Source organism: Humitalea rosea (genome assembly GCF_003253705.1).
GTDB lineage: Bacteria > Pseudomonadota > Alphaproteobacteria > Acetobacterales > Acetobacteraceae > Humitalea > Humitalea rosea.
The window spans coordinates 1-57,671 of sequence record NZ_QKYU01000006.1 but is presented as its reverse complement, the minus strand read 5'-3'; the positions used below and the strand labels follow the sequence as shown (position 1 = coordinate 57,671).

Below are 57,671 nucleotides of genomic sequence, written 5' to 3'. Positions count from 1 at the left end.
CCCCCCCAGCGCCGAGAATCCGAGCGAGGCGCCGGAGGAGACCAGCCCGGCGCCGGTGCCGGACAAGGGCCCGCGCGGCAAGAAGCGCCGCCTCGGCGCGCTGGAAATCGCGGCCGACGAAGCCCCCGTCCCTCGCCCGACCCGGCGCGCCCGGCCGGCCACCGGCGAGGCGCCACTGCCGACCCGCGCCGAATTGCGCGCCTATCTCGCGAGCCGCACCGGCCGCGTGGACAAGAGCACCATTGCCCGCCATTTCGGCCTGAACGCCGACCAGCGCGGTGCGCTGCGCGACCTGATGGTGGGGCTGAAGGCCGAAGGCTCGGCCGTCCCCGCCGGCCGCCGCGGCATCGCCGCCCCGCCGCCGCCGCCCGCGCCGGTCCGCGCCAAGCCCCGCCGCGAGCCGGAGTCCGACGCGCCCCCGCACAAGCCCCGCACCGATGGCCGCCTGCCGGAAATGACCGTGGTCGAGGTCACCGGCAGCGATGCCGATGGCGAGACCATCGCCAAGCCGGTCGGCCATCCGCCCGGAACCCGCCCGCCGATCATCTTCATGAAACCCGAAGCCGCCGGGCAGCCGGCGCTTGGCCCGGGCGAGAAGGTGCTGGCGCGGCTGCGCTGGATCGGCGGCGACAAGTATGAAGGCCGCACCTTCAAGCGCATCGCCGCCGTCTCGCCCCGCCGGGTGCTCGGCGTGTTCGACGGCAAGCGCATCCAGCCGAGCGACCGCCGCCACAAGGCCGAATGGACCGTCCCGCCCGACCAGACCATGGGCGCGCAACGGGATGAGATCGTGCTGGCCGAGCCGCTGCCCTCCGCCCATCTCGGCCCACGCGCCGCGAAAATCGTGGAGCGGCTGGGGCCATCGGGCAGCGCGGGCTCGATCAGCCTGCTCTGCGTGCATATGCATGGCATCCCCGACACCTTCCCACCCGAGGCTGTGGCCGAGGCCGAGGCCGCGACCGGCACCCCGCTCGGCACCCGCGAGGATCTGCGCAACACACCGCTGATCACCATCGACGGCGAGGACGCCCGCGATTTCGACGATGCGGTCTTCGCCGAGCCGGATGGCAATGGCTGGCTGGTGATCGTCGCCATCGCCGATGTCGCGCATTACGTCCGCCCCGGCAGCGACCTGGACCGCGAGGCCTGGACCCGCGGCAACAGCGTCTATTTCCCCGATCGCGTCATCCCCATGCTGCCGGAGGCGCTGTCCAACGGCTGGTGCAGCCTGAAGCCCGAGGAGGAACGCGGCTGCCTCTTCGTAGAAATGCGGATCGGCCCGGATGGGGTGAAGCATGCCCATCGGTTTGGCCGCGGGCTGATGCGCAGCGCCGCCCGCCTCACCTATGACCAGGTGCAGGATGCCGAGGACGCGCTGGCGGATCTGCCCGGTGGCACCCGGGCGCATCTCTACGGCGCCTTCCGCGCGCTTCTGGCCGCGCGCCAGGCCCGCGGCACGCTGGAACTGGACCTGCCGGAACGGAAGGTGATCCTGGGGGAGGACGGCACGGTCGAGGCCGTCCTCCCCCGCCCCCGCCGCGACAGCCACAAGCTGATCGAGGAATTCATGGTGCTGGCCAATGTCTGCGCCGCCGAGGAGCTGGAGCGGCTGCACCAGCCCTGCGTCTACCGAATCCACGACCGGCCCTCCGATGTGAAGCTGGAGGGGCTGCGGCTGTTCCTCGGCACGCTGGGGCTGCGGCTGCCGCCCTCGAATGTGCTGCATCCGCGCGATTTCTCCGGTGTTCTCGAAAAAGTGCGCGACACGCCGGAGGAGCGGGTGGTGAACGAGGCGGTGCTGCGCGGCCAGTCCCAGGCCGCCTATGCGCCGGAAAATATCGGGCATTTCGGCCTGGCGCTCAGCCGCTATGCGCATTTCACCAGCCCGATCCGCCGCTATGCCGATCTTTGCGTGCACCGGGCGCTGATCGCGGGTCTTGGTCTCGGAAAAGACGGGCTGCCGCCCGAGGATGCGGCCCGGCTGCCCGATACCGCCGAGCACATTACCGCCACCGAGCGCCGCGCGGCCCTGGCCGAACGCGATGCCGTGGACCGCTACCTCGCGGCCTATATGTCAGAACGCATCGGCCAGACATTTGACGTGAGAATCAGCGGGGTGACGGGCTTCGGTCTCTTCGTCACCATCCAGGAGAATGGTGCGAGCGGACTCGTGCCCCTAGCGAGCTTGCCCGACGATCGATGGCTTCACGAAGATGCGGCACACCGCCTGAGCGGCGCACGGACGCGCCTGACCTTCACCCTGGGCGATGCGGCCGAGGCGGAGTTGGTCACGGCCGACGCCCGCACCGGCAGCCTGCAATTCCGCCTGCGCCAGGGCGACCCGACCGAAGGCCAGCGGCGCGGCGCGCCCAAAGGACGGTCGCGGCGGCGCTGAGGCTCCTCGTCCTGCTGGTCGTCCTGTGCGGCCCGGCGGCCGCGCAGGAGTTCCCGCGTGGCATGGTCCGCGAGGTCTGGACCGCGGCCCTGACCGTGATCCTCGAACGCCACGTGTCGGCGGCCGCCCCGGATGATCTGGCGCTGTGGTCGCTGCGCGGCCTGTCGGTGCTGGACCCGGTGCTGACCGCCAACCGCCAAGCCTCGCGCCAGGGCGAGCGGCTGCGCCTGCTGGCCGCCGGGCAGGTGATCGCCGACCTGCCCCTGCCACCCGCCGGCGCGACCCCCGAGACCCTGGCCGAGGCGCTGACCGCGATCCAGATGGTGGCTTGGAACGCCTCCTCCCCACTGCGCCGCGCCGGCAGCGACCGGATGCTGGCCAGCAGCTTCGACGAGTTGTTCAACCACCTCGACCCCTATAGCCGCTACTGGTCGGCCGAGGACGCCCGCGCGGCGCGGACGCGACGGGTCGGGCAATCCGGGCTCGGGCTGCGGCTGGCCGCCGGCCGTGCCGACCAGGTGGTGCTGAGCGTCATCACCCCCGGTGGCCCGGCCGCCGAGGCGGGGCTGCGGGAGGGGGACCGCGTCCTCGCGGTCGATGGCGTCGGGCTTTCAGCGCGGGACCTGGGCACCGCCGCCGCCTTGCTCGAAGGTCCGCCGGGCAGCGCCACCGTGCTGCGCATGCAGCGCGACAGCCGCCGCTGGGAGGTGAGCCTGATCCGCCGCCTGGTGCCGCCGGAAACGGTGCAGGCCGAGTTGCGCGAGGGGGTGCTGTGGCTGCGGGTCGCGGCCTTCTCCTCCTTCAGCGGCGCCGATGTCGCCTATGCCTTGCTGGATGCGTTTTCCGGCGACCGGCCACCGCATGGGGTGGTGCTGGACCTGCGCGGCAATCGCGGCGGGGTGCTGACCCAGGCGCTGGCGATGGCCGATGCCTTCCTCGACAACGGGGTGATCGTCCGCACCACCGGCCGCCACCCCGACTCGATCCGCGTCTGGCGCGGGGAGAAGCTGGATCTGGCCGAGGGCCGGCCCGTGGTGGTGCTGATCGATGGCCGCAGCGCCTCGGCGGCCGAGGTGGTCGCAGCGGCCCTCGGCGATCGCGGCCGGGCGGCGCTGGTCGGCAGCACCAGCATGGGCAAGGGGCTGATCCAGTTGCTGGTGCCGCTGCCGAACGGGGCGGAGCTGTCGCTGTCCTGGTCGCGCATCCTCGCCCCCTCCGGCTGGCCGTTGCAGGGGCTGGGGGTGATTCCGGCAGTCTGCACCTCGCTCGGCGAGGAGGCCCAGGCGGAGGAGCTGGCCCGGCTCTCCCAGGGCCAGCATCCGATGGGCCCGACCCTGGCGCGGCAGCGTGAGGCCCGCGATCCGGTGCTGGGCAGCGAGATCCTGGCGCTGCGCTCGGTCTGCCCGCCGGCGGAGGGGCGGCCGTCCGATCTTGTGGCGGCGCGGGCACTGCTGGCCGATCCCACCGCCTATCGCGCGGCTGTGGCCCGGTAACACCCATGCCTACCAGCATTTTGGAGGTTGACCCTGGCGCCGGCGACGCTAGGTTGCGCGCCTGAGGACGGCCGCGACATCCGCGGCCCGATGTTATTTCTGGCGCGCTCGGCGTGCCGCGACCACGAACCGGAAGCCGAACCATGGCCAAGTCGAACACGATCCTGATCAAGCTGGTGAGCACCGCCGATACCGGCTATTTCTACACGACCAAGAAGAACACCCGGAACATGACCGGCAAGATGGCGATGCGGAAGTACGATCCCGTCGCGCGCAAGCACGTCGAGTTCAAGGAAGCCAAGATCAAGTGATCTGAGCCGCCAAGGCAGGCCCATCCGGGGCGGGGAGCGCAGGCTCCTCGCCTTTTTTATGTTTGCTGGCCGGCCTCAGGTCGCGGCGGCGGCCCAGTCCTGGGGCAACGCGGTTTCGACCCGGTTGCGGCCATTCTCCTTGGCCCGGTAGAGCGCCGCATCGGCGGCGGCGATCAAGGCATCCGGCGTCGCCCCCGGGCCGGTGATGGCCACGCCGACGCTGATGGTGATCGGCAGGCTGATGCCCCCGGCATCCATCGGCGTCTGGGCGATCGCGGCACGCAGCCTTTCGCCGACCAAGGCGGAATCCTCCTCCGGCGGGCTGGCCAGAACCACCAGGAACTCCTCCCCGCCCCAGCGCGCGACCACATCCACGGCGCGAAGCTGGGCCGCCAGACGGCGCGCCACTTCCTGCAGCACGGTATCGCCGGCCGCGTGGCCATAGCCGTCGTTGACACGCTTGAAGCGATCCACGTCCATCAGCAGCACCCCGGCACCGCCGCTCCGCAGCAGGCCCTCCAGGTGCCGCTCGACATAGCGGCGGTTCCTGAGCCCGGTCAGGCTGTCGGTGACGGCCATTTCCAGCGAGCGGTCGAGGTCGGAACGCAGCCGCTCCTGGTAGCGCCGGCGCCGGATCTGGTTGCGCGCCCGCGCCCGCAGTTCGTTCGCATCGACCGGACGCAGCACATTGTCATTGGCGCCAAGGTCGAAGCCGCGCAGCACCGCCTGCTTCTGGCTGGGATCGGCCAGCAGCACCACCGGCAGGTCGCGCGTGCTCGCCTGCGCCCGCAGGCGCGAGGCGAGGCGCAGCGCCTCCGCCTCCCCGCCCAGGGACAGCGACAGGATGGCGAGGTCGAAGGTGCCCTCATGCAGCCGCGCCATGCCATCGGCGGGGTCGGAGGTGACCAGCACGTCCAGCCCATCGGCGGTCAGCACCCGCAGCAGCGCCTCGCCCTCGTTGCGGTCCTCGGTCAGGATCAGGGCGCGGGCGCCGGCGATGGATTCATTGGGGCCTTGCGGCTCGGCGAAGCCCAGGCCCCGCGCCGTCTCGGTCCGCAGCCGCCAGGCGTCAAGCACCTGCTTCATCCGCAGCAAGGCGCGCAGCCGGGCGAAGAGCGTCGCATCATCCACAGGCTTGGACAGGAAGTCGTCCGCGCCCGCCTCCAGCCCCCGCACCCGTTCGGCGGGGTCCACCAGCGCGGTGATCATGACCACCGGAATATGCGCCGTGGCCGGATTGGCCTTGAGCCGGCGACAGACCTCATAGCCGTCCATGCCGGGCATCATCACATCGAGCAGGATGACATCCGGGGACCAGGAACTGGCCAGGGCCAAGGCCTCGCCACCGGAAGGGGCGGTCGCGACCTCGTAGTATTCGGCGTTGAGCTTGGCTTCCAGCAGACGCAGATTCGCGTTGATGTCATCGACGACCAGAACGCGAGCAGTCATGCAGCCGTCTCCCGGAAAGGGGTCCGTATATCGGAACCGGAACGGTAGCCCAAGGGGGCAGCCCTTGCGTCACGGCGCGGATGGCGTAAGGACGGTCCTGAGTTAAGTTCTTGATATGTCATCGTTCTGTCACGGAGATGCGTATGAGCGGGATCACCATGGGGCCGGCGCCTTCGGCGAGCAACGTCACCAACGCGACGTTGTTTTTCCGTCGCTGGCTGAAAAACCCGCTGCAGATGGGGTCCATCATCCCGTCCAGCCCTGCCCTCTGCCGGCGCATCGCGCGGCATACGGTGCATGGCCCTGACCAGATGGTGGTGGAACTTGGCGCCGGCACCGGCGTCGTCTCGCGCGCGCTGCTGGCGGCCGGGGTGCCGCCGGAGCGGCTGATCGTCGTCGAGATCGTCCCGGAGATGGCCGAACACCTCAGAGCGGCCCTTCCGGGCGTCACCGTGCTCTGCGGCGATGCGTTCGACCTTGAGAATGTGCTCCCGCCCGAGGTGCATGGCCGCATCGGTACCGCGATCTGCGGCATCCCGCTGGTGCTGCTGCCGCTGGAGCAGCAGCGCCGCTTCGTCCAGGCGGTCGAGTCGGTGGCCCCGGGGCGTGGCTTCCTGCTCTATTCCTACTGTGTGACGTCGCCGCTGCCCAAGGACAGCCTGTCCCTGCTCGCCAAGCGCGAGGCCTGGACGCCGCTGAACTTTCCCCCCGCGAGCGTCTGGCGGTATCGCCCCACGGGCTGAGCAGCCCCGCGGGCCTGGGACCGAGGGTCGCGACATGCGTCTCAGCGGGCCGCGAACTGGGTCTGGCCGAAGAGGTTTTCCCGTTCGGACGGGCTGATGGTGCCGCGGCGCTGGTTCGCGGCCAGCACCTCCACCCCACGCTGCACCGCGGGCCGGGCGGCGATCGTATCGTGCCAGGCCTTCACGGCCGGGAAATCGGCCAGATCGACCCCACGCCGGTCCGGGTTCCGAATCCAGGGGAAGGTCGCGATATCGGCGATGGAGTATTCCTCACCCGCCAAATAGGGAACCTCCGACAGACGCTTTTCCAACACGCGATGCAGACGCTGGACCTCGTTGCGGTAGCGCTCGATGGCGTAGGGCAGCTTCTCCGGCGCATAGGCCGCGAAGTGGTTGTACTGGCCGAACATCGGCCCCACCCCGCCCATCTGGAACATCAGCCATTGCAGGCAGACCCACCGCGCGGCGGGATCGGCGGGGATCAGCCGGCCGGCCTTCTCGGCCAGATAGATCAGGATGGCGCCGGATTCGAACAGGGCCAGCGGCTTGCCGCCCGGCCCGTCCGGATCATGGATGGCGGGAATGCGGTGGTTCGGGGTCAGCGCCAGGAAATCCGGGCGGAATTGTTCCCCCGCACCGATGTTCACCGGCACCACGGTATAGGGGAGCCCCAGCTCCTCCAGGGTGATGTGAACCTTATGTCCGTTGGGGGTCGGCCAGGTCCAGACGTCGATCGGCATGGGGCTGCTCCTGCGGCAGAATTTGGTGCAGGTGGCACCAATCGGCGGCGTCCGCAACGCAGACGGTCCCATATCCTGCGATACCATATTTACTGAAAGTGAAATAGCGATCCGTATTCATTCGGCACACGCAAGACTGGCTCTGCACCGCCGTCGCCGGGTATGATACCCAAAGATAGAGTAACCGCCCTTCCTGCGATGGATGGGGCGGCGCGCCCGGCCGGACCGGGATCGGAGAGGTGGATGCTGCCCGAATATTTGTCCGACGCAACCGGCCTGATCGACGTCAAGAAGCTGATCCGGCACTTTGACGAGGCCGAGCACGCCCGCCGCGCCGACGGGTATTTCCAGGGCCGCCCGCTCGACAGCAAGGATCTGTTCAAGCCCTTCATGGCGATCGAGCTGGCGCCTGGCTTCCTGTTCCGCCTCCATGCGGTGCTGCAACTGATGCAGCCCTTTCCCAATGCCAAGGTGCTGGATTTCGGCAGCGGCGGCGGCTGGCTGTCGCGCGTCGTCGCCCGGCTCGGGATGAACGCGGCCTCCTGCGATATCGCGCAGTCGGCGCTGGATCTCGCCGATGCCTTCACACGCGAACGTGAACCGGATCTGGTGCCGCGCATCTCCTACCATTTGATCGAGGGCGCGCGGCTGCCGCTGCCCGATGCCTCGGTCGATCGCATCCTCTGTTTCGATGCGCTGCACCACGTCCCCGCCTATCGCCCCGTGCTGGCCGAGATGGCCCGGGTGCTGCGCCCCGCCGGCATCGCCGTCTTCGTCGAGCCGGATGAGACCCATTCCCGCAGCGAGGGCTCGCAGGCCGAGATGCGGAACTTCGGCGTGATCGAGAACGACGTGGATCTCGGCGAGATCTTCACCTTGGCCAAGGAGGTCGGCTTCGTGGACGGCACCGTGGCGATGCCGAGTTCGGTCGTGCCCACCCTGCCGGTCCCGGAGTTCCTGCGTGAGGTGGACCGTGCCCGGCGCGGCGAGACCCCCGGACCCGCCATGGTTGAGACGGTGTTCCGCGCGGTCGATCCCACCATCCGCAGCCTGCGGCTGTTCTCCTTGCATCGCGGTGGCGGGGCCGAGGACAGCAGCCACATCCCCCACCCCCAGGCGCCGGAAACCGGGCCGGGGAAGCTGCGGGTGCTCAATGTGGAGAAGACCCGCGCCGGCTTCACCGTGCGGCTCCGGGTGGAGAATTCCGGCCCCTATCGCTGGCTGCCCTCGGGCGGCAAGGCGGGGTCGGTCAATGTCGGCGTGCTGCGGCGCGATCCGGATGGCAGCCTCGACCGCAACGTGCGGCGGGTGCATTTGCCACATGGGATCTGGCAGCCCGGCGGGTGGACGGAGGTCAGCGTCGTCCTGCCCAACCTGCCGCCCGGCGCCGCCTATAGCTTCGACCTGGTGTCGGAGATGGTCTGCTGGTTCCTGCTCACGCCCGAGGGCACGCCCTGGATTTCGTGACTCAGGCGTTGCCCGCCAGATAGTCCATCGCCGCGCGCACGCCCTCGTCCTTGTGCGGGACGCCGGCAGCACGCAGCCCCATCTCCACGCCCGAGAGCGTGCCCATCAGGGCGAGATCGCTGAAATCGCCGAGATGGCCGATGCGGAACACCCGGTCCTTCAACTGCCCGAGGCCATTGCCCAGGCTCATGTTGAATTTCTGGAGGATCGTGGACCGCAGCCCGTCCGCACTCGTCCCCTCCGGCACGCGCACGGCGGTCAGCGCCGAGGAATAATGCCGCGGGTCCTCGCATTGCACCTCCAGCCCCCAGGCGCGGACGGCACGACGGGTCGCCTCGGCGTGGCGGTCGTGGCGGGCGAAGACATTGTCCAGCCCTTCCTCGTTCAGCATGTCGAGCGCGGTATCCAGCGCGTAGAGCATGTTGGTCGCGGGGGTATAGGGGAAGTAGCCCGTGGCATTGGCCGCCAGCATCGGCCGCCAGTCCCAGAAGGAACGCGCGCATCCGGCCGTCTCGGCCGCCGCGAGCGCCTTCTTGCTCACCGCGTTGAAGGAGAGGCCGGGGGGCAGCATCAAGCCCTTCTGGCTACCCGAGACGGTGACATCCACGCCCCAGGCATCGTGCTGGACGGCGATGGAGCCGAGCGAGGAGATCGTGTCCACCAGCAGGAGCGCCGGGTGCCCGGCGGCGTCGATGGCGCGGCGGACCTCATCGACACGGCTGGTGGCGCCGGTGCTGGTCTCGTTGTGGACGACGCAGACGGCCTTGAGGGTATGGCCGGTGTCGGCGCGCAGCCGCGCCTCGATCGCCGCCACATCGGCACCCCGGCGCCAGTCGGTGGCGATCAGCTCGGAGAGGATGCCGAGGCGGCCGGCCATCTCCTCCCAGAGGTGGGCGAACCAGCCGGTCTCGCACATCAGCACCCGGTCGCCGGGGGAAAGGGTGTTGACCAAAGCGGCTTCCCAGGCGCCGGTGCCGCTGGCGGGGAAGATGATGACGGGCTGGGTGGTGCCGAAGACGGGCTGGAGCTTGGCCAGGATGCGCGACCCCAAGATGCCGAAATCCGGGCCGCGATGGTCCATGGTCGGGTTGTCCAGCGCGCGCAGCACGCGGTCCGGCACATTGGTCGGCCCCGGGATCTGCAGGAAATGACGGCCGGCGCGGGGCTGGGACTGGAAATAGGCCATGGGTCGTCTCCGGGGGTATCGGGGCGGTTTCTAGGGCCACCGCCGCCGTGCGGCCAATGAGTTCGCCCGCTTGAACCCATGAGCATGACTGATGCGACAGGATCGCGCGAGGCGGCTAGCCTGCCCGTCATGAATGCCATCTCCCAGTCCCGCATCGCCGCCGGCGACCCACGCCTCGCCGCCCGCCTGAAGCGGGAGACGGATGCCGAGGTGCTGTTCGGCGCCGGCGACCGCGGCCGCTACAGCACCGATGCCAGCATCTACCAGATGGCGCCGGTGGGCGTGGTGGTGCCGCGCAGCATGGCCGATGTGACCGCGGCGATGCAGATCGCACGCGAGGAAGGCGTGCCGGTACTGCCGCGCGGCGGCGGCACCAGCCAATGCGGGCAGACGGTGAATGCCGCACTGGTGCTGGATTGCACCAAATATCTGCGCAACGTCCTGGCCGTGGAGGGCCAGAGCGTCACGGTGCAGCCCGGCATCACCCTCGGCGCGCTGAACGAGGCGCTGAAGCCCACGGGGCAATTCTTCCCGGTCGATCCCTCGACCTGGCAGCGCTGCACCATCGGTGGCATGGCCGCGAACAATTCCTGCGGCAGCAAGTCCATCCGCTACGGGCTGATGGCCGACAACGTGCGCGCGATCGACGCCATCCTGGCCGATGGCAGCATGGCGCGATTTTCCGAGGCGGGGCCCAAAAATGATCTGGTCGCCCGGCTGCATGCGCTGGGCGCGGCCGAGGCGGCGGAGATCGCTGCCCGCTTCCCGGACCAGCTTCGCCGGGTGGGCGGCTACAACCTGGATGCGCTGACGCCGCAGGGGCGCGCGGCGGGGCGGGGCAACCTCGCGCGGCTGCTGGTGGGCTCAGAGGGCACGCTGGCGTTTTCGGCGGCGCTGGAGCTGAAGCTCTGGCCGATCAAGCCGCGCAAGGTCCTGGGCATCTGCCAGTTCCCCACGTTCCGGCGCGCGATGGATGCGGCGCGGCATCTGGTGACGCTGGACCCGGAAGCGGTGGAGCTGGTCGATCGGACGATGATCGACCTCGGCCGTTCCATCCCGATCTATCGCGCGACCATCGACCGCATGGTGTTGGGCGAACCGGACAGCATTTTGATCGTCGAATTCCATGGCCACGAGGATGGGCCGCTGCTGCAGAAACTGGTGCTGCTGGATGAGATGATGGCCGACCTCGGCCTGCCCGGCGCCGTGGTGCGCGCGGTGGATGCGCCGTTCCAGGCCGCCATCGCCGAGGTGCGCGAGGCCGGGCTGAACATCATGATGAGCATGAAGGGCGACGGAAAACCGGTCTCCTTCATCGAGGATTGCGCGGTCGGGCTCGACGATCTTGCCGACTACACCGAGCGTTTGAACGATGTGTTCGAGAAACACGGCACCAAGGGCACCTGGTACGCGCATGCCTCGGTCGGCTGCCTGCATGTGCGGCCGGTGCTGAACATGAAGGACGGCGCCGATATCCGCACCATGCGCGCCATCGCCGAGGAGTGCTTCGCGCTGGTGCGCGAATACAAGGGCAGCCATAGCGGCGAGCATGGCGATGGCATCGTCCGCTCCGAGTTCCACGAGAGCATGTTCGGGCCGCGGATCGTGCGGGCCTTCGAGCAGGTCAAGGACGCCTTCGATCCCACCGGGCTGCTGAACCCGGGCAAGATCACCAAGGCTCCGCGCATGGATGACCGCAGCCTGTTCCGCTACGGCCCCGGTTACGCCGCCGATGAGGCCGTGAAGCCGGTGCTGGATTGGTCGGCCTACCCCGGCCCGCTCGGCGGGCTGCTGGGCGCGGTCGAGATGTGCAACAACAACGGCACCTGCCGGAAATTCGATGCCGGGACGATGTGCCCCTCCTACCGCGCCACGCGCGACGAGGCGCATCTGACCCGCGGCCGCGCCAATACGCTGCGCCTCGCGCTGACCGGGCAGTTGGGGCCGGAGGCGCTGGCCTCCGATGCGGTGGCCGAGGCGATGTCGCTTTGCGTGTCCTGCAAAGGCTGCAAGCGGGAATGCCCGACCGGCGTGGACATGGCCAAGATGAAGATCGAGGTCCTGGCCGCGCGTGCGAAAACTCATGGGGTGCCGCTGCGCGACCGGGTGGTGGCGAGCCTGCCGCGCTGGGCGCGCTTTGCGGCGGTGGCGCCGGTGTTGGCCAATATCCGCGAGTGGTTTCCGGGCGGGCGCTGGCTGGCGGAACGCGTGCTCGGCATCGCCACCGCGCGCCCCCTGCCCCGCTTCGTCGGCAATGCCTTCCGTGACGCCGAAGCCTCGGGCGATGCCCCGGGGGCGAAGGGCGACGTGCTGCTGCTCGCCGATACCTTCAACCGCTACTACGAACCCGAGAATTTGCGCGCCGCGCGGCGCGTGCTGCGCGCTGCGGGATATCGCGCGATCATCGCGCAGAGCACGAAGGGTGCGCGGCCGCTGTGCTGCGGACGCACCTACCTCGCGGCCGGCATGGTGGAGCAGGCGCGGGCCGAGGCGCGGCGCATGCTGGACGCCTTGGCGCTGCATCCTGATCTTCCGGTGCTCGGGCTGGAACCGTCCTGCCTGCTGACCCTGCGCGATGAGTTCGCCTCGCTGCTGCCGGGGCCGGAGACAGCGGCGCTGGCGGCGCGCGCCTTCCTGCTGTCCGAGTGGATCGCGGCGAAGCGGCCCGACATCGCCTATCGCGACACGCCGGTCACCGCGCATGTGCATGGCCACTGCCACCAAAAAGCCTTTGGCGCCTTCCCCGCGGCGCTGGCGGCCTTGCAGGTGATCCCGGGGCTGCGGGCAAAACCCATCACCTCCTCCTGCTGCGGCATGGCCGGGGCCTTCGGCTATGCGGCGGAGAAGCAGGAGGCCTCCCGCGCCATGGCCGGGCTGTCGCTGGTCCCGGCGGTGCGTGCCGCGGCGGCCGAGGACATCATCATCGCCGATGGCACCTCCTGCCGGCACCAGATCGCCGATCTCGCGGGGCGACCGGCGCTGCATTCGATACGCGTGATGGATGCGGCGCTGCGATGACGCCTGATGCCCTGCTCGATGTCTGGTTCGCCGATGGCCCCGATGGCTGGCGCCAGATCTGGTTCCGCCGAGACGATGCCTTCGATGCGGCGCTGCGGGAAAAATTCGGCGCGCTGCGCCCCGCCGGCCGATTGGGCGGAGACGCCGAAGGGCGCGCTGGCGCTGTGCCTGGCGCTCGACCAATTGCCGCGCAACCTGCATCGCGGCAGCCCCGCCGCCTTCGCCTCCGACGCCGAGGCACGCGCCGTGGCGCGACAGGCGGTGCTGGTCCGGCGCTTCGATCTCGCGCTGACGCCGATCGAACGCGCCTTCCTGTACCTGCCCTTCGAACACGCCGAGTTGATGGCGGACCAGGACCTCTCGGTCACGCTGTTCGAGGGCCTGCGCGACACGCCGCGCCATGCCGCCCCGGGCGGCGCCATCGACTATGCCTGGCGGCATCGCGCGGTTATCCGCCGGTTTGGCCGCTTTCCCCATCGCAATGCGGTGCTCGGACGCAGCAATACCGTTGCGGAACAAACCTACCTGGACACCCCTGGCTCCGGGTTCTGACAATAATGTTGCACCGCACAAAAACCCCACGGTAAACTCCGCCCCGGGAAGATTGCCAGCACGACGGCCTCAGGATGGAGGTCTAGGATGCTTTACAGCGCATTGTCGCGCCGAGGTTTGTTCGGGGCTGGACTTGCCCTCGCGACGCCCGCGCTCATTCGCCCCGCACGGGCGATGGAACCTGTCGATGTCGAGCTGGTGCTCGCTGTGGACGTCTCCCGCTCGGTGGATTCCGAGGAGCAGGAGATGCAGTTCCGCGGCTATGCCAGCGCCTTCCGTGATCCGCAGCTGATCAACGGGATCAGTCGCGGCGCCATCGGCGCCATCGGCATCACCCTCTTCACCTGGTCGGATTGGAACATCCAGAACACGCTCGTGCCCTGGATGCGGATCGGCGACATGGCGGAGGCCGAGCGCGTGGCGCAGGCCATCGATGCCGCCCCGCGCACGACCTGGCTCTACACCTCCATCAGCGGCGCCATGGCCTATGCCGGGCAGCAATTCGGCCAGGCCTTCGAAGGTACGCGGCAGGTGGTCGACATCTCCGGCGATGGGGTCAACAACTCCGGCCGACCGGTTGCCCAGGCGCGGCAGGACCTGCTGGACGCCGGGGTGATCGTGAACGGCCTCGCGGTGCTCGACCGCACGCCGCAGCCGCCCGCCGTCGCCGCCATCACGCCGCCGCTCGACGAGTATTACCGCGACGAGGTGATCGGCGGCCCCGGCTCCTTCCTGATGGTCGCCGAGGGCTTCGAATCCTTTGAGACCGCGGTGAAGCGGAAGATCGTGCGCGAGGTCGCCGCCGCCCCCGGGCCGCTGGTGGAACGCGCCTTCGCCTGAACGCCCCCGCCCCCGCCCCCGCCGCACATCGGCCGCAGGGCGGAGGCCTTGACCACGCTGCTCGCCCCCAGCCATGCCTTCCCCATCACCAGATCCAGGACCGCCTGATGCCCGATGCCCCCCTTGTCATCGTCCAGCCGGACGACGCGGTTTCCTTCTGGCAGCCGGTCCCGGCCAATGGCTTCGTGCGCTGCCTGCTCGCCTCCAAGGAGATCGGCGCCGAGACGCCCTTCTCGATGGGCACGCAGACCGTCGATCCGGATTGCTTCGTGCGTGAACACGTCCATCCCGACAATGAGGAGGTGATCTTCATCCTCGAGGGCCATGGCGAGGCGCTGCTGGATGGCAAGGACAAGCATCCGCTGAACAAGGGCACCTGTCTCTTCATCGGCAGGAACCGGCCGCATCGCTTCCAGGCCTCCGGCGATGGCCAGATGACCTTCATGTGGCTGATGATGCCTGGCGGGCTTGAGACCTTCTTCGCCCGCATCGGCCGGGCGCGGAAGCCCGGGGACCCGGCGCCCGCGCCCTTCCCCCGCCCCGCCGATGTGCTGCAGATCGAGGCCGAGACGGTCTTCGGCACGCTGCCGCCCAAGGCGTGATCCGCATCTCGGCACCTTCCTCGGCTATTTCACCACCGAGATCGGCGAACTGATCTCGACGACCGTGCCCGCCGCCGCGCGACGATGCTGGCCGATCCGGAATGGCAGGCCCATCTCGGCATGGTCGGCGATCTTCCGGATGTGCAGACCACGCGCATCCTGACGCCATCAGCCTTCTCGCCGATCCGATGAGTGCCCCGCTGTCGCGCGTCGCGCTGATCGGCGCCGGGACCATCGGCACCGCCTGGGCGGGCGCTCGAAAGCCTCGATAGTTTCACGCTGCGCGCGATTGCCTCTTATGTGCTGACCCCCGCTCGTCAACATCCTGAGGGTGCATCATGCAACAGCTTCAGAACGGAATCATATGGCCGGCAGCAAGGCTGCGCGCCGCGCCATGACCTGTGTCACAGCCGCGGGTTCCGGCCCGCCCGCCATCCAGTCCAGCAGTGCCACGGTATGCACGGCCGGCATTGCGCCATCGCCAAGCTGCGTCAGACAGCCGATGTTCCCCGCCGCGATCAGATCGGCGCCGGTGCGGTCCAGATTGGCCAGCTTGCGCGTCTTCAACTGGCCGGCGATCTCGGGCTGCATCAGATTGTAGGTGCCGGCGCTGCCGCAGCAGAGATGCGCCTCGGCCGGCTCGCGCACGGTGAAGCCGGCGCGGGTCAGCAAGGTCTTCGGCTCGGCGGTGACGCGCTGGCCGTGTTGCAGCGAACAGGCGGAGTGGTAGGCGATGCTCAGCCCAGGCGCCGGCCGCGTCGGCGCGTAATCCAGCCCGGCCAGCAGCTCCGAAATATCCTTGGCCAGCGCCGCCACCCTGGCCGCGCGGCCGCGCCAGGGCTCGGGCTCCTCGCGGAACATATGGCCGTAATCCTTGACCGTGGTGCCGCAGCCGGAGGCGTTGACGACGATCGCATCCAGCCCCTCCCCATCGATCTCGCGCCACCAGGCCCCGATATTCTGCCGTGCCGCCGCCATGGCGGCGTCGTGCTGGCCCATGTGATGGGTCAGCGCGCCGCAGCAGCCCGCACCGTTCGCGACCACGACCTCGACCCCCATGCGGGTCAGCAGCCGGATCGTCGCCTCGTTGATCGCCGGGTCCAGCACCTGCTGCGCGCAGCCGGCCAGCAGCGCCACCCGCGCCCGGCGCGTGCCGATGGCGCGATGCACCCCTGGCCGCTCGACCGGGGAGCGCGCCGGCACCGAAGCCGGCGCCAGCCGCAGCATCGCCCGCAGCCGCTGCGCGGTCATCGAGCGCCCGGGGATGAAGCGCGCCAGCGGCCGCGCCAGCCGCGCCCCCGCCAGGGCCAGCCGGAACCGCGCGGGATACGGCAGGATGGCGCCCAGCGTCCGGCGCAGCAGCCGCTCCGGCCAGGGGCGGATGTAGCTGTCCTCGATATAGGTCCGGGCATGATCGACCAGATGCATGTAGTTCACGCCCGAGGGGCAGGTCGTCATGCAGGACAGGCAGGACAGGCAGCGATCGACATGGGTGACCACTTCCTCGGTCGCCGGCTTGCCGCCCTCCAGCATCTCCTTGATCAGATAGATGCGCCCGCGGGGCGAATCCAGCTCATCGCCCAGCAGCACGAAGGTCGGACAGGTCGCGGTGCAGAAGCCGCAATGGACGCAGGTCCGCAGGATGGTGTTGCTGTCCCGGGTGTCGGGATCGCGTAGCTGCGCCTCGGTGAAACTGGTCTGCATCCTGCCCTCCCCAGGCTGCGAGACTACCTCACCCCGGGCGGAACACCATGGCGGCGCCGTTCATGCAGAACCGCTGCCCGGTCGGGCGCGGCCCATCGGGGAAGACATGGCCCAGATGCCCGCCGCAATCGGCGCAATGCACCTCGGTCCGGGTCATGAACAGCGAACGGTCGGTGGTGGTCGCCACGCCGCCCTCGATCGGGGCGAAGAAGGAGGGCCAGCCGGTGCCGCTCTCGAACTTCGTCTCCGCGTCGAACAACTCCTTGCCGCAGCCGGCGCAGGCGAAGGTGCCGGGGCGTTTTTCGGCGTTCAGCGTGCTGGTGCCGGGGCGCTCGGTGCCGTGCTTGCGCAGCACGCGATAGGCCTCGGGCGACAGCTCCGCCTGCCATTCGGCCTCACTCTTTTCCACGGGGTAGTCCGTGGCGTCCTGCTTCTTGCTGCCGAACAAGCTCATCGTCTCATGCCTCCATCAGATGGGCGTAGCCCTTGCGGGCCTTGGCGACCTTGGGCGCCACCACGGCCATGCAGTAGCCGGACCAGGGGTTGTGGACGAAGTAGTCCTGGTGCTCCGCCTCCGCCTCCCACACCTTCGGTGCGGGCAGCAATTCGGTAACGACCGGCGCGCCCCACAGGTCGGAGGCCGCGGCCATGGCGGCGCGGGCCTCGGCCTCATGCTTCATATCGTGCAGGAAGATGACGCTGCGGTATTGCGGCCCCACGTCATTGCCCTGGCGATCCTGGGTGGTCGGGTCGTGGATGGTGAAGAACACCTTCAGGATATCGGCGTAGGACACCTCGGCCGGGTCGAAATCGAGCTGAACGACCTCGGCGTGGCCGGTCCGCTTGCCGCAGACCTGCTCATAGCTCGGGTTGTCCTGGTGGCCACCGGCATAGGCGCAGAGGCTGGACCGTACCCCCTTCATCTTGCGGTACACGGCATCGAGGCACCAGAAACAGCCGCCGCCGAGGGTGGTGCGCTGCAATCCTGGCAGTAGCGGGCCGTCGGTCATGCTGTCCTCCTGTCTGGTCGCTTCATGTAGGGCGCCACCGGCCCGCCTGGCAGGGGGCGGCCGCAGTCCGGCCCAGTGTTACCGTCCGGTCACAATTTCTTAACCCCTCCGACAAAGATGCGCCGCGCCGCGGCCCTTATCGGCTCTCCCAACACTTCCTCAGGGAGCCTTCGGCATGACCACCCCGCTCACCTCGACCCCCGTCTGGGCCGTCAACAACGGCACTTTGGCAGGAGGGGCGGCCCATGGCGCCGAAGTCGCGGCCAATCTCGCAGCCTTCGGGCAGGTCGCGATCCTGGGCGCGGACGGCATCGATGTGCTGAGCGCCACCACCGGCGCCCTGGCCTACAGCATCCCCGCCTCCGCCATCCTGACCCCCGGCGGCTCCACCCCCGCCGCGCTCGGCGCGAGCAACTCGGTCGCCGTCTTCGGCACCACCATGGCCATAGCCACCGGCGGCGTGGAGCGCACCGATCCGGGCGTCGTCTCCTTCTTCGCGCTGACCGCCGATGGCGCGACCTTCATCCGCTCGGTGCAGACGGGCGCGGTGCCCGACATGGCGGTCTTCACCCCGGACGGCGCCCGCCTGTTGGTGGCGATCGAGGGCGAGCCCGGGGATTCCTATGCGACCGACCCGCAGGGCGGCGTCGCAATCTTCGATGTCGCGACCGGGGCCATGAGCTTCGCCGATTTCACCGCATTCGACGCCCAGGCCGATGCGTTGCGCGCCGCCGGCGTGCGCATGCCCGGCCGCGCCTCGACCGGGGCCGAGGCGAATACCTCGCTGCCCTCCAATGATCTGGAGCCGGAATACATCACCATCAACGCCGCCGGCACGGTGGCCTATGTGACGCTCCAGGAAGCCAATGCGGTCGCCGAGCTGGACCTGTCCACCGGCCAGTTCACCCGCATCATGCCGCTCGGCACCAAGGACCACAGCATCGCGGGGAATGGCTTCGATGCCTCCGACCGCGACGGCGGGCCGAACATCAAGACCTGGCAGGTCTCGGGCCTCTACCAGCCGGATTCGATCGCCTCCTTCGAGCGGGACGGCAAGATCTACCTCGTCACCGCGAATGAGGGCGATACCCGCGACTGGGGCAATTACAACGAGGAGATCCGCGTTGGTGACGCGAGCTATGTGCTCGACCCGACCCTGTTCCCCGATGCCGCGACCCTGAAGAACAACGCCAACCTCGGCCGCCTCACCGTCAGCAAGTTCACCGGCGATACCGATGGCGATGGCGATTACGACCACATCGAGGTCTTCGGCGGCCGCTCCTTCTCCATCTGGGAAGTGACCGATGGCGGGCTGGTGCAGACCTATGACAGCGGCGACATGATCGAACGGCTGATCGCCAGCCAGTTCTACAGCGCCTTCGACGAGAGCCGCAGCGACAACAAGGGCCCGGAGCCCGAAAGCGTCACCCTGGCGATGGTGGACGGCAAGCTGACCGCCTTCGTCGGGCTGGAGCGCAGCAACGCGATCATGAGCTTCGAGATCGTGAGCCCGACCGAGGTGAGCTTCAACGGCTTCACCGCCAAGCCGGGCGATGTCGCCCCCGAGGTCGCCACCGTGATCCCCGGCGGCGGCGGCGAGGCGCCCCGGCTGATCGTCGCCAATGAGGTGAGCTTCACGACCACCGCCTATGACATCGCCCCCGCCGCCGCGGGCGTCTATCGTCTCCAGATCCTGCATGGCTCGGATTTCGAGGCCGGTCTCGCCGCCACCACCCGCGCCGACCGCTTCGCCGCGATCGTGGACAAGCTGGAAGACCAGGTCACCAACTCCATCACCCTCTCCTCGGGCGACAACTTCCTCCCCGGCCCCTTCATCGCCGCCTCGGCCGATCCGGCCATGCGCGGGCCGCTGCAGGAATTCTACAAGTGGCTGCTGGGTGACAGCGGCCTCAACCTCTCGGGGCTGCGCGAGGATGTGGCGCGGACCGATATCGCGATCCTGAACGGGATCGGCGTGCAGGCCAGCGTCTTCGGCAATCATGAGTTCGACCTCGGCTCCACCTTCCTCGCCGGCGCGCTCGATTTTGTCGCCGGCACCTCGGGTGCCGCCTCGGCGCGGGTCTCCTCGATCGGGGCGATGTTCCCCTACCTCTCGGCGAACCTCGACTTCTCGGCCGATTCGGCGACGCGGGCGCTCTATACGAGCATGCTGCGCGACGCCTCCTCCTATGCCACCACGCTGGCCGACCTTGCCGGCAACAACGAGGTCGCGGCCGAGGCGATCGACGCGCAGATCGCGCCCTGGACCACCATCGTCGAGAATGGCGAGACCATCGGCGTGCTCGGGCTGACCACGCAGTTGCTGGCCGCGATCTCCTCGCCCGGCGCCATCCGGGTGCTGGACCCGAACGGCGATGGCGGGATCGACAACACCGACGAGCTGGCGGCGATCCTGCAGCCCTATATCGATCAGATGGTCGCGCAGGGGATCAACAAGATCGTCCTGCTCTCCCATCTGCAGCAGTTCCAGGTGGAGCTGGATCTCGCAACCAAGCTCAGCGGTGTGGACATCATCATCGCCGGCGGCAGCCATGCGGTCTTCGCCGATGGCGATGACGTGCTGCGCCCGGGCGACACGGCCGCCGAAGGCTACCCGGTCTTCCAGACCGGCGCCGATGGCAAGCCGGTCGCGGTGATCAGCACCGGCAACGAGTATTCCTACGTCGGCCGCCTGGTCGTGGATTTCGACGCGAATGGCGAGATCCTGACCGGCAGCGTCGAGCCGGCGCTGAACGGCCCGATCGCGACGACGGATGCGAATGTCGCCGCCCTCTGGGGCGCCGAGGATGCCTATGCCGAGGACACCCGCGGCGGTGAGGTCCGCAACCTGCTCGAAGCCGTGCAGACGGTGATCGAGCAGCAGGACGGCACGCTGACCGGCATGTCCAAGGTCTATCTGGAAGGCCGCCGCACCTTCGTCCGCACCGAGGAGACCAACCTCGGCGACCTCTCGGCCGATGCCAACCTCTGGGCGGCGATGAAGATCGACGCCGATGTCGTCGCCAGCCTGAAGAACGGCGGCGGCATCCGCACCGAGATCGGCTCGGTCGGGCTTGGCGCGGTGCCGACGACGGAGCCGACGCTGGCCAACCCGGCCGCCGGCAAGCAGGCGGGCCAGATCAGCCAGCTCGACATCACCAATTCGCTGCGCTTCAACAATGCGATCTCCATCGTCAGCGTCACGGCCGCGGAATTCGAGCATCTGTTGGAACACGCGGTGGCCGCCGCGGCGCCGGGTGTGACCCCGGGCCAGTTCGGCCAGTTCGGCGGCATCGCCTTCTCCTACGATGCCACGATGCAGGCGCAGGTGCTGGGCAGCGGCGGCGCCGTCACCACCGAGGGCCAGCGGGTGCGCTCCGCCGTCATCCTCAATGACGATGGCAGCGTGCGCGACGTGCTGGTGCAGGATGGCGCGGTGGTCGGCGCCGCCGACCGGGCGATCAAGTTCGCGACGCTTTCCTTCCTCGCGGATGGCGGCGACAGCTACCCGATCAACTTCTACGCCGACAGCCGGGTGGATCTGCTGAACAACGTCACCCTCGGCGCGGGCGAGGCCACCTTCGCCGCCGCCGGCAGCGAGCAGGACATCCTGGCGGAATTCCTCATCGCCAGGCATGCGGCGCCCTTCTTCGCCTATGGCCAGGCCGAGACCGGCCAGGCCGGCGACGCCCGCACCCAGAACCTGGCGGCACGCAGCGAGGCACTGCTGCAAACCACCAGCGCCGGTCCGGGCACCCAGGGCAACGACCTGATCGAGGCGGGCGCCGGCAACAGCGACCTCTTCGCCAGCCATGGCCGCGACACCATCCGCGGGGGCGCGGGGCATGACACCCTGACCTTCCTCAACATGGCCCGTGGCAATGGCGGGCTGCTGGCCAATGACGCGGGGCAGGCGACCGGCTTCGCCTGGTCGGATGCCGCCGGGCAGAACAGCACGCATTTCGCCGGGGTCGAGGTCGTCCGCTTCGCCGATGGGCGGATCGCTTCGGATGCGGCGGATGGCGCCTGGCAGGCCAGCGCGATCCAGCGCGTGGTCTTCGACGGCGGCGACGTGGTCGGCACCAGCCTGCTGGTGAAGGCGCTGGACAATGGCCAGACCCTGGTCTCGACCATCGGCATGGCGCTGCTGGAGAGCGGCGCCGTCACCAACGAGCTTTCGGATGGCAACTTCGTGGAGCGCCTCTACGCCGAGGTGCTGAACCGCGGCAGCGACGGCGGCGGCCTGTCCTACTGGACCGGCGTTGCCGGCACGGGCGGGCGCGCCGGGGTGTTCGAGGCCTTCCTGGGCTCGGCCGAGGCCGCCACGGTGGCCGAGGGGATGCCGGTGATCGTCGCCGACTACGATGCGACCTGGATCGGCCGCAGCTACGACGTGCTGCTCGGGCGCGGGGTGGATCAGAGCGGCTATGGCTTCTGGCAGACCGCGCTCGACAGCAACGCCCCCACGGCGCTGCTCGATGGCCTCGTCGGCTCGGTCGAGTTCGCCGCCCACCAGGGCGCGCTCTCGGACGCGAGCTTCGTGGAGCTGCTGTACCAGGACGGGCTCGGCCGGGTCTCCGACACGGGCGGTGCGGGTTATTGGGTCCAACAGCTCGGCGCCGGGACCAGCCGTGGCGCCGTCGCCGAGGCCATCCTGGCCTCCGAGGAGGGGGCGGCGAGCTTCACCGCCCTCGCCTACGCCGGCATCGAACTGGTCTGATGCGATTTCGCCGGCTCGCCTGATGGGCGGGCCGGCGATTCTGTTCTACGCGGGTGGGATGACCCTGCACTTCCCCGCCCCCGGCCCGCTCCTCCCCGTCCCGCCCGCGCCATCGCCGCTTGCGGCGGCCATGGCCCTGGCCGAGAGCCGGGAAACCTTCTTCCCCCGCGACCTGCGCGCGCATCTCGACGGCGGCTACTTCGAAGCGCCGCCTGACAATACTGTCATCGGGCCGGTGGCGCCGCGCGGCGGGCCGAATGGGCTGGTGCTGCAACACGGCAAGGTTGTGGGTGGCTGGGGCGATACCCGCCAGACGGACATGACCTTCTCCGTCGCAAAGTCGTATCTGTCGCTGCTGGCCGGCATCGCTGTGGGCGACGGGCTGATCACCGATCTGGATGAGCCGGTCGCGGCCTCGGTGTCGCATCCGGCCTTCGCGGGCAGCCAGAACAGCCCTGTGACCTGGCGGATGCTGTTGCAGCAGACCAGCGAATGGGAAGGCAGTCTTTTCGGCAAGAGCGAGCGGATCGACCGCGGCCGCAACCTGTCCAGCGAAGGCAAGGGCAAGGGCGCCAACCGCCCCCTGTCCGCGCCGGGCGATCATTGGGAATACAACGACGTCCGGGTGAACGCCCTCTCGCTCGCCTTGCTGCATCGTTTCGGCCGCCCGCTGCCCCAGGTTTTCGCCGAGCGGATCATGGCCCCGATCGGCGGCAGCGCCGACTGGGTGTGGGATGGCTATGAGACCTCCTGGGTCGAAATCGCGGGGGAAAAGCTGCATTCCGTGCCGGGGGGCGGGCATTGGGGCGGCGGCGTGCGGATGCATGCCGAGGACCAGGCGCGGATCGGGCTGCTGATGCTGGCCGATGGGGTATGGGACGGGCAGCGGGTACTGCCGGAGGGCTGGGTCGCGGCCTCGACCACCCCATGCGAATTGAATGGCGATTACGGGCTGCTGTGGTGGCTGAACGCCGGCGGGCGCCTGGCCGGCGCGCCGCTCACCGGCTTCTACGCGGCCGGGGCCGGTGGGAATACCATCTGGGTCGAACCCACCCAGTCCCTGGTCGTGGTCGCGCGCTGGCTCCATCCGGAGTCGGCCGGCGAAGTGTTGCAGGCGATACACGCGGCAATATGACGAGAAACTTCTCCAGAAATTTCTCGCTCTGGTTGCATCATCTTTGTGAAACCATCAGGAAAGGTGGTGTTAACTCGTGCGTCAGTAACGAAAATCCGTCGAAACTTTAAGACAATTCGTCTCTTTTTTCATTGACTTATTACAAGTTTCGACAGAAACACGGCATTAATGAAGGGCCTTACAGGCCCTTTCCCCGCTGCCAGAGGGAATGCCGAATGTCTGCCCAGCCCGTCGTAACTTTTGTCCTCGATGGCGCCGCCCAGGCCAATGGTGCCAGCGCCGCCCAGTTCATCGGGACGACACGCACGGCGGTTCTGCGCTTCGACAATCAGCCGGATGGGGTGGGCGGCGATGCCACCAGCGTCGGCTACGCGCCCTATGTGAACCTCGCGCTGCCAAACCTTGGCGTGGACGGGAATGACGGCGTCACGCTGCTCTCCGCCAGCTACCTGGGCGTGGCGCTGACGCAGCAGATTGTAACTTTCGATGCATTCGGTCATGCGACGCATCCCTTTGCCGTGACCGCGGCCGGCGCGCCGCTGGTCATCACCGGCACGCCCGGTACGCAGATGGTGGTGCTGAAGCTGCCGTTCGGCTCCTTCACCGGCGACCAGACCCCGGCCGATATCGACCTCGTGCTCTCGGTCTCCAACCTCGCCGACAATGCGGCCCCGCTACAGATCAGCGCGAGCGGCGGCTTCGCCTTTGGCCGCGACGAGTTCAACAACCCGACCGCCGATGCGCCGGTCGTGGGCGCCGTCACGCTGCTGAACGTGGTGCCGACCCTCGCCGCGCTGGACAAGATCTATGTGGGCCCGGAGCAGGAGACGGCCACCGGCCCCTCCTACCCCCGCTCCTGGCTGGTCGAGGGCGATATCGCCCCGGGCCAGAGCCTGACCAGCTTCGTCCTCACCGACGACATGCCCGACGGCACCCATATCCTGGGTGCGAGCATCATCGGGCCCTATACCGGCACCGTCACCATCGTCGGCCGCACCATCACCGCGACCTTCGATGGCGCCGTCAGCGCGGGTGCGGCCAAGCCGACGCTGAAGATCGATTTCTACGTCGACGAGTTCCTGGATAATGGCGATCCGGTGCTGAGCCCGACCACCGGCTCCTTCCGCCTGCTCGGCAATGACGCACAGCTCAGCGGCGTGTGGGACCCGCTGGATGGGCGCGATCCGATCGAGACCGTGGTCATCGACCCCGCCGGCTTCGAGGACCAGATCACCGGCAAGTCCATCGCCGTGCAGAAGAGCGTGACGCCGGAAGGCGCCGTGGTTCCGGGCAACAAGCTGCTCTGGACCCTGGACGGCCAGGTGTCGAACTACTTCGATGTCGATCATCTGGTGATGACCGACACGCTCGGCGACGGGCAGCATTTCGATGCCTCGGTGACGCCGACGATCGTGATCTCCGAGCGCGGCGCGGTGATCTACTCGGGGCTGCTGACGACCTTCAACCCGGCGACGGATGTGGTGCGCGATGGCGGCAGCGGGATCAGCACCCTCAGCTTCGACATTTCCGAACTGCTGCGCAGCCTCGGCCTTGATGACGCGCTGAACGGCCAGACCGTGGCCGGCGCGAATTTTCAGGCGACCGCCGTCGTCACCTTCAAGAGCGTGATCGAGGAAAGCTGGACCCCCGGCAACAAGCCGGGCGACCAGTTCGTGGACCAGGGCGACAGCCTCGGCAATGCCATCGATTTCTCGGGCGAGGTCGTCGATACCAACGCGCCGATCGTGGATGACAGCGGCGCCGGCGTCTCGATCCCGGTGAATGATGTCGCCAAGTCGATCTACGCGATCAACGGCAACCTCGGCTACACCACGACCAAGGTGCAGGCCGGCGACGAGATCACCTTCCGCCTGAAACTGACCACCCCGCTCAGCAACTCCCATCAGGTGACGCTGACCGACTTCCTGCCCTTGCCGGTGCTGAAGGCCGCCGATGCCGATGCCGATGCGGGCACCGGCGCGTCCTTCACCTTCTCCGCGGTGGCCGATGCTTCCGTCCCCGGCGTCGGCGTGGCCAAGCTCGGGCCGTCCGAGACCTACACGCTGACCGGTTCGCCGACCATCACGATGGACAGCGTCGCGAATAGCCTGACCTTCGACTTCGGGTCGCTGGACGCGAGCTTCGCCGGCCGCACCATCGACGTGCTCTTCACCGTGAAGGTGGTGGACGCGCCCTTCGGCGACGGTCTGCTGCTGACCAACCAGGTGACGAGCGAGGAGGTCAATTCCGATCTCGCGCATTTCCAGGACAATGCGATCGTCCAGTTCACCCTGACCGAGCCGAAGCTCGATCTGGTGAAGTCGGTCGTCGCCGTCTCCTCCAATGATCTGCTGGTCGCGGCCGCCGGCGGGGGCACGGCGCTCTCGGGCGTCACCTGGAGTACCCCGGGCACCGGCGGCAACCGCTTCAGCAGCACGATCAACTCGACCAAGCTCGCCGGCAATCCGCTCGACGCCGATGTGAAGGGCCTGGATGCGGGCGACACCGTCACCTTCGCCATCATCGTCGAGAACACGGGCAGCGGCGTGAACGGCGCCTTCGACACGCTGATCCGCGACAGCATCCCGACCGGCCTCGTGGCCCCGGGCAGCGGCATCAACCTGCGCGTCACCGATGGCGCCGGCAATGTGCTGACCTATACCGGCGATTTGTTTGACGCCGGCGGCGGGCTTCGGCTCATCGATCCGACCGGCCATGGCGCCATCGCCGCGGCGAATGCGACCAGCGGCGCCAATGTCGTCATCATCACCTACGACCTGCTGGTGCAGACGACGCCGGGCAGCACCGATGTGCAGCCGGGCACCGCCTATGTGAACACCGCCAGCATCGTCGAATACGCGGCGATTGAGGGCGGCATCGACCGCACCCCGACCACCCCCGCCGCCGATCTGAGCGACACCGCGAAGATCGACACCACGTCTCCGACGGTCATCAAGACCATCGCCTCGACCGACCAGGGCTTCACCACCGGCGCCAGCGTCGCGATCGGCGAGACGATCACCTATACCCTCACCTTCAGGATCCCGGAGGGGCTGTCCAAGGATGTGATCCTGCAGGATCTCATCCAGGCCAATTCCGAAGGCGAGCTTGAGATCCTGTCGGCCCAGATCACCAGCACGGGCCACATCGCCGGCATCAGCGCCGGCGAGAAGATCGGCGTGCTCAGCGACCGTGGCGGCTCCAACAACGACGCCGCGATCAAGGACACCGCGACCTTCTCCCTCGGCGACATCACCAATGCCGCCGATGGGCTGGAGGATGGGAACGACCTCATCACCGTCACCGTCGTCGCCTTGGCCAAGAACGTCGCCAAGGATGCGCGGAACGACACGCTCGACAACACCGGCAGCATCTCGGTGCTGGATGGCGATGCCCCCGCCGGCCCGCGCGTGGTCGCGACCTCGCCCATCAGCACGGTCACCATCGTCGAGCCCCGGCTCACGCTGACCAAGACCGTCACGCCGGTCGCCGATGCGGATGATGTCGTCACCTATACGGTGACGCTGAGCAATGCGAGCGGCAGCAACTCCGCCCGCGCGCATGACCTGGTCATCACCGATCTGATGAACCTGCTCGGCACCGACGCGACCTTCGTGAACGGCAGCGTCCACACCGGCGGCTCCGCGGCCGGTGCCGTCATCGCCCGCGGCAATGGCGATGGCGACGGGCTCAACGGCCTGGACACCGATGTGCAGGTCGCGCTGGCGATGCTCGATCCGGGCCAGACGCTGACCGTGACCTTCGATGCGCATCTCAACGGCCATGTCGTTGCCTCCTCCTACATCCCGAACACGGTGACGGCGACGGCGAGCAGCCTGCCCGGTGTGGACGCGGATGAGCGCGGCTACAGCCTGAATGCCAGCGCCTCGGTCCAGGTCCTCGGCACCAGCGTGTCCAAGACCGTCTCGGCGACCGACAAATCCGATACCGGCACCGGTCAGTTGACCTCGCTCACCGATCTGAAGATCGGCGAGACAGCGACTTTCGACATCACTGTCACCTTGCCCGAAGGCAACAACACGAACTTCCGGATCGAGGATCTGCTCCCCGATCTGCGTGCGGGCGAGGCCGGGCGCCTCGTCTATGTGGCCAACTCCGCGACCATCGTCTCGATCGGCAGCAGTCTCACCGCCAATGCGCCGACGATCACCGCCACCAACGACTACGCCACCGGCAACACCACGCTGGACAAGATCACCTTCACTTTCGGCGACGTCTTCAACCTCGCCGACAACATCCAGAACGCCGGTGACACCATCACCGTGCGCCTGCAGGCGGTGCTGACCGATATCGCGCAGAACGCCAATGGCGATGTGCTCACCAACAGCGCCATCGCCGTGAGCGGCGGCGTCAGCGGCGCGGCCAGCACCGTGTCGGTCGAGACCGTGGAGCCGGTGCTGCTGCTCGACAAGACCAGCGACCATGCGCCGGGCCAGGTGCTCGATGCCGGTGCCGAGATCACCTACACCATCCGCGTCCATCACGCGGCGAACAGCCACCTCAATGCCTATGACCTGAACATCAGCGACGTGATCCCGGCCGATCTGGCCCTGGTCGCGGGCAGCATCCAGGCAGCCGGTGCCACGATCATGGTCGGCGCCGGTGGCGCGATCAGCATCACCTCGGGCGAGCTGGATCTCGGCCAGGAGCTGGTCATCACCTACAAGGCGACGGTCAAAGACAGCGCGACGCCGGGCGAGAGCCTCGTCAACACCGCCATTGTCACCTACGACAATGAGCCCGGCGCGGGCGGCCGCGCCGGCACGCCGGATGATGGCGTCGTCACCGATGTCGTGGCGCTGACGCCCGACATCGTGAAGACGATCACCGCCACCGGCTTCAACAGCACCACCGGCAGCAACCTCGCGATCGGCGAGACCGTGACCTACATGCTGACCGGCACGGTCGGCGAAGGCACGCAGCATCTGGTGCTGACCGACACCCTGCCGAACGGGATGACGCTGATCGGCACGCCGGTCCTGTCGAACTGGGACGGCTCGATGGGCTCGGCGCCGAGCCCGGTGTTCAGCCAGACGGGGCAGGTGTTGAAGCTCGACTTCGGCACCATCACCAATGTCGCCGACAATGTCGTCGGCACCGCCGGCGACACCTTCACCGTCACCTTCACCGCCCAGGTCACCGGCACCGGCCTTACCGCTGGCACGATCCTCAACAACACAGCGAAGATCGAGACCTACGCCCCCGGCCCCGGCACGGTCGGCTTGGCCAGCGATACCGACAGCGCTTCGGCGACCGTCGTCCGCCCGGTGCTGACCATCACGAAGGCAACGCCCTTCACCACCGGCGATGCCGGCGATGTCGCCACCTACACCGTCACCATCAAGCATGCGCCCGGCAGCACCGGCCCCGCCTATGATGTCGTGGTCAGCGATCTTCTGGCCGCAGGCCTTGTCCTGGTCGGCACGCCGACGACCACTGCCGGCACGCTGAACACCGCGGGCGGGCAGATCGGGCTGACCCTTTCCTACCTCGCCACCAGCTCCGGCGATGTGGTCATCACCTATCAGGCCAAGCTGGCCAACACGGTGGTGAATGCGGAATCGATCACCAACACCGCCACCCTCGCCTACAAGACGGCGCCGGCCTTCGGCCCCGACCTGACCGGCAGCGCGCATGACACGGTCTCGGTCGCGATCCCGAACAGCGTGCAGAAGGTGCTGTCCGGCACCGACAATGCGATGACCGCGGGCAGCGACGTGGCCCCGGGCGAGCTGGTCACCTGGCAGATCAAGGTGACCCTCGGCGAGGGCACGCAGCACATCAGCCTGACCGACCATCTGCCGACCGGCGTCACCTATGTCGGTGCCTCCGTCCTCGACCGTGGCGGCGTGGCCGGCCCGGCGGTGGCGATCAACCAGACCGGCCAGGACGTCACTTTCGACTTCGGCAATGTCGTCAACACCGGCGACAACAATGCCGCCACCGGCGTGATGATCCTGCAGGTCCAGGCCCGCGTCGGCACCGTGCCGGTCAATGGCACCGTGCTCACCAATACCGCGACACTGCTGGCGGCGACCCCCGCCCTGCCCAACACGCCCTATGACACCGATATCGGAACCAATGCGGTGACGGTGGTCAAGGCGGCCCTTGGCGACCAGGTCTTCCTCGACACCAACGGCAATGGCATCCACGACGCTGGCGAGGCCGGTGTCGCCGGCCTGGAAGTGCAGCTACTCTCGACCACCGGCACGGTCATGGCGACCACGCACACGGCGCCTGATGGCACCTATGGCTTCGCCAATCTCGCCCCCGGCGATTACCAGGTGAAGTTCGTCACCACCGGCGCGCAGATGATCACCCTCGCCAACCAGGGCCTGAACGACACCAAGGACAGCGACGCCGCGCAGAACACCGGCATCACCGGCATCGTGACCCTGGTCGCGGGCCAGACCGATCTGACCGTGGATGCGGGTATCTATCTGCCCGTCACGATCGGCGATCGCGCCTTCGTCGATGTGAACGCCAATGGCATCCAGGATGCGGGCGATCCGGGTCTGTCGGGTGTCACCGTCACCCTGCTGGATGGCAGCGGTATGGCGATCGCGGGCAAGACCACGACGACGGATGTGAACGGCGACTATCTGTTTGAGGATCTGGCGCCCGGCAGCTATGGGGTGCAGTTCACCGCCCCGGTCGGCTACGTCATCACGCCCCAAAACATCGGCAATGATGGCGCCGACAGCGACATCGACGTCACGACCGGCAAGACCACCAGCAGCTTCTACACCTCCGGCACCACCGATCTGACCTTGGATGGCGGCTTCTATATCCCCGCCAAGCTCGGCGACTACGCCTTCCTCGACATGAATGCCGATGGCATCCAGGACGCGGGGGACAAGCCGCTCGCGGGTGTGAAGGTCACGCTGCTCAATGCCGCGGGCGATGCCATCGGCCCTGTCGTCTTCACCGATGTGAATGGCGCCTATGAGTTCACCGGCCTCAAGCCCGGCGACTACCGGGTGAAGATGGAGGGCCCCGCCCTCACCTTCACCTCGCCCAAGGATGCGACCGGCGATGCGTTGGACAGCGATCTGGACGCGAATGGCTTCAGCGACGTGGTCACGCTGGTCTCCGGCAGCAACCATCGCGATCTGGACGGCGGCTTCTACTACAAGACCAAGATCGGCGATTTCGTCTGGGACGACATCAACGGCGACGGTATCCAGCAGATCGGCGAGCCCGGTGTGGCCGGCGTCACGGTGCGGTTGCTCGATGGCGCAGGCACCGTGCTGGCGACGGCGACTACCGACGGCAACGGCTACTATCTGTTCCAGAACCGCAATCCCGGCACCTATATCGTCGCGTTCGTGAAGCCGGTCGGCTACGAGTTCACGCATAAGGGCGCCACGCCGAACGTCTTCGCCGACAGCGACGCGGACCCGACCAGCGGCCGCGGCGATGCCTTCCTCCTGGGCGGCGGCGATGATGACCTGACGCGCGATGCCGGCCTCTACCGTCCGGCGACGCTCTCGGGCGACGTCTGGCTGGATGCCGATCGCAATGGCATCCATGCCAATGACGAGGCAGCGGTCCGCGGCATCACCGTACAGTTGCTCGATGCGGCCGGCCTCTTCACCGGCCGCACCACGGTCACCGATGCCAACGGCCACTACGGGTTCGGCGGTCTTCGCCCCGGCACCTATGGCGTCGCCTTCATGACGCCGGCGGGCCTCGCCTTCACCACCCAGGATGTCGGCGGCAACGAGGCCGTGGACAGCGACGCCAATACCGTCACCGGCGCCTCCTCCTGGACGCCCTTCCTCGTCTCCGGCGGGTCGGACAACCGGGGCGATGCAGGCCTCATCTATGCGACCGGCAGCACCTGCCAGAACGGGCAGACCATCGACCTCGGGGCGGGCGATCAGTCCTTCCCGGGCACGCCCGACAATGACAACGTCTTCGGCAATTCCGGCAATGACGCGATCAATGGCCTCGATGGCGATGATTGCCTCAAGGGCGGCGACGGCAATGACGCCATCACCGGCGGCAATGGCGACGACGAGATCCATGGCGGCAACGGCGACGACAACGTCCAGGGCCAGGACGGCGACGACCTGATCACGGGCGGCGCCGGCAATGATGTCGGCGAGGGCGGCAATGGTAACGACGTCCTGTTCGGCGGCGACGGCGACGACAACATGCAGGGCGAAGGCGGCGACGACGTCCTCTTCGGTGGCGCCGGCGCCGATATCCTGACCGGCAATGCCGGCAATGACTGGGTTTCGGGCGGCAGCGGCAATGACACGCTGCAAGGGGCCGATGGCGATGACGTTGTCATCGGCGGCACCGACAATGGCACGGCGGGCCTCGTCGGTGGCCGCATCGTCAACGTCACCGTGGGCGACAGGCTAGAAGGCAATGGCGGGGCGGATCGCTTCATCTACCGCGTCGGCGACGGCGTCGATCAGATGCTCGATTTCAAGCCCGGCGAGGGCGACACGCTGACCATCTATGGCTACAGCGCGCCGCTGGCGATGGGGCGGATCAACGGGCTCATCACCGTCTACTTCGGCCCGAACGATGCCATCCAGTTCAACGACTACCCCGGTGCGCACGTCGACACGCTGACCCTGCCCGGCATGCGGTTCGAGCCGAACCTGGCGCAGATGCCGGGCAGCATCGCCGCGAACGATCCCGCCATCCCGCTGCGCATCGCCGCCTCCGTCGCCGCCTTCTACGGCAGCGAAGGCGATGAGAGCGCGATCGGCAGCCACGTCGCCGACTACATGGCCGGCAATGGCGGCAATGACTGGCTGCTCGGCGGCGACGGCGACGACAACATGATCGGCGGTGCGGGCGATGACGCGCTGTTCGGCGGCACCGGCAATGACGTGCTGCGCCCTGCCCCCGGCAACGACTACGTCGATGGCGGCAGCGGCTACGACAACGCCGTGCTGGATTGGTCGGGCTTCCGCGGCGCCAGCCACGCCGCCCTGCCGGACGGCAACTTCCGGCTGGACTCGGCCGAGGGCATCGACCTGTTCCGCAACGTGGAACAGATCACCTTCGTCGATGGCCGCCTCTCCTTCGACACCAATGGCGCCCCGGCCGAGGTGGTTCGCCTCTACCAGGCAGCCCTTGGCCGCGATGCGGACCAGGGCGGGCTGAACTACTGGATCGAGGCGGTCGAGCACGGCACGCCGCTCGCCTCTTTGGCCAGCTCCTTCCTGGGCAGCAGCGAATTCGCCACGCGCTTCGGCACGCCGGACAATGCGGGCTTCGTCGATCAGCTCTACCAGAACGTGCTCGGCCGCGCCGGCGATGCCGGTGGTGTGGCCTTCTGGACCGGGGTCCTCAATTCGGGTGGCAGCCGCGCCGATCTGCTGGTGCAGTTCAGCGAAAGCCCCGAGAACCGCGAGCACACCGCGGGGATCGTGGCCAATGGCATCTGGGACCTGAACGGGACATCGGCGCAGATCGCCCGCCTCTACGACACGGTCTTCGACCGCCTGCCGGATCTCGGCGGTCTGCACTACTGGACCACGCTGATCGAGGGCGGCTCGGCCACCCTCGCCTCGGCCGCCGATGCCTTCGCCGCCAGCGGCGAGTTCCTCACGACCTATGGCGCGTTGGATGATGCGGGCTTCGTCTCGGCCCTCTACGACAATGCGCTGGATCGCGCGGCGACGCCGGGTGACATCGCCTATTGGACCGGGGTGCTGGCCGGGCCGGCGGATCGCGCCGATCTCGTGCTCGACTTCAGCGAGAGCGCCGAGCACCAGGCGCTGACGGCGGCCAACATCACCAATGCCGATCCGCATCTGTTCGGCATTCTCTTCGCCTGAACCTGCGGCGCCCGGCTTGACCGGAGGGTGTCGGGGTGCCCCAAATCGGGGCATGCCCGACACCCTCCACCAGACCACCCTCGTCCTCGACACCCATGTCGATTTCCCCTGGCCCGAGACGCCCGACCCGGCCCTGCCCTCGGCGCGCTGCGTCGATTTTCCGAAGATGGTGGCGGGCGGGATGGGGGCCGTCGTGCTCATCGCCTATGTCGGCCAGGGCGCGCGCGATGCGGCCGGCAATGCCGCCGCCCGCGCCCGCGCCGATGGGATGCTGGCGCGGATCGCCGCCGATGCCGCCAATCCGGTCGGCCCGCCCCGTGTCGCCGCCCGCACCGCCGATGAGGTCGAGGCCGCCTTCGCGGCCGGCAAGCTCGCGATCCTTGCCGGTGTGGAGAACGGCTATGCGATGGGCGGCGAGATCTCCGCGCTGGCCGAGTTCCACAAGGCGGGGGCGATCTACCTCACCCTCACCCATGACGGGCACAATGACCTCGCCGATGCCGCGCGGCCCAAGCCCGCTTTGGGCGATGGGCCGGAGGAGCATGGCGGGCTCTCGGAATTCGGGCGGGCGGCGATCGCCGAGCTGAACCGGCTCGGGATGCTGGTCGATGTCTCCCATGCCTCCAAGGCGGCGATGTTGCAGGCGGCGCGGGTCTCGCGCAGCCCGATCGTGGCGACCCATACCGGCTGCCGCGCGCTGACCGACCATCCGCGCAACCTGGATGACGAGCAGCTCGACGCCCTGCGCGCGGTCGGCGGCCTTGCCCAGATCACCGCCGTCGGCAGCTTTCTGCGCGCCGACGGGCGGGCGTCGCTGTCGGACTACCTCGACCATGTGGGCCATGCGGTGCGGCGGATCGGGATCGACCACACCGGCCTGTCCTCCGATTTCGACGGCGGCGGCGGCTTCACCGGCTGGAAGGATGCGAGCCAGACCGGCGCCGTGACCGAGGGGCTGATCGCCCGCGGCTATACCGCGCGCGAGATCGGGCTGCTGTGGTCAGGGAATTTCCTGCGGCTGATGCGGGTGGCGGCGAAGAGCGCCACGGCCTGAGGACAGGCCAGGGAGGGGCGATCGATGTCATTCACGATCACGGCTGATCCGGCCATTCTCCGCGAGGGGGATGGCGGCACCACTGACGTCCGCTTCCACATCACCTCCCTGACCGGCCCGCTGGCGACCCCGGCCGAGCTGCGCTGGACCTGGATGGGCGCCTGGCCGCATTCCGCCAACAGCGCCGACCTCATCCTGCCCACCGATGCGCGGATCAGCGTCGCGGCCGGGGCGGTGACCCAGGATTTCATCGTCCAGGTCGTGGGCGACCAGATGCTGGAATGGGATGAGAGCTTCGCCATCATCTTTGCCGAGCTGTTCCAGATCGACCCGAGTTTCCCGCATTGGGGCTACAGCTACTACTCGGCGGTCAGCGTCACGATCCTGAACGACGACCTTCCACGCGGCCCGCCGCTGCTGCTGCGGGGCCCACACGACGGCTACCTGATCCTGGGCTCGATCGGCTACGAGGGCGTGGTCCAGGACCGGATGGAGGGCCGCGACGCCCTGCACATCCTGGTCGGGCAGACGCAGATCACCTTCGCCGATGGCATCGGCGTCTTCGATCCGACCGGAAGTGCTGCCGAGGTCGCGCATCTGTACCAGGCGGCGCTCGGCCGCACCGCCGATATCGCCGGGCTAAGCTTCTGGACCGATCTGCTGGACAGTGGCCGCTCCGACCTCGCCGGCGTCGCGCGGCTCATGGCGGCGACCGACGAGGCAACGGCGCGGTTTGGCGGCCTGGATGACGAGGCCTTCGTGCGGCTGCTCTATCAGGACACCCTGGGGCGCGAGGGCGGCTCGGGCGAGCTTGCCTATTGGACCGGGCGCCTCGGCGCCGAGGCCAGCCGGGCCGAGGTGCTGCTGGGCTTCTCGGAAAGCACCGAGCATATCCTGCAGCGCCTGCACACCATCGGCGACGATGCGGCGGCGGAGGCGTGGCGGCTTTATCACGCGGCCCTGGACCGGGCGCCGGATGCGGCGGGGCTCGCCTATTGGACCGCGCAGCTCAAATCCGGCACCGCGGCGCTACAGGTCGCGACGGGCTTCGCCGCCTCGGCGGAATTCGCGCAGACCCATGCCGGCGCCGATCATGCCGGCCTCGTCACGCAGCTTTATGCGAGCATGCTGGACCGCGCGCCGGATGCCGAAGGGTTGCAGTTCTGGGTCGCGCAGCTTGACGACGGGCTCAGTGACGGCGCCCTGCTGCTGGCGCTGTCGGACTCGATGGAGCATCGGGCGGCGACCGCGGACGCGACCCATGACGGCTGGGTGTTCCTGGGCGGCTGAGTCAGCGCCCCGCCGCCGCGTCCCTCGCCCGTTCCTCACGCGGCAGCGGCACGATACCGCGGCTGCTCAGGATCGGATCCCCGGGCGGGAGGCAGCGAAAGGCGATGATGTACCGGTCATCGCCGATTTCGGTCCGGATCGGGGCCATCATCCGGTCATCGGCGGCGCAATGGCGATTGGCCGCCGCGACCCCGCGCTCGACCATCGCGCGCTGCGTACCGCCGCGTGAGGTGATCCCGAAGACGCCGGGTTCCAGCACCGCTGCGGGGCTGCTGCCGACGCAGCCGCCCAGGGTCAGCAGCGAGATCAATCCGAAGGACGCGGCGCGTAGGGTCATGGCTGGCAGTCTAGCCCCGGCTTGCGCGGCGCGTCACCCGGCCTTGGCGGCCCTTCGGCTCGCATGCAGGATGAATTCCGTATAGCCGTTGGGCTGGGTCGCGCCCTCGAACACCAGATCGCAGGCGGCCCGAAAAGCCGGGCCCGAGAAATCCGGGGCCATCGGGGTATAGGCGGCATCCCCGGCATTCTGCCGGTCCACCACCGCCGCCATGCGCCGCATCGTTTCAGTCACCTGCTCCTTGGTCGCGATGCCGTGGCGCAGCCAGTTGGCGATGTGCTGGGCGCTGATCCGCAGCGTCGCGCGATCCTCCATCAGCCCGACGTCATGGACGTCCGGCACCTTGGAGCAGCCGACCCCCTGGTCCACCCAGCGCACGACGTAGCCGAGGATGCCCTGGGCATTGTTGTCCAGCTCCTGCTGCACGGCATCGGCGGGCCAGTTGGTGTCGGCGGCGAGCGGCACGGTCAGCAGGTCCGACAGCTTGCCACGACGCCCGCCTGCGGCGATCTCGGCCTGGCGCGCGGCAACATCGACCATGTGGTAGTGCAGCGCATGCAGGGTTGCGGCGGTCGGACTCGGCACCCAGGCGGTGCTGGCGCCGGCCTTGGGGTGGCCGATCTTCTGCACCAGCATGTCGGCCATGGCGTCCGGGGCGGCCCACATGCCCTTGCCGATCTGGGCGCGGCCGCGCAGGCCGCAGATCAGCCCGACATCGACGTTCCAATCCTCATAGGCCTTGATCCAGGGCGCGCCCCGCATGTCGCCTTTGCGCAGCATCGCGCCGGCTTCCATCGAGGTGTGGATCTCATCGCCGGTGCGATCCAGGAAGCCGGTGTTGATGAAGCAGACCCGGGCGGAGGCGGCGCGGATGCATTCCTTGAGGTTCACCGTGGTCCGGCGCTCCTCATCCATGATCCCCATCTTCATGGTGTTGGGCGTCATGCCGAGCACGGCCTCGACCTTGCCGAACAGCGTATTGGCCCAGGCGACCTCGGCGGGCCCATGCATCTTCGGCTTCACGACATACATGCTGCCGGCGCGGGAGTTCAGGCGCTTGCCGTTGATGTCATGCAGCGCGATGGCGGCGGTGCAGAGCGCATCCAGGATGGTCTCCGGGATCTCGCGTCCCTGCCAGGTCACGGCATCGGTCATCATGTGGTGGCCGACGTTGCGGACCAGCATCACCGAACGGCCTGGCAGGGTGATGGTGCCGCCCTTCGGCGCGCTCCATGACCGGTCCGGGTTCAGCGCACGGTGCAGGGTCTTGCCGCCCTTGCTGAACTCGGCGGTCAGGTCGCCGCGCATCAGCCCGAGCCAGTTGCGATAGACCTCAACCTTGTCGGCGGCATCGACGGCGGCGACGCTGTCCTCGCAATCCTGGATGGTCGTCAGCGCGGATTCCAGCACGAGGTCCGACATGCCGGCGGGATCGGTCGCGCCGATCGCATGCGCGCGGTCGATGTGGATTTCCAGGTGCAGCCCGTGGCAGGCGAGCAGCACCGCGGTCGGCGCCTCGGCCGGGCCGTCATAGCCGACGAAGGCGGCGGGATCGGCCAGCGGCACCGCGCGGCCATCGGTCAAGGTCGCGACCAGCGCCCCGCCGGCCACGGCATAGGCCGCGACATCGGCATGGCCGGCGCCGGCGAGCGGAGCGCCTTGGTCCAGCGCCGCCTTGGCGCGGGCGATGACCAGGGCGCCGCGCGCGGGATTGTAGCCACGGCCACGGGCGGCGCCATCGGCGTCGGGGATCGCATCGGTGCCGTAGAGCGCGTCATACAGGCTGCCCCAGCGGGCGTTGGCGGCGTTCAGCGCATAGCGGGCGTTGGAGACGGGCACCACAAGCTGCGGGCCGGCCATGGTCGCGATCTCGGGGTCCACATCGGCGGTGGTGATGGCGAAATCCGCGCCCTCGGGCAGCAGATAGCCGATCCCGCGCAGGAAGGCGTCATAGGCGGCGGCATCGATCGGGCGGGCCGGATGGGCGCGGTGCCAGGCGTCGATCTTGGCGGCGAGCGCGTCGCGCTCGGCGAGCAGGGCCGCATTGGCGGGGGCGAGTTCGGCGACCACCGCCTCCAGCCCCGACCAGAAGGCCTCGGGGGTGATCCCGGTGCCAGGCAGGGCTTCCTCGGCGAAGAAGCGCGCCAGGGCGGCATCGACTTCGATCGCACCGAATTTGAGTGTCTGCGCCACGTGCCGTCTCCAATCCTGGGGCGGGGCGCCGGCCGAACCGCCGCACCTGCCCACCTTGCTGCCGTCCCGCGCGGGTCCGCACCACGGGTTGTTACACCCGAGATAGCGCCCCTGAAGCCGGCAGCAAAGGGAGCGCGGTTCAGCCTTCCGAAAGCAGGCCGGGCCGAGAAGAGCGGCCGACATGCCGGCCAGCCTCAACCTCTCGGGCGTCGTGCCCCTCGAAATCCTGGAGAATGGCCGGCCGGGCGACTGGTCGGCGGTGCTGACGCTCGGCAGCATGGCGACGGCGGTGGCCCTGACCGGGGCGAATGCGGCGCGGTTCACCGCGGTGCTCGGCCCGGATGGCCGCACCCTGACGATCACCCCCGCCATGGTGCTGGACCGGGAGGCCTGGGCGGCCGGGACCGATCCGGTGCTGAGCTTCGGCGTGCAGGCGCTGGTCGGCGGCACCTGGGTCGCGGCCTCGGCGAGCTACGCCATCACCCTGCGCGGGCTGGACGACACGCCGCCGGACAATCTGCGCTTCCTCAACGGCGGCTTCGTGCTGGAGACGGATATCGGCGGCGTCATCGGCGACATGCGGGCCGATGACCCGGATACCGCGGGGGCGCTGAGCTACAGCGTCGCCTGGCCGGATTCGGTCTGGTTCGGCTTTGAGGGACAGACGCTGCGGCTGAACCCCGGCGTGGACCTGCTGCGGGAGGGGGGGACGACCCGCAGCGTGCTGGTGGTGGTGTCCGATGGGGTGAACAGCCGCGCCTTCAGCGTCGCGGTGCAGGTGCTGAATGTGACGGTGGAGGATGATCTGCCGGCCCCGCCCCCGGTGCTGCCGCCACCGCCGGTGCCGCCGCCCCCCGTGCCGGTGCCGCCTATTTTACCACCGCCGGTGTCGCCGCCTCCGGTTTTACCACCTCCTGTTTCACCACCCCCGGTCTCGCCACCTCCGGTCTCGCCGCCCCCCGTTTCACCGCCTCCCGTCTCGCCACCCCCGGTCTCGCCACCGCCGGTGTCACCGCCTCCTGTTTCACCGCCTCCCGTCTCGCCACCCCCGGTCTCGCCGCCCCCCGTCTCGCCCCCTCCCGTCTCGCCGCCCCCCGTTTCACCGCCGCCGGTCTCACCTCCTCCGGTGCCGCCGCCTCCCGTCCCGCCGACGCCGCCCCCGCCCGATCCACCGCCACCAACGCCACCGCCGGTGCCACCTCCCCCCACACCCCCACCCCCCGCACCGCCGCCGCCCACCCCTCCGCCACCGCCCGTCCACGAAGGAGAAACCCCCGACCCTCTGCACCCAGGCACCCAGAAATCCGGCATCCTCCTCACCGCCGCCGACCACGCCGAGACCCAGCATTTCCTGGCCGACACCGAGAGCATCATCACCGGCGACGACGGTCTGACCCGCGTCGCCCTGACCGACGGCACCACCGTCTGGCTGCCGGCGATCGACACGCTGCGCTTCGCCGATGGGGTGCTCGACTTTCGCGGCGAGGGCGTCGCGGCGACCATGATCCGGCTCTACATGACCCTGCTGGACCGCCTGCCGGACAGCGGCGGGCTGTTCTACTTCATCGACCTCTACGAGCACGGCCACGGCGTCGCGGAGATCAGCGACAATTTCCTCGACAGCCCGGAATTCACCGCCCGCTTCGGCGGGCTGACCAATGCAGCACTGGTCACCGCGCTCTATCGCGTGGCGCTGGGGCGCGAGCCGGAGGCTGGGGGCGCCGCGTGGCACACCGCCCAGCTCGATGCCGGCGCGTCACGCGCCCAGACCATCGCGGTCTTCATCGACAGCAGCGAGGCCGCGCATCGCTTCGAGGTGCTGTATCCCGGCGGCGTCTTCATCCCCGACCCGATCACCCGCCGCGTCGCCATGGCCTATGATGCGGTCTTCGACCGCGCGCCGGATGCGGGCGGGCTGGTCTATTGGGCGGATCTGCTGCGGAACGGGCATCTGGATGAGAGCGGAATGATCCAGTCCATCGGCGGCAGCGACGAATTCCTCGGCAAATACGCAGGCTCCAGCCACGCGACCTTCGTCGCCGCGATCTATGCCCAGGCGCTGGAACGCGAACCGGACCCGGGGGGCCTCGCCTATTGGGCGCATCTGCTGGAGGCCGGCGCCGTCACCCGCACCGAGGTCGTGGTGCTGATCGGCATGTCCACCGAGGCGGCGGAGGCCTTCGACCACCCCCCGGTCGGTGCCGCCTTCGACTGGCTGTGACCACACCTTATGGCAGCGGCGAGGTCGTTTGCTTCAGGCAGCTCAGCGCGAAGCTGGTGCGGGTGTGGCGCACCCCGGGCAGGCGGTAGATCCGGTCCCGCAACAGGCTTTCCGCCCCCGCGGTGCCGCTGACGGCGGCCTTGATCATGTAATCATACTCGCCGCTCACCAGATGGCATTCCAGCACCTCGGGGATGGCGCGGACGGCTTCCTCGAAGCGCTTCAGATTCTCCTCGTCATGGCGCTCCATCATCACTTCCAGGAACACCGTGTCGGGGAAGCCGAGGGCGGCGAGGTCGAGCAAGGCGGCATAGCCGCGGATCACCCCCTGCTCCTCCAGCCGCTTCACGCGGGTCCAGCAGGGCGAGGCGGAGAGGCCCACCTCCTCGGCCAGCTCGGCATTGGAGAGGCGGCCGCGTCGGGCGAGGGCGCGGAGGATTCGTTGGTCTGTGGCGTCCATGGCAGAAGGATGTTCTGCAATCATGCCGTCGCACAATCACATTCAGCGTAGATTTCTGGCCAGCGCGGCCCAAGATGACGCATAATAACGGGAGCCCAAGATGGACGGTATGCTCGCGCGCCCCGGCGTGACCCTGGACGATCGTTGGGGCGATTCAGCCGACCCCGTGCTGCTCACCGGCATCCAGGCCCTGGTCCGGGTGCCCTTGATCGTCCGCGCGCTGGATGCGGCGGCGGGGCTGGATACCGCGGGCTATATCTCCGGCTATCGCGGCAGCCCGTTGGGCGGCTACGACCGCGCGCTGATGTCCCAATCCAAGCGGCTGGCCGCGGCCGATGTGATGTTCCATCCCGGGCTGAACGAGGATCTGGCGGCGACCGCCATCTGGGGCACGCAGCAGGTCGGGCTGTTCCCGCAGCCGAAACATGCGGGCGTCTTCGGCATCTGGTACGGCAAGGGGCCGGGCGTGGACCGGACCGGGGATGTGTTCCGCCACGCCAACAGTGCCGGGACCTCGCCCTTCGGCGGCGTGCTGGCCCTGGCGGGCGATGACCCGCAGGCGAAATCCTCGACCGTGACCTCGGGCTGCGAAGCCACTTTCATGGATGCCGAAATGCCCATCCTGGACCCGGCCGATGTGGCCGAGGTGCTGGAATACGGGGTGAAGGGGATCGCGATGTCGCGCGCCTCCGGCCTCTGGGTCGGCATGAAATGCGTGGCCGACACCATGGATGCCGCCGCGACCCTGGTGGTGGACCCCGAGGCCTGTCGCACCGTGGTCCCGCCGCTGCGCCTGCCGCCCGATGGGCTGCATATCCGGGCCCCCGATCCGGCGGTCGCGCAGGAGGTCCGGCTGCGGCGGTGGAAACTCCCGGCAGCACTGGCCTTCGCCGCCGCCAATGGCTTCAACAGGCTGATCGCCGATCCCCCCGGGGCCAAGCTCGGCATCGCCGTGCGCGGCAAGGCGACCCTGGCGCTGCGGCAGGCGCTGGCCGATGCCGGGCTGGCCGATGCCCCGATCCGGATCTGGAAAGTCGGCATGCCCTGGCCGCTGGACCGCGCCGCCGCCCGCGCCTTTGCCCAAGGGCTGGAGACGGTGCTGGTCATCGAGGACCGCTACGCCTTCCTCGAACCGCAGTTGCGCGACGCCTTCTACGACCTGCCCGACCGGCCGCGCCTGCTCGGCAAGCGCGATGCGGCGGGGGAGCCGCTGCTCTCGGATTGCGGCGAACTCGACCCGCCGGCGGTGCTGCGCGGCCTCGCCGCCTTGCTGCCGCCCGAGTTGCACAGCGACGCCCTGCGCGCCCGCCTCGCCGCCGTCACGGCGTTGGAGGCGGCGGCCTTGGCACCCCTGCATGTCCGCGATCCGCATTACTGCCCGGGCTGCCCGCACAACACCTCCACCGTGAAGCCCGAGGAGAGCGCCGGCCTCGCCGGCATCGGCTGCCACTGGCTGGTGACCAAGATGCCGCGCGACCAGGTGCTGTTCAGCCAGATGGGCGGCGAGGGCGTGGCCTGGCTCGGCATCGCGCCCTTCACCGGGGTGGAGCACGCCGTCACCAACCTGGGCGACGGCACCTTCGTGCATTCGGGCAGCCTCGCGATCCGCGCCGCGATCGCGGCCAAGGCGCACATCACCTACAAGCTGCTGGTCAATGGCGCCGTGGCGATGACCGGCGGGCAGCAGCCGGACAGCGAGGCCACCGTGCCCCGCATCGCCGCCATCCTGCGCGCCGAAGGCATCGAGACCATCGCCGTGGTCGCCGACGACCCCGATCGCCATGTCGGCGATCCGCTGATGCCGCCCCGCATCGGCTACCACCACCGGGACCAGTTGGATGTGGTGCAGCGGGAACTGGCGGCGATCCCCGGCGTCACCGCGCTGATCTACGACCAGGAATGCGCCACCGAACGCCGCCGCCACCGCAAGCGCGGCACCGCCACGGCCGCCGAGCGCCGCGTCGTCATCAATCCGCGCGTCTGCGAGGATTGCGGGGATTGCTCGAAGGTCAGCAATTGCCTCGCGGTGGAACCCATCGAGACGCAATGGGGCCGCAAGCGCGCCATCGATCAATCCGCCTGCAACCAGGACCTGTCCTGCGTGAAGGGGTTCTGCCCGTCCTTCGTCACCCTGGTCGGCGGCGAGCCGGAACGGCCGGCGGTGCCGGAGCTTGGCGGCCGCCTGCCCGAGCCGCTGCTGCCGGCGCATGAGGAACCCTGGAACATCCTCATCGCCGGCGTCGGTGGGCAGGGGGTGACGGCGGTCTCGGCGATCCTCGCCATGGCCGCCCATATCGACGGGCGCGCGGTGCGGACGATGGACCAGACCGGCCTCGCCCAGAAGGGCGGCGGCGTCTACGGCATGGTGCGGATCGCGCGCCCGGGGGCGGATGCGGGGGGCATTGCCGGGCCGCGCATCTCGGCCGGGCAGACGGATCTGCTGCTGGGCTCGGATCTGGTGGTGGCGCAGGGGCGCACGGCGCGGCCGCTGCTCTCCCCGGGCCGCACGGCGGCGGTGATGAATGGGGATGTGGCGCCGACCGCCGCCTTCGTCGCCGATACCGAGACGCGCTACGACGGGGCGGGGATGCTCGCCTCAGTGCGCGCCGCCTGCCGCGACGTGCTGGCGCTGCCGGGCCACCGACGGGTGCTGGCCGAGTTGGGCGATGGTATCTTCCTCAACGTGATGCTGCTGGGCATCGCCTTCCAGCGCGGGCTGGTGCCGGTGTCGGGCGATGCGATCGAACGCGCGCTGGTGCTGAACGGCGCCGAGGTCGCGCGCAACCAGGCGGCCTTCGCGCTGGGGCGGGCCATCGCGCTCGAATCCCCCGCCCCCGCAGCCCCGGCCGAGACGCTGGAGGCCGCGATCGCGCGCTATGCCGCCGATCTCGCGCTATGGGGCCGCAAGCGGGATGCGCAGGCCTACCAGGCCTTCGTCGGCCGCGTGCGGCTGGCGGAGATCGCGGCGGTGCCGGGCGAGGATCGGCTGGCCTGGGCGGTGGCGCGGCAGGCTTATCGGCTGGCTGCTTACAAGGATGAATACGAGGTCGCGCGGCTGCATAGCGACTGGCAGCCGGAGGCGGGGTTTGCGGGGGTGTCGCGGATCGAGATGCACCTCGCGCCGCCAATCTTCTCGCGCATCGATCCCGCGACCGGCCATCCGGCGAAGCGGCGCTTCGGGCCCTGGATGCGGAAGGCCATGGGCTGGCTGCGGCATGGCAAGGTGGTGCGCGGGACGGCGCTGGACCCGTTCGGGCGAAGCGAGGAACGGCGGCAGGAGGTGGCGACCGCGCGCGACTACCGCGCGGGGATCGAGGCGCTGCTGCCACGTCTGACGCCGGCCACCCATGCCGCGATCTGCGACTGGGCTGAGGCGGCGGCGGGCATCAAGGGCTACGGGCATATCAAGGCACGGAACCTGGTGGCGACGCGGGCGCGAATGGCGGCGATCCGGGCGGGGATTGGGGGATGAGGCGGCTCACGCCGCCGCATCTCCCTTCTTCCCCCATTTCTTCCAGAACCCGCTGAACCCGCCCACGATCTCATCCACCGAGGGCATCCGCCCCGTGCGCTGGTGAAACGCCAGCAGGAAGGCGAGATAGGCCTCCCCCAGCCCCGTCGTCACCGCCGCCGCCACCCCGGCATTCACCAGGCTCCCGCCCGGCAAAAACTTCAGCAACTGCCCCACGATCAGCCGCCCCGCGACGGTCGCGGCCAGGCAGCCGACGATGCTGGAGGCCAGCGGCAGCAGTTTCTGCGTGGTCCCCTCCAGCCCGAAGCGGAGGGAAATCCCGACGATCATCCCGATCTGGATCGGCACCAGCGTCACCGCATCGGTAAACGGCAGCGGCACCGCGGCGGCGGTCCCGGCGGCGGCTGCGGCACCGCGGATGATCTTGCGCGCATCGGCGGTCTTCAGCGCGAAATCCACCGCCTGGGCGGCGACAAAGGCGCCCCGCGCCCCCTCCGGCAGCAGCCGCACCGAGGCCTGCACCAGCTCCGACAGCCCCACGGTCCCGGGAAACCCCGGCATCGGCAGGGCGCGGACCGGGATGATCGCATCGGCCATGGGCGCGAGCTTGTCCATCTCCGCCTGGAATTCGGGGAACATGCCATGCTTGGTCAGCACGATGATGGTCGGGATGCCGGCAGCCTTCAGCGCCTCGACCAGATCCTGTTCGGCGCGTTCGAAGCGCAGCGCCGGCTCCTGCACGCAGACCCAGCCGATGTGGATGTGTTCCCGCGGATCGGTGCTGGCCCGCCCCTTGGCGATCTCGCGTTGCAGCCCGGCCCAGGTCTCGGCGTATTCGGAGGTTTCGAGGCCCTTGGTGTCCAGGATGTGCAGCGGGTGGTTCGCGCGCCCATACCAGGTCGCGTGCTGCGTCACCGGCCGCCCCATCGCGGTTTTCGCAAAATTCTCGCCGAAGATGGCGTTGACCAGCGTGGATTTGCCGGTGCCGGTGCGGCCCGCGACGATGATGTTGATCTTGCCCAGCTTGTCCATCTGCTCCTTCAGCACCTTGTCCAGCAGGCCGGCCAGTTGCTGCAGGTCCAATGAGGACGCCGCCGTGGCGATCGTGGCGATAGAGGTATCCGGCATGGCCGCGGCTCCTTTGCTGCCGGTCGAGGCTACCACGGGCAGCGCCTCAGCGCGCCCGCCCCACCAGCGCGCGGCAGCGCGGATCATCCCCGATCCCGAGCTGGATCGTCGGCAGCAGCGCCAGCGGCAGCGCCACGATGCCCAAGGCCGCCGCGATCCCGCCGCGCACGCCAAGCTCGACAATCTCCGGTGCCACGCTCGGATTGGCGAAGCTGCCGCGGATCAGGATGGAGGTGGGCAGCGCCGCGATGGTCAGATGCTTCGCCTCGGTCCGTAGCTGGTAGTCCAGGCGTTCCCGGCCGAGGTCCACGGTCCCGGTGCCGGCGATCACCGCCTCGGACGTGTCCAGCAGCACGGTGCGCGACGTCAGCACGCCGCGCCGCAGGCCGAAATCGGCGACGAAGCACTCTACCTGCGTCCGGCTCGGAATCCCCAGCGCCGAGAGAATGGCATTGCCAAGCCGCACCCCGGACAGATCCACCAGCAGCGCCGAGATGGTGCCCCCGGCCATGGACAGCGTCAGCTCGCCATCGCCATGGGCCAGCAACTCGGCGGTGGACTTCCCGGTGCTGGTGATCCTGGCGCGGCCGCCGAGCGTGCCCGCCCCCTGCGCGATCCCGGTCGCCCCGAGCAGGCGGGAGACGGAGAGGCGGGAGAACTGGACCTCCACCTCGGCGTGCAACGCGCCATCCTCGCGCGGGGTCAGCACGCCTTCCGCGCTCATCCGGCCTTCGCCGACGCCGAAGCTGACCGGGTGCAGGCGGATGATGCCATCGATGATGTCCATCTCCGCCCGCAGATCGTCGAGCGGCATGTTGCGGCCCTCGATCTTCGCGCCGCGGTAGGTCAGATGCACATCCGCCGCGCGCAGGCGGGGGATGCTCACCGGGGTCGCGGGCAGGGTCCGGCCGGCGGGCGCCGCGGGGGCCGCGCCCTCCGCCGGCGCGCCGCCGATGAAGCCCGAGAGGTCGGCCAGATCGACCAGGCGGGATTGCAGATTGAGGGTGATGTCCGGTCGCGGGGTCGTATCCGCAGGCGGGGCCGCCGTGGCATTCGGGGCGGCGGCGGGGGGCATCTCCGCCTCCGGCCGCGCGGCGCGCGGGGCGATGATGACCTCGCCTTCCAGGTCGGTGCGGCCGACCATCCCGTCGATCTCGCGGAACCGCACCCGGCCCGGCGCGAAATCAAGCTGCCCGGCGATGCGGTACGCCGGCGTCGGCGGGATCGGCACGCCGGTCAGCGGGGTCAGCAGCGCCATGTCCGGCCCCTTCAGCTCCAGCCGCAGATCGGCGCCGGTCATCGCCAGCGGGTCCTGCACGCTGCCTGCCATGGTCACCTGCGTCGGGCCATTGGCGAGGCTCAGCCGCACGGGCCAGGGCGCCTGCCGGTCGCGCAGGTTGAGCAGCGCGCCGCCCACCAGTTCGCCGGTGATGGGCTGGCCGGCATAGGTGCCCTCGGCCGAGACGGTGAGCGAGGGGTCCTGGCCCGCAGGCTCGGCGGTGGCGATCTGGAGCGCGAAATCCGCCTGCAGGCGCGGGATCGTCACCTGCGCCTTGCCGCCGGTGATGGCGAGGCGGCCGATCTGCGGCCCCTCCCCGCCCGCCTCCGCGGGGAAGGTGAAGTTGTCGCTGCCATCCTCATGCGCGAGGACGCGGAACTCGGGCTGGTCCAGCGCGATGCTCGGCAGGATGGCGGTGCGGTGCCGCAGCAACGGCCAGAGCTCCACCGCGACCACGGCGGTTGGCAAATGGGCGAAGGGGGTCTCGGCCTCGAACCCCGGCGGGTTGCCGACCAGCACCTCGGTCAAGGTGATTTCGGTGACGCGGCCGAGGCGGAGATGCAGGTGCTCGATGCTCACCGGGCGGCCGATGGCGGCGGCGGCGCGGGCCTCCACCAGCGGGATGAACCAGTCCCAGCGGAACAGCAGCAGTAGTGCCAGGATCGGCCCCCCGATCCAGGCCAGCCATCGGAAGCCGCGCGGGATGGCCATGGTCCGTCCTTATTTTGTCCCAAGAGCAAGAACCCGGATTCCGTGCCGGAGTTGCCTTGCCGCCGTCAGGGAGCGGACGCAGGCTGCGGCCATCCTCCTGGAGCCTGTCGATGACCGAAGCCTATGTGCCCCCGCCCTGGACCACGCAGAACTGGCAGATTGCCAAGCCCGGCGCGGAAAGCCGGGGCGGCATCGTCGTCTGCCAGAACCATGATGCGGCGCGGGCCGGCATCGCGGTGCTGGATGCGGGCGGCAATGCGGCGGATGCGGCGGTGGCGGCGGCATTGGTGCTGGCGACGGTGGAGCCATGGAATTCCGGCCTCGGCGGGATCGGCTTCGCCGTCATCCGCCATGCGGACGGCCGCGCGGAGACCTTGGATTTCGGCCCCGTGGCGCCGGCCGGGCTCGACCCCGCGCTGTTCCCGCTGACCGGGCGGATGAAGCAGGATCTGTTCTCCTGGCCCGAGGTCGAGGGCGATAAGAACATCCATGGGCCGCTGAGCTTCGTGATCCCCTCCTCGGTCGCGGGCTATGGGCTGCTGCACGAGACCTATGGCCGGCTCGGGCGGCGGGCGGTGTTCGGCCCGGCGGTGGCGCTGGCCCGGCGCGGGCTGGCGCAGGACTGGTTCACCACCTTGAAGATCGCCAATAGCGCGGCCTCGCTGCGGCTCTATGACGAAAGCGCGCGGATCTATCTGCCGGGCGGGCTGCCGCCGGTCGCACCGTATCAGGGCACGCCGGGGTTCTTCCGCCTCGGCAAGCTCGCGGAGACGCTGGAGCGGCTGCGGGACGCGGGGTGGCGCGACTTCTATGAGGGCGCGATCGCCGCCGACCTGGTGCGCGACATCACGGCGATGGGCGGTGTGGTCTCGGCCGCCGACCTGGCCGGCTGCAAGGCGCTGCTGCGCCCCGCGACGCCGGTGGATTGGCGCGGCAAGGGCACGCTGTGGCTGCCCGGCGGGCTGACCGCGGCACCGACGCTGGAGGCGGTGATGGAGGGCATGGCCGATGTGCCGGCCACCGCGCCGGATGCGGCCTGGTATGTCGCGGCCTCGCTTGCGATGCGCGCGGCCTATGCCGACCGGCTGAAGGGCCTGGGCGCCGCCAATGCCCCCGAACCCACCGAGACCTGCACCACCCATCTGACGGTGATGGACAAGGACGGCATGTCGGTGGCGATGACGACCACGCTGTTGTCCTCGATGGGCAGCCGGGTGGTGCTGCCGGCGACGGGGGTGCTGATGAACAATGGCGTCATGTGGTTCGACCCGGCGCCGGGCACGCCGAACCATTTTCGTCCCGGGGCGCGGCCGCTGTGCAACATGCTGCCGGCGATCTTTGCCAGCGAGGATGGCAAGACGGTGGTCGCGGCCGGGGCCTCGGGCGGGCGGCGGATTTTGGCGGCGGTGTACCAGACGCTGGCCTTCCTGCTCGACTTCGGGATGACGCCGGAACAGGCGGGAGCGCAGCCGCGCATCGATGTCTCGGGGCCGGAGGGGGTGACGGCGGATCGCAGGCTTGGGGCCGAAATCCTAGGCGCGCTGGCGCTGGCCGGGCCCTGCGAGCCGGTGGAGCATGCGGTACTGCCGGTGAATTTCGCCTGCCCGAATGCGATCGTCTGGGATGGGAAGCTGCGGCGGGGGATCAGCGATGCGATGAGCCCGTGGAGCGGGGCTGTGGGGCAGGGGTGAGGGCCTGGGCTGGCCGATGCATCCGGCAGGGGGCGGATAGGATAGCCCCCGCCTCCGGCGGTAGGAACGTTGAGAATTCCTCTCGGCCTGCTGACGAACGAATTTAACGGAACCCTGAATAACGAAGTACAAATTATGTAAATCCATAAGATGGTGAATATTACTTGAGCAACAGTCTGATTTAGGAAATACGAGAGGCGATAAAGGAATATTAAATCTTTCCGAAAAATGCCCCTCATCGCTGCTATTCACATGTTTAAATTGATGTGCGGTCATGTCGACCACAAGAAAATTAAACAATTTCCTGCGCCACTCCTTCCTCAAATTACCTGGACTTTTTGGATGAGCAGCCCGATCGACCGAATGATAGATTGCAACGCAGGCAAGAAAAGCATGACGCTCAGAATTCAGATTACGATGAAAATCGGCGAACGTCGGATCAACTATGAAATATAAATAATCAACAATATTATCCATTTTATGTTCTCGGGTAGAATTCGCGGTTGGGATGTGTATCCTCCGCTCCATCGCCTTCTTCGCACAAGCTAGGCGCGGCTGACGGCCCCCCACCCTATCCCCACCCCCACTTCCGCGCGATCCTGCCGCCCTCGCCCCATGCAGGTCCCGCACATGTCCGACACCGACCCCGCCTTGATGACCGCCGAGACCCTGCTCGGCCTCTACGCCCGCCGCGCCCTCTCCCCGGTTGAGGCGCTGCAGGCCGTCACCGAGCGCGTCGCCCGCCTCAACCCCTGGGTGAACGCCTTCGCCTGCATGAACCCCCGCTCCCACATCGCGGCCGGCGAAAGCGCGCAGCGCTGGGCCGCCGGCCGCCCGATCGGGCTGCTGGATGGCGTGCCGACCACGGTGAAGGACTTGGTCAACATGGCCGGCCTGCCCACCCGCCGCGGCAGCCGCACCACCGACGCGACACCGGCGACCGAGGACGCGCCCCTCGTCATGGGGCTGAAGGCCGAGGGCGCGGTCATCATCGGCAAGACCACCACCACCGAATTCGGCTGGAAGACCCCGGGCGACTGCCCGCTGCACGGCATCACCCGCAACCCCTGGAACCGCGACCGCACCCCGGGCGGCTCCAGCGCCGGGGCCGGTGCCGCGGGGGCCGCGAGCTTCGGCCCGCTGCATCTGGGCACCGATGCCGGCGGCTCCATTCGCATCCCTGCCGCCTGGTGCGGCCTGGTCGGCGTGAAGCCGAGCTTCGGCCGCATCCCGCAATGGCCGCATGGCGCCTTCAGCGGCGTCGCCTGCGCCGGGCCGATGACGCGCACGGTGCGCGATGCGGCACTGATGATGTCGGCCATGGCGCGCTTCGATGCGCGCGACCCCTATGCGCTGCCCGATGACCGCCGCGACTGGCGGGACGGCATCGAACAGGGTGTCGCAGGCTTGCGCGTCGCGCTGGTCCGCAACCTCGGCTTCGCCGCCCCCCTGGATGCGGAGGGCGAGGATGCCCTGGTCGCCGCCGCCCGGATGCTGGAAGCCCAGGGCGCCATCGTCGAGGAAGCCGACCCCGGCCTGCCCGACACCAGCGCCATTTTCGGCCGCGTCTGGGGTGTCGCCTTGTCGCGCCTGGTCGCCTCCACGCCCCCGGAAAAACGCGCGCTGCTGGATGCAGGGATCGAGGAGGTCGCCCGCCGCCAGGACGACATGCCCGCGACCGACTTCCTGGGTGCCGAGATGCTGCGGATCGAGGCGGCGCACATCATGGCCCGCTTCCACCAGCGCTACGATCTGATCCTCACCGCCTCCACCCCCACCGCCGCGATCGGCGCCGACCAGCCGACGATCCGCGCCTGGGAGGCGCTGTGGCGCGACTGGGCACCCTGGACCTTCGCCTTCAACCTGACCCGCCAACCCGCCATCACCGTGCCGGTCGGGCTGGATGAGGCGGGGATGCCGCGCGGGGTGCAGGTGGCGGCGGCGCTGTATCGCGACGACCTCGCCTTCCGCGCCGCGCGGGCGATCGAGGTGGCGGCCAGCGTGGCCACGGCCGCCCCCGTCTGAGCCCTGGTCTGATCCCCTTCACAAGCGCGCGCGCAGCGGGCACGACATCTGCGCAAACCATTTCCCTGGAGGAACCCCCATGCGCCTCGTGACCTTTTCCAGCGGGGGCGTGCCCCTGCTTGGCGCGCTCGATGACGCGGGCGCGGTGCGGGACCTGTCCGGCGCCGGGCTGCCGCATACGATGATCGGGCTGATCGCCGCCGGCCCCGCCATGCTGGCCAAGGCGCGCGAGGCGCTGCGGACCGCCCCGGTGGTGCAGGGCGCGCGGCTGCTCGCCCCCATCCCCCGCCCGGCCAAGAACATCTTCTGCGTCGGCAAGAACTACCATGAGCACGCCAAGGAATTCGCGGGCTCTGGCTTCGATGCCACCGCCAAGGAGGTGGTGCCCGAGGCCCCCGTCGTCTTCACCAAGCCGCCGACCTGCGTGATCGCGACCGGGGAGACCATCCCCGGCCACCTCGACCCCACCGACAGCACCGATTACGAGGGCGAACTGGCCGTGGTGATCGGCGCCGGCGGGCGCGGGATCGCCAAGGCCGAGGCGATGGCCGCGGTCTTCGGCTACACCATCATCAACGACGTGACCGCGCGCACCTTGCAGCACCGCCACCGGCAATGGGTGCTGGGCAAGGGCATCGACGGCTTCGGCCCGATGGGCCCGGCCATCGTGACCGCCGATGCGGTGCCCGATGTGAAGGCGCTGACCATCACCACCTGGGTCAATGGCGAACAGCGCCAGCACGCCCCGGTCGCCGACCTCATCTTCGACATCCCGACCCTGATCGAGACGATCAGCGCCGCCATCACGCTGGAGCCGGGCGACATCATCGCCACCGGCACGCCCGCCGGTGTCGGTCTCGGCTTCACCCCGGCGCGGTTCCTGAAGGCGGGCGATGTCGTCCGCATCGAGGTGCCGGGGATTGGTGTGCTGGAAAATCCGGTGGGCTGAACCGCCGGCGCTCAAGGGGAGGACACAAGCAATGAAATTGTTCCGACGCTCTTTGCTGGCGGCTGCCGTCGCGGCACCCGCCGTGGCGCAGGAGCTGCCGAGCCGGCCGCTGACCATCATCGTGCCCTTCCCCCCCGGCGGGCAAGCGGATCTGGCGGCACGCCCGGTCGCGGCGGCGATGGAGAAGATCCTGCACCAGTCGGTGATCGTGCAGAACCGCGGCGGCGCGGCGGGGGCGCTGGGCAATACCTTCGTCGCCCGCGCCGCGCCGGATGGCGGCACCTTGCTGATGGCGCTGTCCTCGCTGGCGGTGATCCCGGTCGCGGAGCGGCTGTTCGACCGGCAGCCGACCTATACCGTCGATCAGCTTGCGCCCATCGCCCTGATCAACGCCGACCCGACCATGCTGGCGGTGCCGGCGGATGCGCCGTGGCAGACCCTGGCGGAGTTCATCGCCGCCGCCCGCGCGGCACCGGAGTCGATCGCCTATGGCTCCTCCGGCACCTACGGCACCCTGCATGTGGCGATGGAGATGTTCGCCAAATCGGCCGGAATCCGCCTGTTGCACGTGCCGTTCCAGGGCGCGGGGCCGGCGGTGACGGCGCTGCTCTCGCGCAACATCCAGGCGCTCGCCAGCGCGCCCGGCACGCTGACGCAGCATGTCGCGAGCGGGCGGCTGCGGGTGCTGGCCTGCTGGGGGCAGGAACGGGCGGCGGCCTTCCCGGATGTGCCGACCTTCATGGAATCCGGCCTGTCCGATGTGGAGTTCTACATCTGGGCCGGGCTTTTCGCGCCCGCCGCGACACCAGCGCCGGTGATGGCGCGGCTGCGCGATGTGGTGCGCCAGGCGATGGCCGATCCTGAGCTGATCCGCGCCTTCACCGCCGCCGGCTCACCCCCGCACTACCTCGACGCGCCGGAGTTCGCGACCTTCTTCGCCGCGGACAGTGCCAGGCTGGTCGCGGCGGTGCAGAAGATCGGCAAGGTCGAGTAGCGCCAAATGCTTGCAGGGCACGAGATCGGTCCGGCCGGACCGATCTCGTGCCCTACAGCGCCCCGACCGCGCTGGCCCCGGCTTCCTCGGCCGAGATCAGCCGGTCCTCGAACCACAGCGCGGCGGCGACGCGCGACATCGCCGCCCCGTCATGGCCGATGCCCGCGACCGGCACGAGACGCCAGTTGCAGGCGATGCCGCGCCGCGCCGCCTCGGCCTGCCCGGCCGCCAGATAGTGGTGCGCGCGGGCGAAGCGGTGCGGCCCCTGGGCCAGCGCCGCGGGCTGCGCCGGCAGCGAGGGGCCGGAGGTTTCGATATCCCGGTCCCCGGCCAGAATCGTCATCGGGAAGGTGAGCAACGCCTCCACCTCGGCGTCGCCGAGGCCGATGCCGCCCATGCCGGAGGGAAAATCCTGCGTCAGCACCGGCAGGGTGTACCAGCCGGGGTTGCCGATGGTCACGGCCTCCAGCGCCGTATGCGGCTGCGTCGCCATCAGCCGGTGGCCGAACTGCCCGCCCGCCGAATGGCCGAACAGATGCGCGCGGGGGCGTGTGGTGACCCCGGCCTCGCGCAAGGCCGCGAAGGCGCGCAAAGGGATGGCATAGGCCCAGGCGTCGCGCGGGCGCAGCCGGCCCGCATCATCCAGGACCAGGCCGTTGTTGTAGTGTTCGGCCGCCGGCCAGGCGTCCTTGCCGAAGGTGGTGGCGACGATCAGCAGCCCGTGCTTCTCCGCCGCCGGGATCCAGAAGTCGCGATACTCATTGCCATTCCGCCCCATGCCGTGCTGCACCAGCACGACCGGGCGGTCCGGCGTGTAGCCGGCCGGGCGGTAGGTATGCAGCGTCAGCGGCCACGCGGCGTCGCAGGCGGCATCCAGCCAGGGCAAAGCGGCACGGCCGGGGCCGGCCAGCGCGTCGGAGAGCATGCTCATTCGGGGGTCACATCCTGTGCCAAAGTCGTCTGGTCCATGCGCCCGGCGAAGGCCAGGCCACGGCGGAACGCCCAGACGGCGCTTTCGAAATGGATCGGCAGCACCGGCATCTGCTCCAGCGCGATGCGCGAGGCCTCACGCAGCAACTGCCCACGCGTCGTCTCGTCCATCGTCGTCAAGGCGGTGACCGCGGCGGCGTCGAAGGCCGCATTGGACCAGCCGGAGTAATTGCTGCCGCCGATCCCGCGCTCGCGGTTGGCGGTGGTCAGCCAACTGCGGAAGAACAGCAGCGTCTCCTCGGCCGAGGCCGACCAGCCGCCCATCGGCACCGAGAACTCCCGCCGCGCCCGCCGCCCGAAGAAGACGTTGGAGGGCATCGCATCCACCACCGTCCGCACGCCGATCCGGGTGAAATACTGCGCCAGCGCCTGGGCGATGCGGGCATCGTTCACATAGCGGTTGTTGGTCGCATGCAAGGTGATGGCGAAGCCGTCGGGATAGCCTGCCTCGGCCAGCAGCGCCTTGGCGCGGGCGGGGTCGTAGGGCAGCACCGGCAGGCCGGGGATGGTGCCGAACATGCCATCGGGCAGGATCTGCGTGGCCGGCAGCGCCAGATCATCCATCACCCGCTCGGCGATGGTCTTGCGGTCGATCGCCAGCGACAGCGCCTGCCGCACCCGTGCATCGCGCAGCGGATTGGGGCCCTCGCCGCCGTTCACGAAGGGCGCCGGCTCGCGCTGGTCGAGCTGGAGGAAGATCAGCCGCGTGGTCGGCGCGATGGCCAGCCGGATCGCCTCATTGCCGCGCAGGCGGGGGATGTCGCCGGTCGCCGGGGCCTCGACCATGTCATGGTCGCCGGCCAGCAATCCCGCCAGCCGCGGGCCGGCCGCGGTCACCGGTTGCAGCCGCACCTGCTGCCAATACGGCTTCGGCCCCCAGTAATCATCGTTGCGGACCAGCTCCGTCACCCCGCTGCGGCCGAAATGGGCCAGCTTGAAGGGGCCGGTGCCGATGGCGGCGGTGCCGTCGTTGAACTGCTCCAGCGTCGGCCAGGGCTGGCCCTCGCCGGCGCATTTGGTGGCGATGTCGAAGGCGATGGGGCGGGCCGGCACCAGGCTGGCGGGGATGATCCGCAGGCCGGACAGGTCGGAGGCGAGCAGCGGCTCCGGCTGGCGGGTGGTGATGACGAGGCGCAGCGGCCCCTCCGCCACCACCGAGGCCAGGCGGCGCACGGTGGAGGAGAAGCTGACCGCAAGCTCGGTCGGGTTGTTCAGCATCCGGCAATAGGAGAACACGACATCGGCCGAGGTGAAGGGCTGGCCATTGTGAAACCGCACGCCCTCGCGCAGTTGGAACACCCAGGTCAGATCGTCGCGGCGGCTCCAGGAGACGGCGAGCGAGGGCCGCGCCTTCAACCGGGCGTCCAGATCCACCAGCCCCTCGAAGACATGGTCGTGCAGGGTGGAGTTCGGCGCGGCCGCATAGTTCTGCGGGTCGGCCGAGGTCGGCTCGGCCGCCATGGCGATGCGCAGGGTCTGGGTCTGGGTCTGAAGCTGGGCGTGAGCAGGGGCGGCGAGGAGGAGGGCGAGCGCTGCGGCAAAGGCTGACCGGATCATCGGCTGGGGTCCTGCGTCATGGTCGCGCAGTATCGACGCCAGCAGGCGGATGGCAATTGGGGCGGCGCAAATGGGCGGCCGGTTCAGACCGGCGAGAGTTCCAGTGTGTCGTCGGTGACCATGCCCATGCAGGTCCAGTTGGTCGGACGGCCGGTCAGCCAGGTCTTGAGCGTGCTGGGCAGGGTGTGCTTGCCATCCAGGTCGATCCAGGATGCGTGCTGCCGGTTGATCTGAAGCCCAAGCTGATAGGCCACCACCACAAGCTCCGAACAATAGACGTTCTTGAGCACACCCTGACTGTTCTGCATGTTGGTCCGGTATTTATACAGGCGCTCGAAGGCGCCGGTGCCGAACTTGCTGCTGCCGGTCCAGCTTTTGAAGATCGCGCGGGCGGCGCCGTATTGGGCGGCACCCTTGATCTCATTGGCCACGTTCTGGATGCGCTCGGCCTCCGCGCGCGACAGCCCGCTGGAGCGGAAGCAGAAGGCGCGGCCATTGCCCCAGGGGCCCTCGATCACCCCCTCCGACACCGCATGCAGCACCTGCTGCCCGGTTGGCATGGTGGCGGAGCGGTTGGTGAAATTGCCGGTGACGAGGCCGCAATGCCCGAAGGTTGGCTTCATATCGATGATGATGTCGCAGGCCTGCGCGCGTGGCATGTGGTGATCCTCTGCGGCGGCTCGCCACGGCTGGGAGAATGCCATCGTATCGGAGAATGAGGAAAGTAAGGTATTTGGGAGTTTTTCCTAACATTTGTTAGTTTTGGGACGAAAGCCCGGCGCCACCGCGCCTGCCCTGTGGCGCGGCCCCGTGCTAAAATGCCCGCCGAACCGGAGATGTGACGGACCCCTCATGGCGGACGAGATTGAGCGGGCTGTGTCCGCGATCGCGGGCATCGGGGCCATGCCGACCCTCCTCAATGTCGTGTGCCGCACCACCGGCATGGGCTTCGCGGCGGTCGCGCGGGTCACTGAAACCCGTTGGGTGGCCTGCGCGGTGCAGGATGGCATCGCCTTCGACCTTCAGCCCGGCGGCGAGCTGAAGGTCGACACGACGCTCTGCCACACCGTCCGCAACCTCCTCGCCCCGGTCGTGATCAACCACGTGGCCGAGGACGCGCTCTATCGAGACCATCGCACCCCGGCGTTGTATGGGTTCCAGAGCTATATCTCGATGCCGATCATCCTGGCGGATGGCAGCTTCTTCGGGACGCTATGCGCCATCGATCCCGATCCGCATAAGCTGGACAGCCCCGAAACCATCGGCATGTTCAAACTCTTCGCCGAACTCATCGCATTTCATCTCGATGCCCATGCGAAGGTGGCGTCCGTTGAAGCAAAGCTGCTGGCGGAGCATGAAACGGCGCTGCTGCGGGAGCAGTTCATTGCCGTCCTGGGGCATGACCTGCGCAATCCGCTGCAGTCGCTGAGCTCCGGCATGTCCCGGATGCTGCGGTATCCTGCGCAATCCACGGTGATCATCGGCCACATGCGGCGCAGCGTGGCCCGCATGGGCGCGCTGATCGACAATGTGCTGGATTTTTCCCGGGGCCGCCTTGGCGGTGGGCTGACCTTGACCCGCAATGCCAACGCCCCCCTGGAGCCCACACTCCGCCAGGTGATCGCGGAGCTGCAAAGCAATTGGGAGGATCGCGAGATCCTGGTGGAGATTGCCTTGGCCGGACCGGTCAATTGCGATCACGCCCGGGTCGCGCAGCTGCTGTCGAACCTGCTGGCCAATGCCCTGGTGCATGGTGCGCCGGAGGCCCCGATCCGGGTCAGTGCGACAACACAAGGCAATATGCTGGAGCTTTCGGTCGCGAGCGGGGGCGACCCGATCCCGCCTGCGGTGCTGGAGCGCCTGTTCCAGCCGTTTTTCCGCGGAGGCTCCAGCCAGAACGGGCTGGGGTTGGGCCTGTTCATCGCCTCCGAAATCGCGCGCGCCCATGGCGGCGTGATCGAGGTGGCGTCCGACCCCGCCGAGACGCGCTTCACCTTCCGGATGCCTTTGGACGGTTAGAGCGGGATGCGTTGGGGCTGAATCGAATTTTCTTCCCGACGCGGAGGGTGATCTGATTCAAGGTTCTGGCTGGGTAGGAGGCCAGCGTCGATGGGAGCACCCTATTCCC

At 68.9% G+C, this 57,671-nt stretch carries 35 protein-coding genes and 1 pseudogene (1 of these 36 running past the window's edge); 22 read left to right on the top strand and 14 right to left on the bottom strand.

Annotated features, from left to right (window positions below; translation table 11 throughout):
• The 3 genes from C8P66_RS06565 to rpmG all read left to right on the top strand — a co-directional run.
• A protein-coding gene (locus C8P66_RS06565; protein ID WP_111397401.1) for a ribonuclease R family protein crosses the window boundary here: on the top strand, positions 1–2,395 show its 3' portion. 113 nt of this gene lie to the left of the window's left edge; the window shows 2,395 of its 2,508 coding nt (coding positions 114–2,508); the start codon falls outside the window, past its left edge; its stop codon occupies positions 2,393–2,395.
• A gap of 62 nt (positions 2,396–2,457) precedes the next feature.
• Positions 2,458–3,888, top strand: coding sequence for a S41 family peptidase (locus tag C8P66_RS06560; protein WP_111397399.1), 1,431 nt, complete (start codon positions 2,458–2,460; stop codon positions 3,886–3,888).
• A 143-nt stretch (positions 3,889–4,031) separates the two neighbouring features.
• Positions 4,032–4,199 carry a 50S ribosomal protein L33 gene (gene rpmG, locus C8P66_RS06555; protein ID WP_111397398.1) on the top strand — a complete coding sequence of 56 codons (168 nt, stop codon included), beginning with the start codon at positions 4,032–4,034 and terminating at the stop codon, positions 4,197–4,199.
• 75 nt (positions 4,200–4,274) lie between these two features.
• On the opposite strand, the gene C8P66_RS06550 is transcribed toward rpmG, so the two are convergent.
• Positions 4,275–5,648 carry a PleD family two-component system response regulator gene (locus C8P66_RS06550; RefSeq protein WP_111397396.1) on the bottom strand — a complete coding sequence of 458 codons (1,374 nt, stop codon included), beginning with the start codon at positions 5,646–5,648 and terminating at the stop codon, positions 4,275–4,277.
• A 143-nt stretch (positions 5,649–5,791) separates the two neighbouring features.
• On the opposite strand from C8P66_RS06550, the gene C8P66_RS06545 reads away from it, so the two are divergent.
• Positions 5,792–6,391, top strand: a complete 600-nt coding sequence (locus tag C8P66_RS06545; RefSeq protein ID WP_245903274.1) for a class I SAM-dependent methyltransferase — start codon at positions 5,792–5,794, stop codon at positions 6,389–6,391.
• A 41-nt stretch (positions 6,392–6,432) separates the two neighbouring features.
• Here C8P66_RS06545 and C8P66_RS06540 read toward each other — a convergent pair whose 3' ends face one another.
• Positions 6,433–7,131 carry a glutathione S-transferase family protein gene (locus C8P66_RS06540; protein WP_111397393.1) on the bottom strand — a complete coding sequence of 233 codons (699 nt, stop codon included), beginning with the start codon at positions 7,129–7,131 and terminating at the stop codon, positions 6,433–6,435.
• Positions 7,132–7,389: 258 nt separating this feature from the next.
• On the opposite strand from C8P66_RS06540, the gene C8P66_RS06535 reads away from it, so the two are divergent.
• Positions 7,390–8,598, top strand: a complete 1,209-nt coding sequence (locus C8P66_RS06535) for a class I SAM-dependent methyltransferase (protein WP_158537121.1) — start codon at positions 7,390–7,392, stop codon at positions 8,596–8,598.
• 1 nt (position 8,599) lies between these two features.
• On the opposite strand, the gene C8P66_RS06530 is transcribed toward C8P66_RS06535, so the two are convergent.
• On the bottom strand, positions 8,600–9,784 hold the full coding sequence (locus C8P66_RS06530; RefSeq protein ID WP_111397389.1) for a pyridoxal-phosphate-dependent aminotransferase family protein: 1,185 nt from the start codon (positions 9,782–9,784) through the stop codon (positions 8,600–8,602).
• An 84-nt stretch (positions 9,785–9,868) separates the two neighbouring features.
• Between C8P66_RS06530 and C8P66_RS06525 the strand changes: the two genes are divergently transcribed.
• The 5 genes and pseudogenes from C8P66_RS06525 to C8P66_RS24070 all read left to right on the top strand — a co-directional run.
• Positions 9,869–12,802 (top strand): FAD-binding and (Fe-S)-binding domain-containing protein, encoded by a 2,934-nt coding sequence (locus C8P66_RS06525; RefSeq protein ID WP_245903272.1) that lies wholly within the window; start codon positions 9,869–9,871, stop codon positions 12,800–12,802.
• 42 nt (positions 12,803–12,844) lie between these two features.
• Positions 12,845–13,354 carry a DUF924 family protein gene (locus C8P66_RS06520; RefSeq protein WP_245903270.1) on the top strand — a complete coding sequence of 170 codons (510 nt, stop codon included), beginning with the start codon at positions 12,845–12,847 and terminating at the stop codon, positions 13,352–13,354.
• Between the two features lie 174 nt (positions 13,355–13,528).
• The gene (locus C8P66_RS06515; protein WP_245903269.1) at positions 13,529–14,194 is read left to right on the top strand and encodes a DUF1194 domain-containing protein; all 666 of its coding nucleotides are present in this window, start codon (positions 13,529–13,531) and stop codon (positions 14,192–14,194) included.
• Between the two features lie 107 nt (positions 14,195–14,301).
• Positions 14,302–14,796, top strand: a complete 495-nt coding sequence (locus tag C8P66_RS06510; RefSeq protein ID WP_111397383.1) for a cupin domain-containing protein — start codon at positions 14,302–14,304, stop codon at positions 14,794–14,796.
• 60 nt (positions 14,797–14,856) lie between these two features.
• Positions 14,857–14,988 (top strand): annotated as a pseudogene (locus C8P66_RS24070) (NIPSNAP family protein); the annotation flags it as partial.
• A gap of 168 nt (positions 14,989–15,156) precedes the next feature.
• On the opposite strand, the gene glcF reads toward C8P66_RS24070, so the two are convergent.
• From glcF to msrA, 3 genes are read right to left on the bottom strand one after another with little or no spacing between them, the layout of a single operon-like run.
• Positions 15,157–16,500, bottom strand: a complete 1,344-nt coding sequence (gene glcF, locus C8P66_RS06500) for a glycolate oxidase subunit GlcF (RefSeq protein WP_111397381.1) — start codon at positions 16,498–16,500, stop codon at positions 15,157–15,159.
• 28 nt (positions 16,501–16,528) lie between these two features.
• Entirely contained in the window at positions 16,529–16,954 is a 426-nt protein-coding gene (msrB, locus tag C8P66_RS06495) for a peptide-methionine (R)-S-oxide reductase MsrB (RefSeq protein WP_111397380.1), read from the bottom strand.
• A 4-nt stretch (positions 16,955–16,958) separates the two neighbouring features.
• Positions 16,959–17,510: a peptide-methionine (S)-S-oxide reductase MsrA gene (gene msrA, locus C8P66_RS06490; protein ID WP_245903267.1), complete on the bottom strand. Its 552-nt coding sequence runs from the start codon at positions 17,508–17,510 to the stop codon at positions 16,959–16,961.
• 175 nt (positions 17,511–17,685) lie between these two features.
• Here msrA and C8P66_RS06485 point away from each other — a divergent pair, with 175 nt between their 5' ends.
• The 5 genes from C8P66_RS06485 to C8P66_RS06465 all read left to right on the top strand — a co-directional run bounded on the left by C8P66_RS06485 (position 17,686) and on the right by C8P66_RS06465 (position 35,536).
• Positions 17,686–22,230, top strand: a complete 4,545-nt coding sequence (locus C8P66_RS06485; protein WP_111397378.1) for a choice-of-anchor I family protein — start codon at positions 17,686–17,688, stop codon at positions 22,228–22,230.
• 58 nt (positions 22,231–22,288) lie between these two features.
• Positions 22,289–23,365: a serine hydrolase domain-containing protein gene (locus C8P66_RS06480; protein WP_111397561.1), complete on the top strand. Its 1,077-nt coding sequence runs from the start codon at positions 22,289–22,291 to the stop codon at positions 23,363–23,365.
• A gap of 215 nt (positions 23,366–23,580) precedes the next feature.
• The gene (locus tag C8P66_RS24675; protein ID WP_111397377.1) at positions 23,581–33,192 is read left to right on the top strand and encodes an SdrD B-like domain-containing protein; all 9,612 of its coding nucleotides are present in this window, start codon (positions 23,581–23,583) and stop codon (positions 33,190–33,192) included.
• Positions 33,193–33,244: 52 nt separating this feature from the next.
• Positions 33,245–34,246 (top strand): dipeptidase, encoded by a 1,002-nt coding sequence (locus tag C8P66_RS06470; RefSeq protein WP_111397375.1) that lies wholly within the window; start codon positions 33,245–33,247, stop codon positions 34,244–34,246.
• Positions 34,247–34,270: 24 nt separating this feature from the next.
• Positions 34,271–35,536, top strand: coding sequence for a DUF4214 domain-containing protein (locus C8P66_RS06465; protein WP_111397374.1), 1,266 nt, complete (start codon positions 34,271–34,273; stop codon positions 35,534–35,536).
• A gap of 1 nt (position 35,537) precedes the next feature.
• Here C8P66_RS06465 and C8P66_RS06460 read toward each other — a convergent pair whose 3' ends face one another.
• Complete coding sequence (locus C8P66_RS06460; RefSeq protein WP_146422739.1) at positions 35,538–35,873, bottom strand: hypothetical protein; 336 nt, start codon at positions 35,871–35,873, stop codon at positions 35,538–35,540.
• A 33-nt stretch (positions 35,874–35,906) separates the two neighbouring features.
• Positions 35,907–38,066 (bottom strand): malate synthase G, encoded by a 2,160-nt coding sequence (locus C8P66_RS06455; RefSeq protein ID WP_281271336.1) that lies wholly within the window; start codon positions 38,064–38,066, stop codon positions 35,907–35,909.
• A 181-nt stretch (positions 38,067–38,247) separates the two neighbouring features.
• Here C8P66_RS06455 and C8P66_RS06450 point away from each other — a divergent pair, with 181 nt between their 5' ends.
• Positions 38,248–40,287 (top strand): DUF4214 domain-containing protein, encoded by a 2,040-nt coding sequence (locus tag C8P66_RS06450; protein WP_111397371.1) that lies wholly within the window; start codon positions 38,248–38,250, stop codon positions 40,285–40,287.
• Positions 40,288–40,294: 7 nt separating this feature from the next.
• Here the strand turns inward: C8P66_RS06450 and C8P66_RS06445 are convergent, their stop codons facing one another.
• A complete protein-coding gene (locus C8P66_RS06445) occupies positions 40,295–40,747 on the bottom strand; it encodes an Lrp/AsnC family transcriptional regulator (RefSeq protein ID WP_111397369.1) in 453 nt (150 codons plus the stop codon).
• A gap of 109 nt (positions 40,748–40,856) precedes the next feature.
• Between C8P66_RS06445 and C8P66_RS06440 the strand changes: the two genes are divergently transcribed.
• Complete coding sequence (locus C8P66_RS06440) at positions 40,857–44,219, top strand: indolepyruvate ferredoxin oxidoreductase family protein (protein WP_245903265.1); 3,363 nt, start codon at positions 40,857–40,859, stop codon at positions 44,217–44,219.
• A gap of 6 nt (positions 44,220–44,225) precedes the next feature.
• Here the strand turns inward: C8P66_RS06440 and C8P66_RS06435 are convergent, their stop codons facing one another.
• The gene (locus tag C8P66_RS06435) at positions 44,226–45,347 is read right to left on the bottom strand and encodes a GTPase (RefSeq protein WP_158537120.1); all 1,122 of its coding nucleotides are present in this window, start codon (positions 45,345–45,347) and stop codon (positions 44,226–44,228) included.
• Between the two features lie 46 nt (positions 45,348–45,393).
• On the bottom strand, positions 45,394–47,337 hold the full coding sequence (locus C8P66_RS06430) for an AsmA family protein (protein ID WP_111397365.1): 1,944 nt from the start codon (positions 47,335–47,337) through the stop codon (positions 45,394–45,396).
• Between the two features lie 110 nt (positions 47,338–47,447).
• On the opposite strand from C8P66_RS06430, the gene C8P66_RS06425 reads away from it, so the two are divergent.
• From C8P66_RS06425 to C8P66_RS06410, 4 genes are all read left to right on the top strand, one after another.
• Complete coding sequence (locus tag C8P66_RS06425; RefSeq protein WP_111397363.1) at positions 47,448–49,028, top strand: gamma-glutamyltransferase; 1,581 nt, start codon at positions 47,448–47,450, stop codon at positions 49,026–49,028.
• Between the two features lie 630 nt (positions 49,029–49,658).
• Positions 49,659–51,053, top strand: coding sequence for an amidase (locus C8P66_RS06420; protein WP_111397559.1), 1,395 nt, complete (start codon positions 49,659–49,661; stop codon positions 51,051–51,053).
• Positions 51,054–51,132: 79 nt separating this feature from the next.
• Positions 51,133–52,002: a fumarylacetoacetate hydrolase family protein gene (locus C8P66_RS06415; protein WP_111397362.1), complete on the top strand. Its 870-nt coding sequence runs from the start codon at positions 51,133–51,135 to the stop codon at positions 52,000–52,002.
• Between the two features lie 31 nt (positions 52,003–52,033).
• Entirely contained in the window at positions 52,034–52,996 is a 963-nt protein-coding gene (locus C8P66_RS06410) for a tripartite tricarboxylate transporter substrate binding protein (protein WP_111397360.1), read from the top strand.
• Between the two features lie 52 nt (positions 52,997–53,048).
• On the opposite strand, the gene C8P66_RS06405 is transcribed toward C8P66_RS06410, so the two are convergent.
• The 3 genes from C8P66_RS06405 to C8P66_RS06395 form a co-directional block, all read right to left on the bottom strand.
• Positions 53,049–53,927 (bottom strand): alpha/beta hydrolase, encoded by an 879-nt coding sequence (locus C8P66_RS06405; RefSeq protein ID WP_170141561.1) that lies wholly within the window; start codon positions 53,925–53,927, stop codon positions 53,049–53,051.
• The gene (locus tag C8P66_RS06400) at positions 53,924–55,543 is read right to left on the bottom strand and encodes an ABC transporter substrate-binding protein (protein ID WP_111397358.1); all 1,620 of its coding nucleotides are present in this window, start codon (positions 55,541–55,543) and stop codon (positions 53,924–53,926) included. The genes C8P66_RS06405 and C8P66_RS06400 overlap by 4 nt, the downstream gene beginning before the upstream one ends.
• Positions 55,544–55,626: 83 nt before the next feature.
• On the bottom strand, positions 55,627–56,202 hold the full coding sequence (locus C8P66_RS06395; protein WP_111397357.1) for a hypothetical protein: 576 nt from the start codon (positions 56,200–56,202) through the stop codon (positions 55,627–55,629).
• A 244-nt stretch (positions 56,203–56,446) separates the two neighbouring features.
• Here C8P66_RS06395 and C8P66_RS06390 point away from each other — a divergent pair, with 244 nt between their 5' ends.
• Positions 56,447–57,562 (top strand): GAF domain-containing sensor histidine kinase, encoded by a 1,116-nt coding sequence (locus C8P66_RS06390; RefSeq protein ID WP_211314050.1) that lies wholly within the window; start codon positions 56,447–56,449, stop codon positions 57,560–57,562.
• Positions 57,563–57,671 lie beyond the last annotated feature (109 nt).

What these genes read in the sequence shown, in the direction of transcription:
- C8P66_RS06560 (WP_111397399.1), top strand. Translation starts at nt 2,458, where the DNA reads ATGGTCCGCGAGGTCTGGACCGCGGCCCTGACCGTGATCCTCGAACGC.
- rpmG (WP_111397398.1), top strand. Translation starts at nt 4,032, where the DNA reads ATGGCCAAGTCGAACACGATCCTGATCAAGCTGGTGAGCACCGCCGAT.
- C8P66_RS06550 (WP_111397396.1), bottom strand. Translation starts at nt 5,648, where the DNA reads ATGACTGCTCGCGTTCTGGTCGTCGATGACATCAACGCGAATCTGCGT.
- C8P66_RS06545 (WP_245903274.1), top strand. Translation starts at nt 5,792, where the DNA reads ATGAGCGGGATCACCATGGGGCCGGCGCCTTCGGCGAGCAACGTCACC.
- C8P66_RS06540 (WP_111397393.1), bottom strand. Translation starts at nt 7,131, where the DNA reads ATGCCGATCGACGTCTGGACCTGGCCGACCCCCAACGGACATAAGGTT.
- C8P66_RS06530 (WP_111397389.1), bottom strand. Translation starts at nt 9,784, where the DNA reads ATGGCCTATTTCCAGTCCCAGCCCCGCGCCGGCCGTCATTTCCTGCAG.
- C8P66_RS06525 (WP_245903272.1), top strand. Translation starts at nt 9,869, where the DNA reads ATGACTGATGCGACAGGATCGCGCGAGGCGGCTAGCCTGCCCGTCATG.
- C8P66_RS06520 (WP_245903270.1), top strand. Translation starts at nt 12,845, where the DNA reads ATGGCTGGCGCCAGATCTGGTTCCGCCGAGACGATGCCTTCGATGCGG.
- C8P66_RS06515 (WP_245903269.1), top strand. Translation starts at nt 13,529, where the DNA reads ATGGAACCTGTCGATGTCGAGCTGGTGCTCGCTGTGGACGTCTCCCGC.
- C8P66_RS06510 (WP_111397383.1), top strand. Translation starts at nt 14,302, where the DNA reads ATGCCCGATGCCCCCCTTGTCATCGTCCAGCCGGACGACGCGGTTTCC.
- glcF (WP_111397381.1), bottom strand. Translation starts at nt 16,500, where the DNA reads ATGCAGACCAGTTTCACCGAGGCGCAGCTACGCGATCCCGACACCCGG.
- msrB (WP_111397380.1), bottom strand. Translation starts at nt 16,954, where the DNA reads ATGAGCTTGTTCGGCAGCAAGAAGCAGGACGCCACGGACTACCCCGTG.
- msrA (WP_245903267.1), bottom strand. Translation starts at nt 17,510, where the DNA reads ATGACCGACGGCCCGCTACTGCCAGGATTGCAGCGCACCACCCTCGGC.
- C8P66_RS06485 (WP_111397378.1), top strand. Translation starts at nt 17,686, where the DNA reads ATGACCACCCCGCTCACCTCGACCCCCGTCTGGGCCGTCAACAACGGC.
- C8P66_RS06480 (WP_111397561.1), top strand. Translation starts at nt 22,289, where the DNA reads ATGACCCTGCACTTCCCCGCCCCCGGCCCGCTCCTCCCCGTCCCGCCC.
- C8P66_RS24675 (WP_111397377.1), top strand. Translation starts at nt 23,581, where the DNA reads ATGTCTGCCCAGCCCGTCGTAACTTTTGTCCTCGATGGCGCCGCCCAG.
- C8P66_RS06470 (WP_111397375.1), top strand. Translation starts at nt 33,245, where the DNA reads ATGCCCGACACCCTCCACCAGACCACCCTCGTCCTCGACACCCATGTC.
- C8P66_RS06465 (WP_111397374.1), top strand. Translation starts at nt 34,271, where the DNA reads ATGTCATTCACGATCACGGCTGATCCGGCCATTCTCCGCGAGGGGGAT.
- C8P66_RS06460 (WP_146422739.1), bottom strand. Translation starts at nt 35,873, where the DNA reads ATGACCCTACGCGCCGCGTCCTTCGGATTGATCTCGCTGCTGACCCTG.
- C8P66_RS06450 (WP_111397371.1), top strand. Translation starts at nt 38,248, where the DNA reads ATGCCGGCCAGCCTCAACCTCTCGGGCGTCGTGCCCCTCGAAATCCTG.
- C8P66_RS06445 (WP_111397369.1), bottom strand. Translation starts at nt 40,747, where the DNA reads ATGGACGCCACAGACCAACGAATCCTCCGCGCCCTCGCCCGACGCGGC.
- C8P66_RS06440 (WP_245903265.1), top strand. Translation starts at nt 40,857, where the DNA reads ATGCTCGCGCGCCCCGGCGTGACCCTGGACGATCGTTGGGGCGATTCA.
- C8P66_RS06435 (WP_158537120.1), bottom strand. Translation starts at nt 45,347, where the DNA reads ATGCCGGATACCTCTATCGCCACGATCGCCACGGCGGCGTCCTCATTG.
- C8P66_RS06430 (WP_111397365.1), bottom strand. Translation starts at nt 47,337, where the DNA reads ATGGCCATCCCGCGCGGCTTCCGATGGCTGGCCTGGATCGGGGGGCCG.
- C8P66_RS06425 (WP_111397363.1), top strand. Translation starts at nt 47,448, where the DNA reads ATGACCGAAGCCTATGTGCCCCCGCCCTGGACCACGCAGAACTGGCAG.
- C8P66_RS06420 (WP_111397559.1), top strand. Translation starts at nt 49,659, where the DNA reads ATGTCCGACACCGACCCCGCCTTGATGACCGCCGAGACCCTGCTCGGC.
- C8P66_RS06415 (WP_111397362.1), top strand. Translation starts at nt 51,133, where the DNA reads ATGCGCCTCGTGACCTTTTCCAGCGGGGGCGTGCCCCTGCTTGGCGCG.
- C8P66_RS06410 (WP_111397360.1), top strand. Translation starts at nt 52,034, where the DNA reads ATGAAATTGTTCCGACGCTCTTTGCTGGCGGCTGCCGTCGCGGCACCC.
- C8P66_RS06405 (WP_170141561.1), bottom strand. Translation starts at nt 53,927, where the DNA reads ATGAGCATGCTCTCCGACGCGCTGGCCGGCCCCGGCCGTGCCGCTTTG.
- C8P66_RS06400 (WP_111397358.1), bottom strand. Translation starts at nt 55,543, where the DNA reads ATGATCCGGTCAGCCTTTGCCGCAGCGCTCGCCCTCCTCCTCGCCGCC.
- C8P66_RS06395 (WP_111397357.1), bottom strand. Translation starts at nt 56,202, where the DNA reads ATGCCACGCGCGCAGGCCTGCGACATCATCATCGATATGAAGCCAACC.
- C8P66_RS06390 (WP_211314050.1), top strand. Translation starts at nt 56,447, where the DNA reads ATGCCGACCCTCCTCAATGTCGTGTGCCGCACCACCGGCATGGGCTTC.